47 protein-coding genes (2 of these 47 cut by a window edge) are annotated in these 57,671 nt (G+C 48.9%); 17 read left to right on the top strand and 30 right to left on the bottom strand.

Features of this window, described 5'->3' with window-relative positions; all coding sequences use genetic code 11:
* The 8 genes from M3629_RS18935 to M3629_RS28700 all read right to left on the bottom strand — a co-directional run.
* Positions 1–489: the beginning of a phytoene desaturase family protein gene (locus M3629_RS18935; protein WP_251509673.1), read on the bottom strand. Its footprint begins 1,032 nt before the window's first position; only the first 489 of its 1,521 coding nucleotides appear in the window; its start codon is at positions 487–489; its stop codon lies off the left edge, out of view.
* A 113-nt stretch (positions 490–602) separates the two neighbouring features.
* The gene (locus tag M3629_RS18930) at positions 603–1,763 is read right to left on the bottom strand and encodes a glycosyltransferase (protein WP_251509409.1); all 1,161 of its coding nucleotides are present in this window, start codon (positions 1,761–1,763) and stop codon (positions 603–605) included.
* 1 nt (position 1,764) lies between these two features.
* Positions 1,765–2,538 (bottom strand): lysophospholipid acyltransferase family protein, encoded by a 774-nt coding sequence (locus M3629_RS18925; RefSeq protein WP_251509394.1) that lies wholly within the window; start codon positions 2,536–2,538, stop codon positions 1,765–1,767.
* Entirely contained in the window at positions 2,507–3,274 is a 768-nt protein-coding gene (locus M3629_RS18920; protein ID WP_251509392.1) for a carotenoid biosynthesis protein, read from the bottom strand. Before M3629_RS18920 ends, M3629_RS18925 begins: the two co-directional genes overlap by 32 nt.
* Positions 3,274–4,146 (bottom strand): phytoene/squalene synthase family protein, encoded by an 873-nt coding sequence (locus M3629_RS18915; protein WP_251509390.1) that lies wholly within the window; start codon positions 4,144–4,146, stop codon positions 3,274–3,276. The genes M3629_RS18920 and M3629_RS18915 overlap by 1 nt, the downstream gene beginning before the upstream one ends.
* Positions 4,143–5,606: a phytoene desaturase family protein gene (locus M3629_RS18910; RefSeq protein ID WP_251509388.1), complete on the bottom strand. Its 1,464-nt coding sequence runs from the start codon at positions 5,604–5,606 to the stop codon at positions 4,143–4,145. The genes M3629_RS18915 and M3629_RS18910 overlap by 4 nt, the downstream gene beginning before the upstream one ends.
* Positions 5,603–7,153 (bottom strand): phytoene desaturase family protein, encoded by a 1,551-nt coding sequence (locus tag M3629_RS18905; RefSeq protein ID WP_251509386.1) that lies wholly within the window; start codon positions 7,151–7,153, stop codon positions 5,603–5,605. Before M3629_RS18905 ends, M3629_RS18910 begins: the two co-directional genes overlap by 4 nt.
* Positions 7,154–7,448: 295 nt before the next feature.
* Positions 7,449–8,375 (bottom strand): MerR family transcriptional regulator, encoded by a 927-nt coding sequence (locus M3629_RS28700; protein ID WP_251509384.1) that lies wholly within the window; start codon positions 8,373–8,375, stop codon positions 7,449–7,451.
* A gap of 216 nt (positions 8,376–8,591) precedes the next feature.
* On the opposite strand from M3629_RS28700, the gene M3629_RS18895 reads away from it, so the two are divergent.
* The 8 genes from M3629_RS18895 to M3629_RS18865 all read left to right on the top strand — a co-directional run bounded on the left by M3629_RS18895 (position 8,592) and on the right by M3629_RS18865 (position 19,333).
* Positions 8,592–10,088, top strand: coding sequence for a phospholipase D family protein (locus M3629_RS18895; RefSeq protein ID WP_251509382.1), 1,497 nt, complete (start codon positions 8,592–8,594; stop codon positions 10,086–10,088).
* Positions 10,089–10,359: 271 nt separating this feature from the next.
* Complete coding sequence (locus M3629_RS18890) at positions 10,360–10,974, top strand: TetR/AcrR family transcriptional regulator (protein ID WP_251509380.1); 615 nt, start codon at positions 10,360–10,362, stop codon at positions 10,972–10,974.
* Positions 10,975–10,979: 5 nt separating this feature from the next.
* Entirely contained in the window at positions 10,980–11,336 is a 357-nt protein-coding gene (locus M3629_RS18885; protein ID WP_090922791.1) for a DMT family transporter, read from the top strand.
* On the top strand, positions 11,336–11,650 hold the full coding sequence (locus M3629_RS18880) for a DMT family transporter (RefSeq protein ID WP_090922789.1): 315 nt from the start codon (positions 11,336–11,338) through the stop codon (positions 11,648–11,650). Before M3629_RS18885 ends, M3629_RS18880 begins: the two co-directional genes overlap by 1 nt.
* A gap of 304 nt (positions 11,651–11,954) precedes the next feature.
* Complete coding sequence (locus M3629_RS28450; RefSeq protein WP_285888924.1) at positions 11,955–12,086, top strand: hypothetical protein; 132 nt, start codon at positions 11,955–11,957, stop codon at positions 12,084–12,086.
* 916 nt (positions 12,087–13,002) lie between these two features.
* A complete protein-coding gene (locus tag M3629_RS18875; protein WP_251509378.1) occupies positions 13,003–13,950 on the top strand; it encodes a TetR/AcrR family transcriptional regulator in 948 nt (315 codons plus the stop codon).
* Between the two features lie 33 nt (positions 13,951–13,983).
* Positions 13,984–17,283, top strand: a complete 3,300-nt coding sequence (locus M3629_RS18870) for an efflux RND transporter permease subunit (RefSeq protein ID WP_251509376.1) — start codon at positions 13,984–13,986, stop codon at positions 17,281–17,283.
* 313 nt (positions 17,284–17,596) lie between these two features.
* Complete coding sequence (locus tag M3629_RS18865; protein ID WP_251509374.1) at positions 17,597–19,333, top strand: PucR family transcriptional regulator; 1,737 nt, start codon at positions 17,597–17,599, stop codon at positions 19,331–19,333.
* 89 nt (positions 19,334–19,422) lie between these two features.
* Here M3629_RS18865 and M3629_RS18860 read toward each other — a convergent pair whose 3' ends face one another.
* The 11 genes from M3629_RS18860 to M3629_RS18810 form a co-directional block, all read right to left on the bottom strand.
* Complete coding sequence (locus M3629_RS18860) at positions 19,423–19,650, bottom strand: hypothetical protein (RefSeq protein WP_251509373.1); 228 nt, start codon at positions 19,648–19,650, stop codon at positions 19,423–19,425.
* Positions 19,650–21,095, bottom strand: coding sequence for a dihydropyrimidinase (gene hydA, locus M3629_RS18855; RefSeq protein WP_251509371.1), 1,446 nt, complete (start codon positions 21,093–21,095; stop codon positions 19,650–19,652). The genes M3629_RS18860 and hydA overlap by 1 nt, the downstream gene beginning before the upstream one ends.
* The gene (preA, locus tag M3629_RS18850) at positions 21,092–22,387 is read right to left on the bottom strand and encodes an NAD-dependent dihydropyrimidine dehydrogenase subunit PreA (RefSeq protein ID WP_251509369.1); all 1,296 of its coding nucleotides are present in this window, start codon (positions 22,385–22,387) and stop codon (positions 21,092–21,094) included. Before preA ends, hydA begins: the two co-directional genes overlap by 4 nt.
* A 482-nt stretch (positions 22,388–22,869) precedes the next feature.
* The gene (locus tag M3629_RS18845) at positions 22,870–24,237 is read right to left on the bottom strand and encodes an NAD(P)-dependent oxidoreductase (protein ID WP_435368245.1); all 1,368 of its coding nucleotides are present in this window, start codon (positions 24,235–24,237) and stop codon (positions 22,870–22,872) included.
* 103 nt (positions 24,238–24,340) lie between these two features.
* Positions 24,341–25,222: a nitrilase-related carbon-nitrogen hydrolase gene (locus tag M3629_RS18840; protein ID WP_251509367.1), complete on the bottom strand. Its 882-nt coding sequence runs from the start codon at positions 25,220–25,222 to the stop codon at positions 24,341–24,343.
* Positions 25,223–25,226: 4 nt separating this feature from the next.
* The gene (locus M3629_RS18835) at positions 25,227–26,501 is read right to left on the bottom strand and encodes a M20 family metallo-hydrolase (protein WP_251509366.1); all 1,275 of its coding nucleotides are present in this window, start codon (positions 26,499–26,501) and stop codon (positions 25,227–25,229) included.
* 29 nt (positions 26,502–26,530) lie between these two features.
* Entirely contained in the window at positions 26,531–27,913 is a 1,383-nt protein-coding gene (locus M3629_RS18830) for an aspartate aminotransferase family protein (protein WP_251509363.1), read from the bottom strand.
* 77 nt (positions 27,914–27,990) lie between these two features.
* Positions 27,991–29,055 carry an ABC transporter substrate-binding protein gene (locus tag M3629_RS18825; protein ID WP_251509361.1) on the bottom strand — a complete coding sequence of 355 codons (1,065 nt, stop codon included), beginning with the start codon at positions 29,053–29,055 and terminating at the stop codon, positions 27,991–27,993.
* Positions 29,056–29,139: 84 nt separating this feature from the next.
* On the bottom strand, positions 29,140–30,072 hold the full coding sequence (locus M3629_RS18820; RefSeq protein ID WP_251509359.1) for an ABC transporter permease: 933 nt from the start codon (positions 30,070–30,072) through the stop codon (positions 29,140–29,142).
* Between the two features lie 2 nt (positions 30,073–30,074).
* A complete protein-coding gene (locus tag M3629_RS18815) occupies positions 30,075–30,890 on the bottom strand; it encodes an ABC transporter permease (protein ID WP_251509357.1) in 816 nt (271 codons plus the stop codon).
* The gene (locus M3629_RS18810; RefSeq protein WP_251509355.1) at positions 30,862–31,707 is read right to left on the bottom strand and encodes an ABC transporter ATP-binding protein; all 846 of its coding nucleotides are present in this window, start codon (positions 31,705–31,707) and stop codon (positions 30,862–30,864) included. Before M3629_RS18810 ends, M3629_RS18815 begins: the two co-directional genes overlap by 29 nt.
* 527 nt (positions 31,708–32,234) lie before the next feature.
* Here M3629_RS18810 and M3629_RS18805 point away from each other — a divergent pair.
* The 3 genes from M3629_RS18805 (at position 32,235) to M3629_RS28445 (ending at position 36,744) form a co-directional block, all read left to right on the top strand.
* A complete protein-coding gene (locus tag M3629_RS18805; RefSeq protein WP_251509354.1) occupies positions 32,235–34,445 on the top strand; it encodes a methyl-accepting chemotaxis protein in 2,211 nt (736 codons plus the stop codon).
* A gap of 134 nt (positions 34,446–34,579) precedes the next feature.
* Positions 34,580–35,581, top strand: a complete 1,002-nt coding sequence (gene moaA / locus M3629_RS18800) for a GTP 3',8-cyclase MoaA (RefSeq protein WP_154959399.1) — start codon at positions 34,580–34,582, stop codon at positions 35,579–35,581.
* Between the two features lie 326 nt (positions 35,582–35,907).
* Positions 35,908–36,744 (top strand): methyl-accepting chemotaxis protein, encoded by an 837-nt coding sequence (locus M3629_RS28445; RefSeq protein ID WP_285888922.1) that lies wholly within the window; start codon positions 35,908–35,910, stop codon positions 36,742–36,744.
* Between the two features lie 160 nt (positions 36,745–36,904).
* On the opposite strand, the gene M3629_RS18790 is transcribed toward M3629_RS28445, so the two are convergent.
* Positions 36,905–37,513: a LysE/ArgO family amino acid transporter gene (locus M3629_RS18790; protein WP_251509352.1), complete on the bottom strand. Its 609-nt coding sequence runs from the start codon at positions 37,511–37,513 to the stop codon at positions 36,905–36,907.
* A gap of 233 nt (positions 37,514–37,746) precedes the next feature.
* Between M3629_RS18790 and M3629_RS18785 the strand changes: the two genes are divergently transcribed.
* The gene (locus M3629_RS18785) at positions 37,747–39,264 is read left to right on the top strand and encodes a PLP-dependent aminotransferase family protein (RefSeq protein WP_251509350.1); all 1,518 of its coding nucleotides are present in this window, start codon (positions 37,747–37,749) and stop codon (positions 39,262–39,264) included.
* A gap of 233 nt (positions 39,265–39,497) precedes the next feature.
* On the opposite strand, the gene M3629_RS18780 is transcribed toward M3629_RS18785, so the two are convergent.
* The 6 genes from M3629_RS18780 to M3629_RS18755 form a co-directional block, all read right to left on the bottom strand.
* Complete coding sequence (locus M3629_RS18780) at positions 39,498–40,325, bottom strand: carbohydrate ABC transporter permease (RefSeq protein WP_251509348.1); 828 nt, start codon at positions 40,323–40,325, stop codon at positions 39,498–39,500.
* Positions 40,322–41,206: a carbohydrate ABC transporter permease gene (locus M3629_RS18775; protein ID WP_251509346.1), complete on the bottom strand. Its 885-nt coding sequence runs from the start codon at positions 41,204–41,206 to the stop codon at positions 40,322–40,324. Before M3629_RS18775 ends, M3629_RS18780 begins: the two co-directional genes overlap by 4 nt.
* 254 nt (positions 41,207–41,460) lie before the next feature.
* Positions 41,461–42,741 carry an ABC transporter substrate-binding protein gene (locus tag M3629_RS18770; protein ID WP_251509344.1) on the bottom strand — a complete coding sequence of 427 codons (1,281 nt, stop codon included), beginning with the start codon at positions 42,739–42,741 and terminating at the stop codon, positions 41,461–41,463.
* Positions 42,742–42,882: 141 nt separating this feature from the next.
* Positions 42,883–43,983, bottom strand: a complete 1,101-nt coding sequence (locus M3629_RS18765) for a response regulator (protein WP_251509342.1) — start codon at positions 43,981–43,983, stop codon at positions 42,883–42,885.
* Complete coding sequence (locus M3629_RS18760; protein WP_251509340.1) at positions 43,980–45,776, bottom strand: sensor histidine kinase; 1,797 nt, start codon at positions 45,774–45,776, stop codon at positions 43,980–43,982. The genes M3629_RS18765 and M3629_RS18760 overlap by 4 nt, the downstream gene beginning before the upstream one ends.
* A 195-nt stretch (positions 45,777–45,971) precedes the next feature.
* On the bottom strand, positions 45,972–47,978 hold the full coding sequence (locus tag M3629_RS18755) for a beta-galactosidase (protein WP_251509338.1): 2,007 nt from the start codon (positions 47,976–47,978) through the stop codon (positions 45,972–45,974).
* 433 nt (positions 47,979–48,411) lie between these two features.
* Here M3629_RS18755 and M3629_RS18750 point away from each other — a divergent pair, with 433 nt between their 5' ends.
* Positions 48,412–49,389, top strand: a complete 978-nt coding sequence (locus tag M3629_RS18750; RefSeq protein ID WP_251509336.1) for an AraC family transcriptional regulator — start codon at positions 48,412–48,414, stop codon at positions 49,387–49,389.
* Here the strand turns inward: M3629_RS18750 and M3629_RS18745 are convergent.
* On the bottom strand, positions 49,374–50,003 hold the full coding sequence (locus M3629_RS18745) for a molybdenum cofactor guanylyltransferase (RefSeq protein WP_251509334.1): 630 nt from the start codon (positions 50,001–50,003) through the stop codon (positions 49,374–49,376). The genes M3629_RS18750 and M3629_RS18745 overlap by 16 nt on opposite strands.
* Positions 50,004–50,281: 278 nt before the next feature.
* On the opposite strand from M3629_RS18745, the gene M3629_RS18740 reads away from it, so the two are divergent.
* Positions 50,282–51,520: an MFS transporter gene (locus M3629_RS18740; protein WP_435368244.1), complete on the top strand. Its 1,239-nt coding sequence runs from the start codon at positions 50,282–50,284 to the stop codon at positions 51,518–51,520.
* 798 nt (positions 51,521–52,318) lie between these two features.
* Here M3629_RS18740 and M3629_RS18735 read toward each other — a convergent pair.
* Positions 52,319–54,091 carry a glutamine--tRNA ligase/YqeY domain fusion protein gene (locus tag M3629_RS18735; RefSeq protein WP_154891994.1) on the bottom strand — a complete coding sequence of 591 codons (1,773 nt, stop codon included), beginning with the start codon at positions 54,089–54,091 and terminating at the stop codon, positions 52,319–52,321.
* 282 nt (positions 54,092–54,373) lie between these two features.
* Here M3629_RS18735 and M3629_RS18730 point away from each other — a divergent pair, with 282 nt between their 5' ends.
* The 3 genes from M3629_RS18730 (at position 54,374) to M3629_RS18720 (ending at position 56,402) form a co-directional block, all read left to right on the top strand.
* Positions 54,374–54,631 carry a DUF2164 domain-containing protein gene (locus tag M3629_RS18730; protein WP_251509330.1) on the top strand — a complete coding sequence of 86 codons (258 nt, stop codon included), beginning with the start codon at positions 54,374–54,376 and terminating at the stop codon, positions 54,629–54,631.
* A 34-nt stretch (positions 54,632–54,665) separates the two neighbouring features.
* Positions 54,666–55,214 carry a GNAT family N-acetyltransferase gene (locus tag M3629_RS18725; protein ID WP_090924183.1) on the top strand — a complete coding sequence of 183 codons (549 nt, stop codon included), beginning with the start codon at positions 54,666–54,668 and terminating at the stop codon, positions 55,212–55,214.
* Positions 55,215–55,433: 219 nt separating this feature from the next.
* Positions 55,434–56,402 (top strand): LysM peptidoglycan-binding domain-containing protein, encoded by a 969-nt coding sequence (locus M3629_RS18720; RefSeq protein WP_251509328.1) that lies wholly within the window; start codon positions 55,434–55,436, stop codon positions 56,400–56,402.
* A gap of 142 nt (positions 56,403–56,544) precedes the next feature.
* On the opposite strand, the gene M3629_RS18715 is transcribed toward M3629_RS18720, so the two are convergent.
* Positions 56,545–57,333: an SDR family oxidoreductase gene (locus M3629_RS18715; RefSeq protein ID WP_251509326.1), complete on the bottom strand. Its 789-nt coding sequence runs from the start codon at positions 57,331–57,333 to the stop codon at positions 56,545–56,547.
* Between the two features lie 52 nt (positions 57,334–57,385).
* Positions 57,386–57,671, bottom strand: partial view of a GNAT family N-acetyltransferase gene (locus M3629_RS18710; protein WP_090924180.1) — the 3' portion only. It continues 212 nt past the right edge of the window; 286 of the gene's 498 nt are visible here — the last part of the coding sequence; its start codon lies off the right edge, out of view — the gene reads right to left on this strand; the stop codon is at positions 57,386–57,388.

The raw sequence follows: 57,671 nt of genomic DNA, 5'->3' as shown, positions 1-57,671 counted from the left end.
ATCAGACGGATTCAGTAGCAACTTACCGAGGAAATGACGATTCGCCTCCGCATACAATGCGGCAGATTCATCCATAAACGCATCATAACGCAAGGCATCCTCCGGACTGTACACAGCAATCTGCTCTTTCATCCAGCCGCGATTTCTAGACAGATCGACCACTGTTCCATCCGCAAAAACATTACGTGTTCTAGGCTCCAGCTCGTACAACTGCACATAGTTCTCCATCACCACGCCTGCCTGATCAAAAACCGAGCGAAACGCATCCGGCATCGTAATCGTGCTCGGCCCGCGGTCAAAATGATACCCGTCCTGCTGGATCTGTTGCAACTTGCCGCCCACATGCGCCTGACGCTCCAGAATGGTTACTCGCAAGCCCGCCGTAGCAAGGCGAATCGCACAGGACAGACCGCCGAAGCCTGCCCCGATTATAATGACATCCTGTTTCAAGTTCCCGTTTGAGGCCTCCGCCCGGTGCCCGTTATCCATTTTCATCTCTTTTCCCAGCAACATTCCTGCCCCTTTACTACCTTCTCCTATACCTTGGTCTCTCTCTGTATCTTCTGAACCGTCACCATTTCCGTTCTCCTGTACACTCTGCATCAGCTATAACGCCTGCCTTTCCATACATACCCTTTACCAGATCGACCTGCCTGCCATGAGGCCAGACCAATAGCAATCACACACGCCATGCTAATTGGTTGAAAAAGAGCAAGCCACCACGGCTGACCTCCGATATGATCGGATACCCGTTTTACGGCCATGCCAAGCAATGTGCCTATGAAACCATAGAGAAATGACGTTTCACTGCCCGTTAATAGCCCTATAACCAGACCCAGCGGCGGCACAATATACATCACAAAGTACATCAGCATCGTCCCAAGCAACAGCACGTCCTTGCGTCCCATGCCTTCATACATATTTTTCTTATATCCGTTCCATACTTCTGCACCGTTCTGATACATCCGCGTACTCGTCACATCATGGACATCCGCCAGCATCACGGGATGACCGGCACGTTTCACTGCTTTGGCGAGACTCATGTCGTCCACCAGATGCCCTTGAATCGCTGCATGACCGCCGGATGCTTCATAACTTGTTCGATGAATAAGCAAAAAAGCCCCCGTAGCGGCGACAAACATCGGACTTGGCGATCTGCGTATCATAAAAATAGGCAAATGACTGATGATCGTAAACATCATCATCGGCACGACAAGCTTTTCCATCCATGTCTTCGCAACCTGATACGGGAAGCCGGTAACCAACCCGCCGCCTTGCGCACACCCGGCAGCAAGCGTCTGCCGAATGGCATCCGGCTTGACCCGAACGTCTGCATCCACGAACATAAACCAGTCACCTTGCGCTTCCTGAACCAATCGGTGACAGGCATGGGATTTCCCCATCCAACCCGCAGGTAGCTCCGTACCATGCAGCAAACGTACACGTGAATCTCGATCAGCAATCGCCTGAACCAAAGCAGCAGTTTCATCTTCGGAGCGGTCATCCAGCACAAGTACCTCCATACGAAAACCCTTCGTATCGCTGGCAAGCACACTTTCCAAACATGCTTCAATATGTATTCGTTCATTTCGAGCGGGGATCAATACCGAAACAAGCTGATCGGATGGCACGATATTCACCTTACGGAATGATCGTACTTTGGGCAGGCAAGCGGCATTCCACACCGCAAAGAGCAATTGCAGTAGCAACCCTCCCACCAGACACATCCACAATATCTCAGATGCATTCATACTCTCATTCATGTTATCGGTTCACCCGCTTTCGTGCCGCATCGTATTTTTCACTAGTGGAGCGTATTCCCCGAATCAGAGGCTGTGCATCTGGCAGACTTCCTTGTCCAAGCCGAATTAACGTTGCTCTATGATCATTCAGTTCTTGCTCCAGCACACATCCCAGCCGATGAGCAATCTCTTCACTCTTCCATGCTTTCCAATCTTCCACGATCGGCGGGCCAGCCTTCATTGAAATTTCAGGCAGGTCATGCTGAACCATGCCATGACATAAGGTGACTGGCACGGCAATAGCCTGTGGAAAACGACGAAGCACGAGTCCAATGCCCGGACGAAACTGAATCGGCCGCGCCTCCTGATGCAGAATTTCACCCTGCGGGAATATCCAGACCCTTTTGCCAGAAGCCAGCAACTCATTCGTATATTGCAACGATGTCCGCACACCCGATGCACTGTCCTTGTTGATTGAATACGCTCCGAGTTTGCGAAAAAAAGTATACTGCCGAAGCTGCCGCTCCTCCATCATCACATAATGGTCCCCGCGCGAAGTTTGCTTCGCGGCATGATACAGCAGCAGTCCATCCCACCATGAGCTGTGGTTCATAAAATAGACAATAGGCTGATCCGGCGCTATAGGCAACACTCCATCCAAGCCCCTACGATCTACGATTTGTGGATCGAGCGAACCCGAGAGCGTAAACGAACGAAAACGTCTACGCAACAAATAATAATGGTTGTACAGCGAGAAGACTCGGTCAAACGCTTTGGACTTTACGGCGCGAATCATACAGCCAGCTCCCCTCGGCAAGTAGCACACCTGCGATGGCAATGATGAAACTGCCTGTTATGCCTTCTTTTAGCGCAAGCAGGCCGAACAGAAGGATAAACAGTTCATACAACCATTTTGCCCGGAGCAGGGAACGTCGGTCCTTCGGCATGGCCGGCAAAAAGAGAGACAGAAATGCTCCCATAATGAACCAACTGATGTAGTTTGTCCACGGAACACCGTAGAACCCGCCTGGAGCCTGCCATTCCCAAAATCCCCTTGCATGAGCGACAGGGTCAAGAACAAAATCCAGCACAATTGCCCAAAATCCCGTTTTGAGGGCTCGCACCAACTTCCCACCCCAGGTCGATCCACCGCCGCTAATCAGCGCCGAGTTGCCAACGACTGCGATCCAGGCGAATCCAAGTGTTACCGGTACACTGAACAGATGGATGCCAAAGAAGTCGGAATAGGCATACTCGCCAAAAGGCCAGTGTGTATGTACACCGATCCATTCCACACCCATACCGCCCAGCCAGATGATAAAGGACGATATCCAGAGGCCGGGCCGTAGCCACTTGACTGACTGGTCGGACAGGTCAGATCGGCGATGTTGTTGATATATAAGGTCAAGCACATACAGCGCGTAGAATACAAGAAATAGCCCATTAGAGAAGGATAACGCTTCAGGCACACCAATCGTAAGCATGAGGATGGCACCAATGGCGTACCATACCCAGTACACCCACTGAACCATCAGGATACCGCCGTTCGGGAAGCTTGATAGGCCAGCATCGGATACCGTTTCACAATCGCGCCCAGCATCTCCAGTTTCAATTCATCGCTGACATACGCTCGTTTCGTGTACACATCGTAGTCGTTACGCTCCACGGCGTGCAGGATCGTTGAATAGAAGGCCGCGGCTAACTCAATCGAAAAAGCACTCTCAACCGGATAGGTGTCCAGACGATCCATGCCGATCCGGAACCAGTTCAGCGCTGCCGCTTTCAGATCCTGAATGATGGCGATAAATCGTTCATCCACAATACCGTCTTCCCAGTCCTGCTCGGAGTAACCGTGTCTCTCCATGATCTCCAGTGGAACATAACGGCGCATTCTGGCGCGGTCTTCACCCACATCCCGAATAATATTCACAATCTGCATGCCTTTGCCCAGTGCGATACCATTCATCGCTACTTCCGCACCGTTATCATTACGGAGCACAGGCAGCAGCATCTCGCCTACGGTTCCGGCAACCAGATAACAATAGTGTTCCAGCTCTTCCAGCGTTGTATAATGGGTCACTTCCAGATCGGTCAGTTGTCCTTCCATCTGACGGAAAAATGGGCCTTTGTCCAAGTGAGGGAAGCTGCTAAACAGCCATCTCAGTGCCGGCCAGATAAAATGTCCCTCCGCTTCTTCGAGGTTTTCAAATAAATCATGAATCTCATGGATCGTATACGTTGATTGCTCCGGCTCATCCACACTGTCATCAATCATGCGGCAAAACGCATAGATGACATATACCGCCTCGCGGCGGGGACTGGGCAGGCCCTTAAACGCCTGATAAAAAGACGAGGAGCCCTTCTGCATCAACTCTTCACACCTGCTTAAAATTGCTTCGTTCATTTCCCCATCTCCTTCATGAGTTGATTGACAGCCATCCTAGCGCCTTGCATGACAATGGGCACGCCGCCTCCTGGATGTACCGATGCTCCGGCAGCATATAAACCTTGTATCTTCGAAAACGGCTTGGGCTGCGGTCGATACACACCCGACTGAAACAGGACAGGTGCAATGCCAAAGCTTCCTCCACCGTATAAGCCATCACGCGCGGCGTCAGCAGGTGTACGTACTTTTTTCCATTGCAATGCTGCACGGAGTCCCGGGAATCCTCGTTCTTCTGCTTCTTCCAGCACACGTTCTGCCAGCGCTTCACTCTCCTGTTCCCAGTTCACGCCTTCTGCGTCCGGTACCGGAATGAGGAAATACAGTACACTCTTCCCTGAAGGTGCAGCGGTCTCGTCCACTGCAGCCGGATTGAAGACGTAAAACGATGGCTTCGCGGGAATGCGGCGCTCGTTGAAAACTTGGCGCAAGCTACCATCCAGGCTTGGTGGCAAGAAAAACTGATGCGTTGTGGCATCCTCCCACCTTTTATCTACTCCGGCGTAAATCAGCACACATCCCGATGAAGGGCGATACGGCTTACGTTTCACGGGTGCTTCCGGTACCTGCTTCATCAGCCCGCTCAAATTCGGAAAATCTCCGTTATAGATTACGGCATCCACATTTTCAGCACCATCAGCCGTTTCAATCCCCTCGCATATTCCATTGCGGATCTCCAGTCCAGTGACTTCCGTGTTCAGCTTGATCTTCCCGCCGCGAGAGAGCAATTCCTGCTCCAGAATAGCGGGCAGAGCCGCGTAACCGCCCTTCACCATCCAGATGCCATATTCGTGCTCGGCGTAAGGAAGCAATGAATAAATCCCAGGTGTACCAAAGGGCGATCCACCGATATACAAGCTTTGCAGCGAATACGCATCGAGCAATTCTTCATGTTCAAAATAATCCCCAACGGCCTTCCGCACACTCTTGTGTGCACGCAGCTTGCCCATAAGCGACATGAGCGAAGGGGTGAAGAAGTCCCTTTTGCGCGGAAACATCTGTTCCAGAAACGCTGCCCGGCCTGCGGGGAACAACGTGTCCATATCCTTCATAAACCTGTTGAATCCTCGGCCTTCTCCCGGGAACAACCGTTCAATCTCGGCGGTCTGCTCTGCCCGGTCTGTCTTCTTGGTCATGACACGTCCGCTGTGATAATGCACCCGGTATAACGGGTCACAGCGTAGCAGCTCGACTTTGGAGCGATCCACACCGGCCTCTTCCAAAATGCCAAGCAACATCTCGGGCAGGAGGACAATGGTTGGCCCCTGATCGATCCGGTATTCCCCTTCCTGTTCAAAAGCTATCCGTCCGCCTACGCGAGAGCCTCGCTCGTACACGGTAACATCCCATCCCTGACGGTTCAGCAGCAACGCTGAGGTAAGCCCTCCAATCCCGGCACCTACAACAGCTGCCCGCTTCATGATTGTCCTCCGGCTTGGGCAGTCTTCACGTAGGAGGATGGCTTGGTACGTCTTCGTGCATCCTCTTCCTGAATCAATCTGACACTGATTCGCGCCGATTCAAAGATTGTCGGCAAGCCGCTACCCGGGTGCGTACCTCCACCCACCAGCCAAACGCGTTCCAATTCCTCAAACTGATTATGCGGTCTCAGATACATCATCTGGCCCAGATTATGTGCCATATTAAACGTTGCCCCCTGGTATACATCCAGCTCATTTTGCCAATCCAGCGGGGTAAACAGTTTACACTCTTCAATCCGGTCGCGGAGATCTGCCAGCTCAGGAATTAATTCGAGTCGCTTCAACATGTCTTCCTGCACCTTCGCTCGTTCAACCTCCCAGTTGATGTCTCCTGTAAGGTTCGGTGTCGGCATCAGCACATAAAGTGCAGATTTTCCTGCCGGAGCGAGTGTCGGATCGAGCCTGGATGGGTTATGAACATATAGAGACGGGTCTGCCGATAAAATTTTGTGCTTGGTAATTTCGTCTACATTCACCCGGTAATCTTCCGGAAAATAAATCGAGTGATGTGGCAGGTCGATCTCACCATCTACACCGAGATACAACATGGCTGTGGAACAAGAATATTTTTTCTGTTTCATTTTTTCGGGTGTATATTTTTTAAGTACGCCAGGTTCGAACAGATGGTTCACTGCATGGGCAAAATCGGCATTGAGCACGACATGGTCTGCTTCGATCCGTTCGCCGTTCTCAAGCAGTACACCCTCGGCGCGACCATTGCGAACAATAACCTGTTTCACCGGTGTAAGGGTGTGAATGCGTCCGCCATTCTCTTCAACGACATCCGCCATCGCCTGAAATACCCGATTCACGCCGCCGATCGGATGAAACAGTCCATATTGGTGTTCGATGAACGACAAGATCGTAAATGTTCCTGGACAATCCCATGCGGACATCCCCAAATATTTGGACTGGAATGTAAACGCCCAGCGCAGGCGTTCGTCGGTAAAGTACCGGGAAAGAATGCCGTAAACCGTATTATTTATATCAAGTTTAGGTAGAGCCGTAATCGCATCTTTACGTAAATAATCGGTGAGTTTCCCAAACGGACGGCGGAGCAGTGGCATCACTTTGCCAAACTTCACTTCTTCGTCCCGCATGTACCGGAGGTAATTCTCTTCATTGCCAGGGAACAGCTCTTTGATCTGCGCTGCTGTATCCTCCCGATTGCGTGAAGGCGTGAACACCTTATCTCCAAAGTTCAAAGCGTACAGCGGGGTCAGTTCTTTCATATCTACATAATCCGAGAGCTTGCGTCCGACCACATCAAACATCTCTTCAATCAACTGAGGCATCATCAAAAAGGTAGCCCCGCGGTCAAACTTATATTCACCAAGCTCCAGACGGGAAGATCGTCCGCCAATGGCTGGCTGTTTCTCGTATACATCAACCTCATATCCCTGACCGGACAGTAACATGGCTGCTGCGAGCCCACCCGGGCCTGCGCCAATGACGGCTGCACGTTTGCGTTGTTGATTCGGTATCATGCCACTCACCTTTCTATGTAGGACTATCTCTAGTTCTCAAGCCCCTAAACTATTATTAAACCGCAATGAAATACTTTAATCGGGTAAACTCAAAAAACATTATACAAATCGTGTACAAATATTATACGACAAGTAAAACATAAAATGACCCGCGGGTCAAATTAATTGTTTTTTACACGTTAAAGATCTATATAATCCATAAAAAAACATCCCTTGATCGCTGGATCAAAGGATGTCCTATATGAATCTATTCCATCAACATTCGCCTTATGTTCAATTGTTATCCTCTCACTTGTTAGGCACCTGGTGGCCGATCCGTAAAATACTCCCGTTCAATCCAGGACTGCCAGTCTGCCGAATCTTCAGGCATAATCCATTCCGGGTGACGAGCGTGCTTCGCACGTTCAAACCCTTTGCCGCCCAGCACAAAACGGATATGAGGGAACTCGTCCCGAATTCGGTCAATCAGCTGATCACAAGGTTCCACAAGTCCGGGGCTCGTAATCGAAAGACAGACCAGTTTGATTTTCTGCTCGCGGAGAATCGGAAATACCCCTTCTTCCGGCGTATTGGCCCCAAGATACAGGACTTCCGCTCCATTTTTGCGCATAAATAAAGAGAACAACAATAAACCAACCTGATGATGCTCCCCTTCCGGGCAGAGAGCAAGAACTTTGGGCAGATGCGGATAGATCGGGAACAGATGGAAAAACTGATAAAAGCGCTGAGAGATCAATTGCGTCATGAAATGCTCCTGCGCTACCGTCGCACGTCCTGCTTCCCATGCGTCTCCAACCCGAACCAGGATCGGTACGAGTACATGGTAGAACATGCTGTCATATCCGTACATCGTGAAACCAAAATCAATCAAACCGTTGGCACGCTCGCCCTGAAAATGATAGAGGGAATCATAGATCTGATCGGCCATCTGTGCATGAGCTTCTTCCATCACGGGTACTGGGGGCACCATCGGCGCAGGTGAAGAAAAATCAGGCCTTTTAGCTTTCCTGATCTTCAACATACGTACAGCCTCGGAGATATTGGCCTGATGCTGATCAATCTGCTCCTTTAGCCAGCGCAGATCCGCTACATTCTCTTCCGTGTACATGCGATAACCCGACTCTGTCCGCTCAGGGGTAACCGCATCATAACGATTTTCCCAAGCCCGGAGCGTGACCGCCTGAATGCCCAGCATGGCAGCGACTTGTTTGATGGAATACACGTGATTACCTACTTTCTCTCCATAAACGTTCTACAAAAATAATACGTTCATTATACACAACGACCCTACAGCTGTCGATTCATCCAATCCAAATTGCATGATTCGCCTGTAAAAATCTCATGATTCCCATACAACACCCGAATTCTGCCTCCTGCGTCAACATCGCTACACCTGTGGTAATAAACGTCAGCAAGTACAGAAAGGGGGAGTCCAACATTGTTCCCATTGCGCCGCCATACCTCTGACCGCAAATCTTCCCGCGGCAAATTCCCATACATACGCACAGCAATTGCACTACTTATCCTATGGTTTATTGCTGTTATGCTCTATCAGACCTATAAACCGCTACCACCAGGCATCTCTTATGAAAGTCAAGAATATCGGGTGAAGAATGTCGAGTTCCTTCATGACCTCACGTACCCTTCTGCCGACGGACAGATGCAGCATGAACAGCAGATTTTTCAGCGGATGAAACAGGTGGTTGAGGACGCCGAGCAGTTTGTTCTGGTCGATATGTTTCTATTCAACAACTATCAGCACAAGGGACAGAACTTTCCACCTGTCAGTCAGGAGTTTACGGATGCACTCGTAGGCAAAAAAATGCAACATCCCGACATGGACATCTGGTTTATTACCGATGAAGTGAATACCAATTACAACTCCGCTCCCAATCCGCTGCTGGAACAGATGAAACAAGCTGATATTCATGTTGTCGTGACAAATGATGATCTTCTGCGCGATTCTACACCGATATATTCTGCGGTCTGGCGTACGTTCTTCCAGTGGTTTGGTCAGTCCGGCAAAGGCTGGATTCCTAACCTGATGGCGACAGATGGCCCGGATGTTACATTGCGTTCCTATCTGAAATTGCTGAATGTAAAGGCCAATCACCGCAAGGTTGTTCTTAGCGAAAAAACAGCCATTGTATCATCAGGTAACATTCATGATCCTAGCGCTTATCACTCCAACATTGGCTTTGAGGTTACCGGTCCGATCATTGGAGATATCATTCAATCGGAGCAAGCTGTTGTAGATATATCGGGCGGGGGCCAGCTTCCTGTCTATGACGAAATCTCCCACACTCCGTCTTCCGAGGAAGCCGATGAAAATGATCGGCCTGTTCGCCTTCGTTATGTGACCGAAGGCAAAGTCAATGATGCCTTGCTCGATGAGCTGAGCCAGGTGGGAAAAGGGGATACCATTTGGATGGGGATGTTCTACATCGCTTCACCAAAAGTATTGGAGGCTTTACTGGATGCCTCGGAGCGAGGAACCGATATCCGGCTTGTACTTGACCCTAACGAAAACGCCTTTGGTCAGGAGAAGATCGGCATTCCTAATCGTCCTGTAGCAGCGGAATTACATGGTAAATCGAATGGCAAAATCCAGATTCGCTGGTATAACACGACCAAGGAACAGTATCATACCAAAATGATGTATATTGCCAAAGCTGCTGGAGATCATATCGTGCTCGGTGGATCAACCAACTTCACTCCCCGGAATCTGAATGACTACAATTTGGAGAATAATGTGTGGATTGCAGCTCCGGCAGACAACAAGTTTACGTTAGACGTTGCGAATTATTTCAAGCGCATTTGGACAAATGAAGATGCCGAATTCACTCTGAATCTGGAAGAGTTCCAGGAGAAGACCACCTTCCTGAAAGGCATTTTGTATAAACTGCAGCTCATTCTTGGGTTTACTACCTTCTGATGCTCTCTTTTTCAGAAAACTTTGAGGTTGCCTTGCAGGTGGCCTTTTCGCTTTTCAGACTCTTTCTGTCCTCTCCGTTTTTTGTAAATGATTCGTTCAGTCTACACAGAGACTATGGATCTCAACATAATTCAACATATCCATTTAACTCAATACATCCGTCTGTACTCTTCATGTATGCCGGGTGTATTTTCAGTTTTCTATCCTGGCTTGACAGAGGATGTAATGTGTGAAAAGATATTACCTAACGACCGTTAGGAAGGTGAGTGTGATGACTGCTTATTCCATCCGGGATGCATCCCTGTTTCATTTTGCCAGAGACGGCTATGAAGGGGCTTCGCTAAGAGCGATCGCTGATGAAGTCGGGATTAAGAAACCCTCGATATATGCGCATTTTAGCGGTAAAGAAGACTTGTTTATGCACACCCTTGAGTATGCATTTGATGAAGTACGGCGACATACCTTGGAATATTTCCGTGATCACGCCCACCTGCCACTCGAACAACGGCTGCGGGGGTTGCTGACGTGGTTTGAGCAGGAGTATCAGGATCATGCCTCTGCCAGGTTAATGCTGCGTAACTGTTATTATCCGCCGCCCGATCTGTACAGCCCAGTGATGGATCTGGTGTATCCATTCCTGGACGGTATGGAGCGTGCGCTGTCTCGGTTGTTGCAGCGAGCGATTCGCGAAGGGGATATTCCACCTATTCCTGCCGAGCAGGCCGCCATTGCTTTCATGACATTTCTCGATGGCATTACCGTTGAAATCATCTATGGGAGCTCACGCCGGTACAAGAGACGGCTCGCTGCTTCCTGGCCGGTCTTTTGGAATGGAATACACAGCTTGAATGAGAAGGCACGCTTTATCGTGCCAGAAGGAGATTGAACATCATGAACCGCAACTGGTTATATGTTTTTGTCGGAGGCATCATTGAAATTGTGTGGGTTAGCGGACTGAAACATGCCTCGAATGCTTGGGAATGGGCATTGACGGGACTCGCCATTGTCATTAGTTTCGGCCTGATTATTGCTGCGGCTAAACGACTGCCCGTGGGTACGGTCTACGCCGTGTTTACGGGGATCGGTACAGCCGGTACGGTGTTGACCGAAATGCTATTGTTTGGTGAACCGTTCCGTTTGGCTAAAATGCTGCTGATCGGACTGCTGCTCTGCGGTGTCATTGGGTTGAAACTCGTCACGGATCAGCAAGAGAAGCAGGAACCACAGGTTAAAGGAGGTGCCGTCTAATGGCTTGGCTCGCGATTGTAGGTGCAGGAATCTGTGAAATTTTTGGGGTCATCGGCATCAACGGTGCTTCCACTCGCAAGGGATGGCCTTATATTGTCCTGATGTTGGTATCGTTTGTATTCAGCTTCTCGCTGTTATCTTACGCCATGACATCTATCCCTATGGGCACGGCCTATGCCGTGTGGACAGGAATCGGTACAGTAGGAAGTACGGTGACGGGTATGCTTCTGTTTGGTGAACGAAAAGAGGCGAAACGCCTGCTGTTCATTGCAATGATTTTGGTAGCAGCGGTAGGATTGAAAATCATCACGTAATGTAATGAATATCGTGCAATATAATGGATATTATCAACTTCAGGCAGAAAGGCGACTTCACTCAGGGAGTCGTCTTTTTTGTAGGTACGATTGTTTAAGTACGTTTGTCGAGGTGCGTTTGTGGAGATACGATTGTGGAGTGCGTTCGTATACATAGGTTTGTGTAGGTTGGTTTGTGTAGGTTGGTTTGTGTAAGTACAAATTTCAGGTGAATTTTTTAAACACAACAGGTGATTTGGGATATAATGTAATCTAAGAGATAACCTTGTCATTAAGCTCATTGGAAAGAAGGGGAGTGCATTTTATGAAAAAATGGTTGGTACGTATCGGAGCATATACCGGTTATTCGTTCTTGATCGCACTTGCACTCTTCTATCTCTTTTTCTTGGGAGTAATCATTATAATCGCTGTATACGATTTTATGGGAGGAGCATAGTCTGCTCTCCCTTTATTTCACTTCACTTGCTCTTTTTTCTTAGACTCGCAATGCTATGCTTGGATTTTCATTTATTCCTTTTTTATTTTAATTTCTTTTATTGAACTGTATTATATCTTCTTTAATTTGTTCTGATTTATTTTAGTTTATATCGATTTATGTTGGTTTACTTTCTATTTGCGCTTTCCTTCGCTTTTGCCCCTATTTCGTTCTCGACTTCTCGCCTCCCTCACTTCTTTACTTTACTTTACTTTACTTTACTTTACTTTACTTACTCCTTCTTGTTTTGCTTTGTTTTGCTTGGCTTACTTCCCTCCATTCGATATTCATTCACTTTTTCTCTCTTTTCCTTTTCCGAAGTAGCGCGGTTCATGCATTTAATTTCTAACGATCACCAGTAACGCTATTTGGGCCAAATTACAGGTTTTAGATTTCTAACGATCTCAGGCGAGCTTATTTCAGGATTTTGATGCGAAAATGGACGTCTAGCTTGTGTTTTCAACAAAATAAGGTTTGTGGTGATCGTTAGAATTTCAAAAGGATGAATATTGCTCAAATAAGCTCCACTGTGATCGTTAGAATAAATTTTCGATATGTTCTCGAGTCGTCCTTAAGAGCGTTGTTGAGGTGTTGATGTGTTTTCGATGCGTCCTTTATACATTCTTCCATTCCCTCTCCAAAAAGTACAATGTACAGCTTTACGGCTTGCGTACTGTACTCTCTCAGTTCTTCTCTCGATTCATTCAGAGTTCTTTCTGGGCTCTCCTCTCGGTTCTTTTCTCAGTCCACTTTTCGGCTCTTTCACACCCCTACACCGTGCACATTTGTAATCCCTCATTCACATCGTTTATACTTAGTTTGACCACAAAGTCAATTCAAGAACTCAAGAGTTCCCAGTGAGGTGAACATACCCTTAATGAACCCGATCCATGGGATGAATGAAAAAAGAAAACTGGTCATCACCACAGCGCTCAAGCTGTTTTCCGCTAAGGGAAGCGCAGCAACCTCCATGCAGGAGATTGCCGAATTATGCGGGATGTCCAAAGGCAGCTTATATCTGATGTTCAAATCCAAAGAGGAACTGGAAGCCAGTACGCTGGAGTACTGCTTATACATTCTTCTGGACGAGATGTCCCAGATTGAACACGAGAGCAGCCTGACCTCCAGAGAACGGCTACATAAACAGATTGAGGTGCTGCTAACGCATGTTGCGGAATTGAAAGAATTTCTACGTGTCCAACTACGCAGCATGATGATGGATGATGAACAACAGCGCAAAGAGCACTGCACTCCTCAGCAAAGAGATATTGAGATACGTACATTGCATTGGTTCAAAAACAAACTGGAGGATCTATACGGCTCCGAGATCGAGCCTTATACGATTGATCTTATCCTTCTGACACATGGACTATTCCTGTCGTACGTCAAAATCTGGTTTACCGAAATGCCTTCTCTTACGGTCAATAAGATGGCTACGCATCTTTTGCAAATGATGGATTATGCAGCACAGGGCTGCCTCCAGCATCGGCCTGAACCTCTGATTCCGCTGGATCAGTGGCCTGCCTGGATTGCTGAACCCCAACTAGATGCAACCATGTTGCGGCATCCCGTCCATATTCTGAAACAGATGCAAGATATCGCATCAAGCGACCTGCCCGCCGGTCAGTCAAAAAATGATGTGCTTGAGACCATTGCCATACTGAGGCAAGAGATCATGGAATTTACGCCAAGGCGTGCCATCATTCTCGGCATGATGCGTAACCTGGAAGGGATAACTATCCTTGAACCGATGCACTCCGAGCTTCAGCACATTATGGATACCATGTATAACCGGTTTATCCAGGCTGACTCGTCACACACATAAACAGGAGAAACAGAGAGGAGAAGAAACCAACGTATGAAAGGGATTATTAACTTTTCACTGAACAACAAGTTTGCAATCTGGATTCTGACCATCATCATCTCATTCGCAGGCTTGTACAGCGGAATGACGATGAAGCAGGAGACTATTCCGAACATCAATGTACCGTTTCTGAATGTCACGGCGATTGATCCGGGTGCGGCTCCAGAAGGTATTGTAGAAGATGTCACGAAGCCGCTGGAACAGAAGCTACGCAACCTCGAGGGTGTGAAGACCGTCACCTCCACTTCTATGGAGAATGCGGCATCGATCACACTGGAATTCGACTATGGAACGGACCTGACGAACGCAACAGCTACGGTTCGTGAAGCACTGAACGAGGTGCAATTGCCGGACAGTGTGCAGAAACCAACTATCTCCAAGTTCAGCATTAACTCGTTCCCGGTTGTATCCCTCAGTTTGTCTGACAAAGACGGCGGGGATTTGGAAGAACTGACACGGCTCGTAGAATCGGATATCAAACCTGCACTAGAAGATATTGATGGTGTAGCTCAGGTTCAAGTGTCCGGTCAGTACGTTAAAGAAGTGCAATTGACGTTTAATCAAGCCAAAATGGCTGAACTCGGTCTAAGCGAAGATACGGTGAACGGAATCGTTAAAGGTTCATCCATTCGTGTGCCGCTCGGCCTATTTGAACTGGATAAATCCCAGAAAGCCGTTGTTGTGGACGGCAACATCATCGGACTCGATGATCTGAAAAATCTAGCGATTCCAGTCGTACCAAGCGGAGCTGGTGCAAACCAAGGTGCTGGTGGTGCTACAGGCCAGGGTGCCGGTGCGCAAGGGGCCTCCCAAGGTGGCGGTGCTCAAACCGGTCAAGCTACAGGTCAAACCGCTGATCCATCGGCTCAAGCTGGACAAGGTGCATCTGGTGCTGCGCAAGGGTCCAATCCCGCAGCTGGTCAAGCTGGTAGCGGCAATATTGCTCCAGCAAATCCATCGGGTGCCGCAGGTGCGGCAAACGCAGCAGGAATCCCTACCGTGAAGCTGAGCGACATTGCCAAGATTGAGGTCATCGGTCAAGCCGAGTCCATCTCCCGCACGAACGGCAAGGAATCCATTGGTATTTCCGTAGTGAAATCCAACGATGCCAATACGGTGGACGTGGTTAAGGCCGTCAAAAGTAAAGCCGAAGAACTGCAAAAGCAATTCAAAAATGCAGAATTAACGATCCTGCTTGACCAAGGTCAGCCTATCCAGGATTCCGTCAACACGATGCTGGGCAAAGCTGTATTTGGTGCCCTGTTCGCGATTCTGATTATCCTGCTCTTCCTGCGTAACATCCGTTCAACGATTATCTCCATTATCTCGATTCCGCTCTCTTTGCTCATGGCATTGACGGCGCTCAATCTGATGGACATTACCTTGAACATGATGACACTCGGAGCTATGACAGTTGCGATTGGCCGGGTTGTCGATGACTCCATCGTTGTTATCGAGAACATCTACCGCAGACTGACACTCAAAAACGAGATGCTGAAAGGCCGGGATCTGGTTCGTGAAGCGACTCGCGAGATGTTTATTCCGATCCTCTCCTCAACCATTGTTACGATTGCGGTATTCTTGCCGCTGGCACTTGTTAGCGGTATGGTCGGAGAGTTGTTCATGCCATTCGCCTTGACGATGGTATTCGCCCTGCTCGCATCCCTGCTGGTTGCGATCACCATTGTTCCAATGCTGGCACACAGCTTGTTCCACAAAGGAATCAAAAATAAACAAAACCATGAAGAGAAGCCGGGCAAACTGGCTGAAAGCTACAAACGCCTGTTGAACTGGACGCTCTCTCACAAAATCATTACCGTTCTTATTGCGGTTCTACTATTGGTCGGCAGCTTGTTCCTGTACCCATTCATTGGCACAAGTTTCTTACCAGAGCAGAAGGATAAATTCGCCACGATCACCTATAGTCCAGAAACGGGTTCACTTCGTGAAGATGTAGAAAAAGAAGCCCTCGTTGCTGAGAAATGGTTACTGAAACAGCCAGGTTTGGAGAAAATGCAATATTCCATCGGCGGTGGTAACCCGCTCGCTAGCATGGGTGGAGGCGGCGGTAACTCTGCACTCTTCTACATTCAATACAATAAAGACACCAAAGATTTTACCGATGTGAAGAAACAACTGGTTGAAGGTTTGCAAAAAGAAGTGACCAAAGGCACATGGAGTGAACTCGACATGTCCGGCGGATTTGGCGGAAGCAACTTAAGCCTGTCCATCTACGGGGATAGTGTGGAGCAATTGAAACCTGTAGCTGAAGAAGTCCTGAAACTGGTTCAGGCGGAAAAGGACTCTTTTGAAAAAGCAGATACCACCATCTCCGACACCTACGGTCAGTACACCCTCGTTGCTGATCAGGAGAAGCTCAGCAAACTCGGCCTTACGGCGGGTCAACTGGCAATGGCACTGAGCCCTGTACGTGAACGTCCGGTACTTACGGAAGTGGATATCGACAACAAAACGTACAAAGTCTATGTAGAAACGGACAACAAAACGTTCAGCAGCATCAAGGATATTGAAAATGAAAAGGTCACTTCACCGCTGGGCATCCAGGTTCCAATCAAGGATGTAGCCAAAGTGGAAGAAGGCACTTCACCGAACTCCATCATGCGTATTGATGGCAAAGTGGTTGTACAGGTGACAGCGAACATTCTGGCATCCGATGTGACCAAAGCTTCGCAAAACCTGAAAGCCAACATCGACAAGCTGGACTTGCCGGATGGCGTTGAAGTGAAGTTTGGCGGTACAACCGAACAGATTAATGACACCTTTACGCAGCTTGGTCTGGCAATGCTGGCAGCCATTGCGATTGTATACTTCGTGCTCGTGGTGACATTTGGCGGCGGACTTGCACCATTCGCGATTCTGTTCTCTCTGCCATTCACCGTGATTGGTATCATGGTTGGTTTGTTTATCGCAGGCGGTACACTCGATGTATCCGCTATGATGGGTGCACTGATGCTGATCGGTATCGTTGTTACCAACGCCATTGTTTTGATCGACCGTGTTATTCATAAGGAAAACGAAGGACTCACGACGCGTGAAGCGCTGCTGGAAGCCGGAGCTACACGTCTGCGTCCAATCCTGATGACCGCTCTCGCAACGATTGGTGCCCTGCTGCCACTGGTAACAGGTCTCGAAGAAAGTGCAGGTATCATCTCGAAAGGACTCGGAATTACCGTAATCGGTGGTCTGATCAGTTCTACACTGCTTACGCTGGTCATCGTGCCAATCGTGTATGAGTTCCTGATGAAATTCAAAAAGAAAAAAATCGTCGATTAATTCAGTCTATCGTTATTCCCACGATTCAGATGTGATCGCGAGCAAAAATTTGCCCTTGACGGGTACTGGAATCTGTAGTGATTCCCGTGCCTGATCAAGGGCATTTTTTATCGTGTCGATGGTAAAAAGTCGAACATATATCTGATGCTCATTTTAGATACAAAACAAAAAGGATAACTATTTTTGTCATCCAGACCAAATGAGCGTCAGGTTTAATCTCATCTTATCTAAATGCACGTATACTTATCTTTAAAAATCCAGTGAGCAAACACCCTGAATCCAGCATCCTTTGTATCAAATTTACAGGTGAGTCATGGGAAAGGGCGGTGATGGTGTGGGAGAGACCACGCTTCATATCCAAATTAGAGACATGCTGAAACGTCCTGTATTTCGCAAGGCCGAGTACCTTGCCAGTCAGCATGCATTGGAGCGTTATGTACGCTGGGTACATATTATGGAGGTTCCTGAGATTGGGGGCTTGCTGAGCGGCGGAGAATTGGTGCTGACAACAGGGATCGGCTGGCCTGAAGGCAAGTCGCATGGTCTGTCTTTTCTGCAACAATTGATTGCCTGTGGTGCCGCAGGGTTATGCATTGAACTCGGGGAAAATACACGATCACAACTTGAGGCGATGAAACAAATGGCGGAGGCGGAGGATTTCCCGCTGATCTGGTTTCATGAGCAAGTCCGGTATATTGATATTACACAGGATTTGCATTTTGCCCTGATTCGCAGTCATCAGCGTATGGTCGCGGAACTGGATCAGCTCACCACCTCCTTTCATCAGCTGTTGCTGAATGGGGATGGTGTACAGCCGCTACTGCGTCTGCTGTCACGCAATACCGGGTATGCTGTCGCCTTATATCCGCTGGAAGGTGAAGCGACGGCCATTCCTCATATCCCACGTGAGCAACTGGAGAAGCAGAGACAACAGTGGTGGGATCAGCGTGAATCGATGGATCATACTACCCTTGACGGTTATACAGCGAACCCTTCGACTGTAGAGGTATCAGACCCTTTTTCCGGTCGGCTCACAATGAATCCAATCAGCATCCCTGTTCAGGCACTGGAGTACACCTTTGCTGATCTTATCCTTTTCCCTCAGAAACACACAGACCCTGAACCTCCCACTCCAGCTCTGCCGTACCCATCCGACGAGTACGTTTTTCATGCGCTGGAGCGATGTGCTGCTGCCATAGCCCAGGATTGGATGCGTACCCAGTACATGGAGGAAAAACGTCGGTATAAAGAGGACATGTGGGTCATTGACTGGTTAAACGGACATCACTCCGCGAAAGAAATTCATGAATATCTTGCAGCCGTAAATCCGGCCCTCTGTGCAGGACAGGCCGCAGTTGTGTTATTCGACAGCACCCCTGCGCAACACGACAGTCTCAGACTGCAAAAGATACTGATTCAGCGTAATATCGTTGCCCGCTCCGTATTTGCCCGGGAAGGCTTCACCCTCTACAGCACTGTGTTTAATCTCCAGATCATTCTCATTGTCATTGACCCGCAGGCTACATCTCTGCGTAAATCTAATCTGTGGTCCTGCATTCAGCAACTTCGGCAACACGAGCAGGAGCAGACTCACCAGCTCTTCTCCGGTCTGTATGGTATCGGTCAGAACTATTCGGAATACCCACGCCTGCGAGAGAGTCTTGAATCCGCGAAGGAAACGTTACGTATTCAGAAAGATATCGGAGTAATGGAGCAGCCCTTTTATAGTAACCTGCACTGCTATCGCATCATCGCCAGTATGAAACAGAGCGGTAACTTGAATGATTTTATCACGGAATACTTGGGGCCACTGATTCGGTACGATGCGGAGAAGGGAGGCCAACTGCTCCTTACACTGAAACAATACCTGACACTTTGCTGCTCCAAACAAGAGACGGCAAGTGCTCTGTTTATCGTCAGACAAACGTTGTATCATCGGTTGGACAAAATTGAATCGCTTTTAGGAACAGACTACCTTCTACCCGAGAAACGGGTTGCCATGGAACTTGCGCTCTACGCTTATGAATACATGCATGGATCACTTGTATAAAGAGTGCACGTCTGTACGTATTAGAGACAGGGATAGGGATATGGCAACCAAGCCGTCCGTCGACGTCAACGTCCCCGTCACACACTACATTATGCGCTACGCTGTTCCTTTAACTGACGTATGAGAATATGACTGAACCATTTTCGGCCCGAGGCTGTCCCCACATACTGCTCCACATTCTCTCCCGGAAGATCAGGGTGTGCCCATGTCACATGAGCCCCCTCCAGATGTTCCCGGACCAAGCAGATTCGATACCCCCGTTCAACCAATCGCTCGATGTCCAGCTTCTCCAGTTCGAATGCCTCGTGCTCCGACATCAGTTCAGCCCCCCATGAATCGCAGTCACCGGTTGCCTCGGTGGAATCGGTGCTCCTGCATCATACTTATTACGTTTTACATATTTTCCTGCCCCTGCATTGCCCACATACTGCCGATCCCGTATCACATACTCGCCGCGACAAAGCACGGTCACTGGACATCCCTGTACCTGCATGCCTTCAAACGCGCTGTAATCCACGTTCATATGATGTGTTTCCGCCGAAATCACCCTGGTTACGGAAGGGTCAAAAATAACAATATCCGCATCCGTACCCACCGCAAGTGTTCCCTTCTGAGGAAATAATCCGAACAATTTGCTTGCTCTGGTCGAGCACAAATCCACCCATTGATTGAGCGATATGCGGCCTTTGGCTACGCCTTCCGAATATAGAATACTTAGCCGGTCTTCAATCACGGGGCCCCCGTTAGGAATTTTGCTGAAGTCATCTTTACCGAGATCCTTCTGTCCCTTGAAGTTAAACGAGCAATGATCCGAACCAATGGTCTGTAATTGTCCGCTTTGGAGCGCATGCCATAGTGCTTCCTGATGTCCCTTCTCCCTGAGCGGAGGTGACCAAACAAATTTGGCACCCTCAAAGTCCGGCTGATCCATTATGGACTGATCCAGCGTCAGATATTGCGGACATGTCTCTCCCCAGATTCGGTATCCCATCTCACGCATGCGCGCGATCTGCTCGGCGGCTTCGGCACAAGTAACATGCACCACATACAGCTGTGAATCCGCCAAAGCGGCCAAACGGGCGGCACGTCCCGTTGCTTCTCCCTCCAGCATAGATGGGCGGGTCAGTGCATGATGAATCGGTGCTGTGCGACCTTCAGCGAGTGCCTGCTTCACAAGCAGGTCAATGACATCTCCATTCTCGGCATGCACCATCACAAGTGCACCGTATTCTTTGGCTTTTTGCAACGTCTGAAAGAGAATGCCATCATCGGCCTGAAACTGGTTTTTGTATGCCATGAATACCTTGAAGGACGATACGCCCTCCTCTTCAATCATCTGCGGCAGTTCTTCCAGCACCTGCTCATTCATCTCGCCAATCATCAGATGAAATCCATAGTCAATGACAGCTTTCCCCTCTGCTTTGCGATGCCATTCTTGTAGGGATTCGGATAAGGGACGGCCTTTCTGAGTCAGACAAAAGTCAATGATGGTTGTGGTACCACCAAAGGCCGCGGCCGTTGTGCCCGTAGCAAAATCATCCGCTGTGACCGTGCCGCCAAACGGCATATCGAGGTGAGTATGGGGATCGATGCCGCCAGGTATGATATAACAGCCTGTTGCATCAAGTACTTCTGTCTGATCATCGGGGATTAACCCGATACCGATCTGTGCTATTTTCCCTGCTGCGATTAAAATATCGGCCTCAAAGGTATCCGATGCCGTCACCAAAATACCACCGCGAATCAATGTACGTGTACTCATGAAATCGCCTCCTTGGCTGATGGATTATGAATAGATTGCAGCAGGGAAATCGCCGACTGACGTTCATTCCAGGTAACCGGCTCCTGTTCTGGTGCAAGCTCAATCATCTCGATCGCACCGTCCACCGGGCAGACGATGGAACACAGATTACAGCCGACACAATCCTCCTCGACCACTTCAAGATAAGCACCGGACGGGTCGTTTAACATGTCAATGCACTGATGAGAGGTGTCTTCACAGGCAATGTGGCACTTATTGCAATTGATGCATACATCCCGATTGATGCGGGCAACCACTTTGTAGTTGAGATCCAGATTGCCCCAATCCGAGTATCTCGGCACGGTCTGACCGACCAGTTCGGCTACACTCTGAAGTCCTTTTTCATCCAAATAATCGTTCAGCCCTTCGATCATGTCTTCCACAATGCGGAAGCCATGGTGCATTGCCGCCGTACATACCTGTACTCCCGTTGCGCCCATCAGCAGAAATTCTACCGTATCACGCCAGTCGGATATGCCGCCGATACCCGAAATCGGCACACCCACTTCGGAATGACGGGCACACTCTGCCACCATGTTAAGCGCGATGGGTTTTACAGCCGGGCCACAGTATCCACCGTGTGCTCCCTTGCCGCCTACATGCGGCACGGTGTTCCAGGAGTCCAGATCAACACCAGCGAGAGAATTGATTGTATTGATCAGTGAGATCGCATCTGCACCACCACGTACAGCCGCACGGGCTGTTGCCGTAATGTCTGTAATGTTGGGTGTCAGCTTTACGATGACCGGTGTGGTAGCCACTTCTTTTACCCACATCGTCTGCAGTTCGACAAGATCAGGCTGTTGGCCTGATGCAGCGCCCATGCCTCGCTCTGCCATACCGTGCGGACATCCAAAGTTCAGCTCCAGGCCATCGACGCCGGCGGCCTCGACCTTTTTGACAATCTCATGCCATTTCTCCCGCTTTGGCTCCACCATCAGCGATGCCACGATAGCACGGTCAGGGAAACGTTTCTTCGTCTCGGCGATCTCGCGCAGATTGACCTCCAGGGGACGATCGGAAATCAGTTCAATATTGTTAAAGCCCGCCACACGCTGACCGCCAAAATGTACAGCCGCAAAACGGGAGGAGGTGTTAATAATCGGTTCGCCAAGTGTCTTCCACACCGCACCACCCCAGCCCGCTTCAAACGCACGCTGTACCTGGTATCCGGTATTGGTTGGTGGCGCCGAGGCGAGCCAGAATGGATTAGGTGACCGGATGCCCGCCAGATTGATGGATAAGTCAGCCATATCGAACCCTCCTTGATGTGATTTGGAGTGAATCTACGCTTGCTAAGATGAACGTAAACAAGGATAGCCATCTAACGATCCCCACAGCGCTTATTTAGCTAAAATTAAGCCTTTGGGAATTCTAACGATCCGTAGGAACGTTATTTTGCTGTTTTTGCCCATTTCCGGCCTGAATCCGCGGGTTTTGGGTGAAATAAGGTTTGTGGTGATCGTTAGAATTTCACCTGCCTTGTTTTTGCAGAAATAGGGTGTCTGGAGATCATTAGCCGATTAGGAGCCAGTATGAAGTCCTGTGGAGATGAGTTTCTGAGAACGATGTGAGCGCTTATAAGAACACGTGAGCGTTTCCGTGTACTGTCGACACCGACGCAATTCCACACATTGTCTAAGCACTTCCTAACGCATTCCCCTACAATCTTTCTTATACACTTGCTTCCACATTTGCTTTCCTACTTACTTTCTCACTTCCCGTACAGACTTCCTTACGCGCTCTCTTCCGAGCGATCAGGCAGCATCTTCATGATCGTGGCAGCGACCAATTTACCCTGTTGTGCCGCTGAAACAACCATGGCCTCTCCTTGACCTTGGCCAAAAATGACGTCTCCTGCCGCAAACACCTGAGGATGAGAGGTACGATACGTATGCGCCTCGACTTCTACCACACCTCCGTGATGTCTCAGCTCGAACGCCTCAATGAGCGGCAATAACCGATTCTGTCCAATAGCCCGAATCACCGTGTCACATTCGATAATAAAGGATGAATTTTCTACCGCCACAGGCATCGCACGTCCGCCACCGGGTGGGGTTACAAGTTCCATTTTCACACATTCCACTGCTCGAACCCTGCCATTCTCGTCTCCAAGAATACGCCGGGGCATCGTAAACCAACGAAACTCCACGCCCTCCTGCTTGGCAAACGTATACTCAAATGCATAGACCGTCATCTGTTGCTCTCCGCGCCGATACAACATCTGTACTCGCTCTGCACCCAGGCGCACCGAACAAGTCGCTGCGTCCACTGCCGTATTGCCTGCACCAATTACGGCTACATTCAGACCATGCAGTGCCGGCGGTACACCCTGTTTGGTCGTTTCCACAAGTTCAATCGCATCATAGACGCCTTCCAGCATTTCCCCTTCAATGCCCAGCATCGGAACCGCTCCCATCCCACATGCGATAATGACAGCCTCATGTTGCTCCAGCAACTCGGGGGCCGCTATATCTACACCAACCCGTACACCGTATCGAATCTTTACTCCGAGTGACTCCACCTGCTCGACTTCCCATAATGGAACCGACTCCGGCAGCCGGAAGGATACGATGCCATAGGTATTCAGTCCGCCGCCTTTCGCCTTGGCTTCATAGATGGTCACATCATACCCTGCCCGGCCCAATTCGCGTGCTGCGGAGAGCCCTGCCGGTCCTGCCCCGACAATAGCCACACTTCTCCCGTTTGACGGGGCTGCATGAAACAGCGGTTCATGCCTCTCCATTGCCCAGTCTGTCGCATAGCGCTGCAGATCACCAATGCGGATCGGCTTGGAGGACTCGTTCAGTACACAGGCCCCCTCACATAACTCTTCTGTAGGGCAGACACGTGCGCAACTCGCGCCAACCGGATTGGCATCCATGATGGTGCGAGCCGACCCTTTGAGATGTCCTGTTGCTATTTTTTTGATAAACGAAGGAATATTGATATCCGTAGGACATGCCTTAATACATGGAGCATCGTAACAATACAGACAGCGGTTAGACTCTTCCATCGCTTCCTTATTGGTCATGGCTGGTTTCATCTCGCTAAAACGATTTTCCCAGCCGTAATCCGACCACGCTGTTCCAGAACGGTTCACCAATGTAACGCACCTCCCGCGAAAGATTATTGCCGTAACATCCACTGATATGCCAGACAATTGCCAAGCCTATGCCTCCTGCACCACACGCCCTAAATTCGATTTACAAGCTCACCAGATGTTTATAGGTCTCCGGCCTGCGATCCCGGTAAAACTGCCACACATTACGTACCTCACGGATCAACTCCGTATCCATCTCGCCAATGACCACTTCATCCTGATCCCTGCTGCCCATCGCCACCATGTGCCCTCGCGGGTCCACCAGATACGACTGTCCGTAAAACTCACCCATGTTCCATGGCGCCTCCACGCCTACACGGTTGATTGCCGCTACATAGTATCCGTTGGCTACCGCATGGGCTGGCTGTTCCAGCTTCCATAGATACTCCGAGGTGCCTGCCACTGTAGCCGATGGATTAAAAACAACCTCTGCCCCTGCCAGTCCAAGCAAACGTGCACCTTCAGGAAAATGTCGATCATAACAGATATACACGCCCACTTTGGAGTAAGCCGTATCAAATACCGGATAACCGAGATTACCAGGTTTAAAATAGTACTTTTCCCAAAAGCCGTTCGTGCCCTCTCCCGCCTCGACATGCGGAATATGATGTTTGCGGTATTTGCCCAGATACGTCCCATCCGCATCAATTACCGCCGCCGTATTGTAGTAAGAAGCAATGCCCTCCACCTCGTACACGGGCAAAACAAGGACAACACCAAGCTCCTTCGCCAGCTCCTGAAAACGCCGGGTCGTCGGCCCTTCGGGAACCTGCTCTGCGGATGCATACCATTTGGGCGTTTGTTCCGTGCAAAAGTAAGGCCCGTAAAACACTTCCTGCAATCCGATGATCTTTGCCCCTCGTGCTGCCGCTTCGCGTACCAGTGTAATATGCTTCTGAATGGATGCCTCCTTATGCACTTCAACCGGGGCCGACCCTTCAATCTCATGGGAAGCCTGAATCAAACCGATGCTGATTTTTGCCATAACGTTATCCCGCCTCCTTTGGTGGATTACCGATGCACATCTTGCAAATGGTGCGATAGAGCACCTCCGTGCCTAAAGCAATATCCTCGGGAGAGGAATATTCACCGGGATGATGACTGATACCGTCCTTGCTGCGGACAAAGATCATGCCATAATCGCACACATAGGATAATGCGAGCGCATCATGGAACGGGCCACTCATTAATTCAGGCATGACTGCCCCCATCTCTTCCGCGGAAGAGCGAATGATGGACATCATGGACTCGGCACAATAACGCGGTTCACTGTTGGTATCCTCGGTAACGGTATAGGTCAGACCATACCCAGAGCTGATATCATCCAGCAATGTCATCAAACGGGCTTCCAGCCGATTACGTCGCTCCATCTCCATATCACGCAAATCCACGGTAAAGCTCACTTCTTCCGGAATAATATTCCTTGAATCCGGAAACACCCTCAGACTTCCTACCGTACCGACAGTGGGCGCTCCCGGATCTTCACGGACCAGATCATCAAAGGCCGCAATCACTTTGGCACTGCCCGCAAGTGCATCATGACGCATCCCCATGGGCACCGAACCCGCATGCCCGGCCATTCCTTTCATAGTCACCGTGAGCCAGAGCGGACCCGAGATGCCTGTCACCAGACCGATCTGAGCATCCATAGCCTCTAGTACAGGTCCCTGCTCAATATGTAGCTCCAGATAACTGCCAATGGAACCGGGAGGGTACACCGCTGCCGCGAATTCTGAGGGCGAACACCCGAAGGATGCCAGCGCCTCCCGGCGAGTCACCCCGTTTTTATCCTCGCGATCCAGCTCTCCTTCCTCCAACTGGTTTGTGATGCCCCGTGAACCAAATAAACCTTTGTTAAACCGTGATCCCTCTTCATCGCAAAAAGCAATCACTTCAATCGGCATGCGTGGCTGTATGCCTTGTTCAATCAGGCACTGTACGGCCTCCAGCGCACCGAGTACACCGATCGCACCGTCATAACGACCTCCATACGGCTGGGAGTCGATATGCGAACCGACCATTAGGATAGGTCTAGTTGCATCCGTCCCTTCCAGGCGACCAATCAGATTACCGAAAGCATCCATTCGAGTCACAAGACCTGCTTTCTCCATCCAGAATCTGACTTGGTTGATGCCCTCCATATCCTCTGGAGTAAGGGCAAGCCTGCATACCCCTGTATCTCCGATCTTGCCGATCTCAGCTAACTGTTCAATATGTTCATTCAGCCTCTGCTGATTAATGGATAACCCGGTTATGGCCTGCATCCTTCCTCTCCTCCTTGTCACACATTAAATCAACTAGTGCCTACCTCATCCAGACTGCGAAGTGCGGTAAACAAATGACTTACGATAAGATCCAGTTCTTCTTCGGTAGTGACAAAGGGCGGCGATAGGGTCAAAATGTTCGCAAAGCCCGGAACGGTGTCTCCGTTCTTGCCGATCAGGATGCCTTCCCGTTTACAATGAGCCAGCACCTTCATGACATTCTCCGTTGTCGCCGGTGAACCGTCCTGCTCAATCATCTCGATGCCGCAGGTGAATCCGAATAGACGGATATCCCCTACGGAAGGAAGTTCAAGTAGCGGTGATAACTTCTCGCCAAGCAGTTGCCCCAGTTCCGCAGCCCGGCTGACCAGTTGTTCCCTTTCCAAAATCTCCAGATTTGCCAGCGCAACCTGACAGGATACCGGATTTCCGCCAAACGTGTTCACATGGCGAAAGTGGTTATCCGTTCCAGGCTCACGAAAAGAGTCATATAAGTCGGCTCTTATCGCCGTTGCGGATAACGGGGCGTAGGCACTCGTCATGCCTTTGGCCATTGTGACGATGTCCGGATGCACACCATAGTTCTGATGACCGAACTTCTGCCCGGAGCGGCCAAAACCGCAGATCACCTCATCCACAATGAACAACACGCCATAGCGCTGGCAGATGTCCTGTACCTTGCGCATATACTCTGGAGGGGGAACAATCATACCGCCACCGGTAATCACCGGCTCCATAATTACGGCAGCCACCGTCTCCGGGCCCTCCCACTGAATGACTCCCTCATAGATGGCGGCACATTCAAGCCCGCAGCTATCTTTACTTTTTCCAAACGGACAGCGGTAACAGTACGGCGGAGGAACATGGGAGAAGCCTACACCGAGCGGTTCGTATTTGATCTTGCGTGCGGCTTGCCCCGTTGCGCCCAGTGCACCCATAGAGTTACCGTGATAGGCACGGTGACGAGAGATGAATTTGTGACGCGCGGGCTCACCGTTCTGATGGTGGAACTGACGGGCTATTTTGAAAGCTACCTCATTGGCATCCGAACCTGAATTAGAGAAAAAGATTCGATACTCTCCCTCTAGCCATTCATTCAGCTTCTCTGCCAGTAAAATCGCCGGTTCATGGCTCTGTGTCATCGGGATGTACGCGAGAGTTTTCATCTGTTCATAAGCACGTTTGGCAATCTCCTCACGTCCATGCCCTACATTGACGCACCATAAGCCCGACATGGCATCGAGGTAACGTTTACCCTCCTGATCCGTAATCCAGCTTCCCTCACCGCTAACGGCAATCAACGGATGATCGTTATGGGGCGAGATGTGGTGCCAGACATATTTGCGATCCTTCTCCAGCCATTCTTCCTTCGTATCGCCCAGAAGCTGTGATTGCTGATCCACAGAATTCATCCATCCTGCTCCCCTCTCTTAAAAGATGCGTGCAGCAACGTTCCAACGTCACGCCCATCCACGTGTTCATGTAAGGCTTATTTCACGGCCTCTTCATATATACTCTTCTCCAGTGCTTCATCCAGATTGGCTGCTTTCTTGATCAGTCCGTATTTCAGTGCAATATCTGCCGTACGGGTAAACGATTCATCGACAAAACTTCCCACTTGTTTCTCGCTAAACCCTTCCGGACGAATCAACTTGGCAATCTCTTCAAGCATCGTTACTTGATGTTCACGAGTCGTACTGCCCTCGGTTACATTATTCATCACGATGTCCACCGTCTCATCCTGATGATCGATGGCATAGTTCCAGCCTTTCAGGATAGCCCGGGTTACTTTTACCGCCAATTCGTGATTGTTCTCCGCCCAGTCCTTCTTGGCAATCAGCGTATCCTCCAGCATGCCGACTCCGGCATCCTCAATGTTGAACACGTCCAGATCAGATTCTTTTGTGCCGCTCTCCAGTACAACGTGATATTCGTTATAAATCGTGGCCGTAGCCACATCCACCTGATCATTGAAAAACTGATCCATCGTAAATCCCTGCTTCACCAGTTCAATATCCTTTTTCGGATCAAGTCCATTCTTCTCCATAAAGGCAAGCACCTGAAATTGCTGACTTCCAAACCAGGTACTGACCTTCTTGCCCTTCATCTGTGCCGGATCAGTAATGCCTGCTGACTTCTTCGCGATCAGGCGATAGCTGCTCTTCTGTGAGATCTGGGCAAGTGAAACGAGGGGAAGACCGTTATCCCGGCTGACCAGCAAGCTGTCCACTCCCGTAATGCCCACATCGGCTGCACCATTAACGACCTGTTGCTCAATAACGATATCGGGGCCACCTGGAATAATTTCCGCATCAATGCCTTCCTCTGCAAAAAAACCTTGTTCCTTCGCGGCATATATTCCGGCAAACTGTGCTTGCGGTACCCATTTAAGCTGAATCTTCACTTGGGTTAATGGTTGCTCCGCGGTTCCTGAACCACCCGAGCTTGCAGCGGCTGGCTGCGACGCCGGTTCGCTTTTTGCAGAACATGCTGCCAGCACCAGCACCACACACAAGATCAACATCCCTAAACCCGGCTTCAACGTTTTGTACATGTACAGAACAACCCCCTGTTTATATATGGATTTTGTTAAGTCCAATCCGTGTTTATATGCTCATTTTTTTCTGTACATGCCTGCCTACTTCGCCTCCGAATGCACAGGGCTCCAGTGAAGCAGCCGCTTTTCAGCCAGAACCACCGTCTCATAGAGCACAATGCCGAGAATCGCTGCGATGACGATACAGGACCAGGCCAGCGGCATGTTGGCGAGCCGAATCTGATCAGAGAGCAAGTAACCCAGCCCTTGGGATGCGATAAAAAACTCCCCTACGATCGCGCCGATAATACTAGTCGACATGTTGATTTTCAGACCCGCAAAGAGAGAAGGCAGGGCATGAGGCATCCTTAGCTTCCAAAAGAACTGTTTCCTGCTCGCCGCCAAGCTGCTCAGCAGTTCTTCATACTGCGGCTGAATAGAGGTTAGACCTTTGAACAGGCTGACAGCCATCGCGGCCATCGTGATGACCGATACAACGGCGATCCGGGACCAAATCCCGTCTCCGAACCAGTTGTTCATGATGGGAGCCAATGCCACAATCGGAACAGCATTCAGCGCAGACAGGACTGTGACGGCTGCCCTGCCACTATTTGCAAAAAGTGAAGCTCCCATCGCAGCCAGAGCCCCTAGCAGCGAGCCAATCAGAAACCCGCCCAGCATCTCGGCACCACTGTAGATGGCATAGCGGAAGAGCATCTCGGCATTGTCCCGGATGGATATAGCAATGGCAGAGGGTACGGGCAACTGATAATCTTCCAGTGACAGCAGCACATGAAAGAAGCGCAGTTGCCACATTGTTAGAAAGATCACGCCTGCGAGCCAAGGCAATAGGCTGCGAAGCAACATGCCCATCTTCTTGCCAACAAGCTGAGTACCTGTACGGGAACGGTCAGTAGACGAGGACGAATGTTCTGCTTGTTGTCTCTGTCCCCCGTCGCCAGGAAGAGCATGCCCCGTAACTCCGCTTGTGGTTCCTTCATCCCTTTTTGGCTGGAATACGCTGCTTTCGCTCATGGCTATTCCCCTCCTTTGGGTCTGAATTCGGGCTGCCATGGGGTAAGCCAGCGTTCAGCCAAGCTGATGAACAGATAGGAGATGAGGCCAATACCCATACTGAGCATGATGGTTGCCCAGAACATACCTGCTTGTGCTGAACCATAATACAGCGAGCTGACCATCAGTACGCCAAGTCCATCAGGTGCGCCCATCAGTTCCACGACAATAGAGGAAGTCACCGCGAGTGGAGCCGCAATTTTCATGCCGGAGAATAGACCAGGAAGCGCCGAAGGCATCAAACACTTTATATAACGTGCCCTCCACGAAGTGCCATAGGCGCGCATGAGTTCCAGATGCTGGGGAGAAGCGCTTTTCAAACCTTTTAAAGTATGGATAATCACCGGAAAAAAGGTAACATATGCCGCCATGACAATTCGCGCCCACTCGGCGTGTTGAATAATTCCATATACAATCGGAGCTAGCCCGATGACTGGAACCATCTGAGAAGACACCACGTAAGGAGATAACGTGCGTTCGATCCAGACCGCAGCACTCATGAGCAGTGCCAGTAATGCCCCCAGCAATGTTCCTCCGGCAAAACCGATGGCAGCATTGCCAAAGGTAACCGAACCTTGCTCCGCCAGCGTGTTCCAGTGACGGAAGAACGACTCCATAACAACGTGAAGATACGGCAAACGAGAAGTGGCCTGCTGCGGAGACATAAACAGATGTAGTATCCACGCCAGCCCTTCCCAAAGGACAAAAATCGATATGATCCAGATCATCACCCAGGCACGATAACCCGGTTTAAGTAAACGAAGGAACATGGGTCGCATCACGCTCCTCATGAAAACAGTTACGAATCGTCGTTATCATCTGATAGAAAGGTTCGGTTTCCCTCAACTGGTTCTCTCGCTCAGCTGGAAGGTTCACGGAATGAACCGAATGCACTTGGCCCGGATGGGCAGAGAGTACGATGATGCGGTCCGATAAAAAGACTGCTTCGGGGATGCTATGGGTAACAAAGAGGAAGGTTTTTCCGGTGGAACGTTTAATCTCAAGTAGCTCCATCTGCAATTTTTCTTTGGTGAATTCATCCAGCGCAGAGAACGGCTCATCCATTAATAGAAGGGGTGGATCAAGCGCCAGTGCACGTGCAATAGACACGCGTTGTTGCATCCCTCCGCTCAGTTGCCATGGATAATGATCTGCAAATCTCGTCAGTCCAACCATATCCAGCAGTTCACTGCTAATGCGTCGGCACTCTTTTCGCCGGGTACCCAGCAGTTCTAGCGGCAATTCTACATTGTGGCGCACCGTACGCCAATCGAACAGAGCCGGAGTCTGAAAGACGATACCAAACTGCCGTTGCAGTCTTGCCTGCTTCGGTTCCTGTCCTGCAATTCGAACACGGCCTGTTGTTGGCTGTAGAAGATCAGCGACAATTCGCAGTAATGTTGATTTGCCACAGCCGGAGGGACCCAGTAAGGAGACAAATTCATTGGGGGCAATATGAAACGTCACATCCGATAGCGCCGTTACTTGCTGAGGACCACTGCCAAAGATGACAGAAACATGATCTACCTCGATAAGCTGTTGTTCAGAGGTAACTCTTGTGGGTGGATGAAGAGATACAACAGAGGGAGGGTTCATAGGCATTCTCCTTTTGAAGGATGGGATGATTGGAGAAGACGTCATGGTTGAATGGTGGAAGGTTAACCTACACAAACGTAACGGGTTGACTTGTTAGATACTACTATATCGTTTTGACTGAAAATTACATTATACAAACTGTTTGGAGTATGGGCTTGTACATGTGACACATTGTAAAATGAGATTGATTCTCAGCATTTTTTGCATATCTGTTGTATATCTCTGGCACACTTTTTGTGACATGAACTAACATGCAGTTGCCACAAATAAAATTTCCTCTCCACGCCCTCTTCTGCAAACAGCGTATATTCATTTGTATTAATTGATGAAATATTCGGAAAATATGACATATCCACTCGTAATGCTATGAGATTTCATGTATAACGTTGGATATAGACAGAGATTGTAATAAAGCCATGGTGGGATACAGTTGTACCAACGATAGCTTGAATTACCACAAAATCATGAAAAACAACATGTTTGAGGGCTGTTCAAATCTTTTAAATCCAAAATTCGGGGTGGTCATCATGTTTGATTGGCTGGGATGGAAAAAAGGGTTACCGCTGTGGTGGTCTTATCGGTTGAATGCACACCGGAAGGAAGATGTGGAGCACATTTTTGAAGGGATCGCGGAGACAAGAAGACAGTTATTGATAGATTGGGCGAGTGATCAGTGGAGTCATCTGGATCGATTGCTTCAGCAGATCGGATCGGTTAACTTCCAGGAGGTGGAGCACGGATCAGCACAGGCAGAAAAGCTGGATACCTGGTTTAAGGCGAGCTACGCACGCACCCAGGATAGTACGGAATTGTTCATACTTAACGAGCAGCATCAGGTTGTATTTTCTACATATCAGAAACATATAGGTCAGCGTTATACCCCTCACGAGAATATATCCTTTGGTCCCGGATTGAGCTATGCACAAGCAACTATACACGGTCAGAAGTGCCTATATGGTCCGTATCCTGATCCGCTCACACTGGAGATCGGACCACGCTCGTCCACGTTTCATGACGCGATTACCCTGATGTTCATTGTCCCTATCGTGCAACAAGGTAGGTACGCAGGTGCTTTATGCAGCCGTATTCCTGGCGACGTGCTTGGTGATCTCATTCAGCGTGAATCGGGACATATCTACCCGGACTCAGGTGATAACTATCTGTTTATGGCCGAGTCTGTATTGCGGCCTGAACTACAGCCAGGTACCGCTCTATCTCGCAGCCGCTTCGAGGATCGAACATTCACGCATGGAGAAAACCTGAAAGACGGTGTGACCACGAATTGGGGCATCGTGTCTGTCCAAGAGCATACAGAGCTTGAGCTGATGTTCACCGATCCCTCTACCGGCCAATTACATCCGGGCGTATCGAAAACGATTCAAAATGGCTCCAATCTGTTTGTGTCCTATCCCGGTTATTCGGATTACCGCCATATTCCCGTCATCGGTAAAGGTATCACCTTTCATCTCCCTCACTGCCCGGATCGCTGGGGCATGATGTGCGAAGGTGATCTGGAAGAAGTGTACCGCATACGCAGTATCGGATGGAGACAATTCAAACAGCATAGCTTCTATATTATGCTCTCGGCCGTTCTTGCTGCCGCCTTGATTTTTGTGCTGACAGGCAGCGGATGGAACGCTGCTGCAATTGCTGGCTTTCATGTCATCTTGGGATTCTTTGGTGCATCCCAGCTTCATCGCAAACAATACAACCGCGTCCATGAGGACTTGCGGAGTCTCAGTCAATTCATTCGGGTGAACGCGGAGGGTAAAGGTGATCTTACCCAGCGTCTGGACACAAACGCTTTTGCTCAAGATGAATCAGGTGAACTGGCCAAATGGATTAATAACATGATTGATTCTCTGGAGAGCATTATGCTCAAAGTCCAGCGGGCTACGGTGGACGTGATGGATAATCAGCATCTGATGCGTGCATCTACAGAGACCACTCAAGTGACTACTGACCGCGTCAACCTCAAGCTTGGTTCAATGATTCAAGCTACCCGTACACAATTACAAGATCTGGATCAAGCCAAGCTGGCCGCTGATCATATGCGTTTAACCCTAAAGCAGTTGGAGACATCCGCCAATGAACAGATTGGTGTAGCGAGACAGGAAGTAGATCGCATCGGTGATAAAATGATTCAAATCTCCAGTGCCGTGTCGGATACTAACCAGACGATCCTCTCCTTCCTCGGCACAATGAAAGACATCTACCGCGCCTTGGCGGTCATTGAAGAAATATCCGCACAGACCAATCTGCTCGCATTAAATGCGACAATCGAAGCCGCTCGCGTCGGAGAGCATGGACGCGGGTTCTCGGTTGTCGCTGAAGAGATTCGTAAGCTGGCCGATGTGTCCCGCTCCTCTACAGAGGACATTCATCAGATTTTGGATCGGATCTCGACGGCTGCAAGCGCAGCTTCCAAGCAAATCACCGAAGGAGATCAGGTGCTCGCCGAAGGAACAACGCTGGTTCAAGCAGCGTCAGAGCTTCTCCAAAAAGCCAGCTCCGAAGAAGCCGAGCGTACCCAAGTCGTCGATCAGGTCGTATTTTTGATGGAAAATATCGCTGCCATCAGCCACCAAAATCGGGTGACCTCCGCCGAGGTGGAAGCCGAGATGATGGCGTTGATTCGGGATATGTTGAAGGTTCAACAATCCTCCCATGATGTGGAGGCCATTACCCTGTTCCTGCAACAAGTCGTTGGCCAATTTCAATTGAATCAGCCTGCCTAAATTGCTATCACGGGACGTCATCATTGACGCGGATTGGAGAAATAGCTAAAATTTGATGCAACTGTTGCTTTTACAATTGTCGTATCATTTACTATAGAAGATTTCCAATCTGAACCGTTGAAAGGGTGGTCTGCATGGAACTGCTTCAGGATTCATTTGGCCGCATACATGACTACATCCGTATTTCCGTTACGGACCGCTGCAATCTGCGCTGTGTCTACTGTATGCCCGCGGAAGGCATGGAGTTTGCTCCGCATGATGAGATAATGAGTTACGAAGAAATTACGGAAGTGCTAAAAGTGCTCGCCCCGATGGGCATGCGCAAGGTTCGGCTCACGGGGGGAGAACCCCTGGTACGTAAGGATTTGCATAAACTTGTGGGCATGATCTCTGCCATTGATGGCATCGAGGACATTGCACTGACCACGAATGCCTTGTTGCTGGACAAACAGGCGAAGGCTTTGAAGGATGCTGGGCTGAACCGCATTAATATTAGTCTGGACTCCCTGCATGCTGACCGATTCTCTATGATCACACGCGGTGGAGATGTCAATAAGGTGCTGAAGGGTATCGAGGCAGCTACTGCGGTGGGCCTGGCACCGATCAAGCTGAATGTCGTGCTGATGAAGGGCATTAATGATGATGAAATCAAGGATTTCATCGCTATGACGATCGATCAGCCGCTACATGTGCGATTTATTGAATACATGCCAATCGGGCAGGCTTCCGACTCCTGGCGCCAATCTTATCTGCCGCTGGAGGCTGTAACGGATGTATGTGCCGAGGCTGGCTGGACGGTTGAGAATACCGAGGGCCCTGCCGGGAATGGCCCATCACGTAATATGAAAATTACAGGCTCCCAAGGCACATTTGGTCTTATTCATCCAGTCAGTGACCACTTCTGCGATAACTGTAATCGGCTACGCCTTACAGCGGACGGACATATCAAGGCTTGTCTGTACTGGTCAGATGAATACAATGTTCGCCGCTATGTAGATGATCCCGATGCGATGGCCGCACTTTTCCTGAAAGCACTCGGTACCAAACCGAAAAATCATGAAATGGCGCTGGCACTGGAGAAAAAAATGCAATCCCACACCCCGACGGTACGACGCATGTCGCAGATCGGTGGATAGAACGAAGCCGTACAGCCCTACGGCACGCAAAAAATGCTTCAACAACCTAACGGAAGACACATCGTTTATCGAACATTCCGTCATTGGAGAACGTCACAATAAGGGCTGTATTATGTATGATCAAAACAGACGAGAACATCATGTTCCCGTCTGTTTTTTTTGCACATGTGTAAATATCGTATTAAAAACATAACATGCTTTGATTCAAACGCTTCAAAAAAATGTAATAGACGTTATGCCCTTTTTAGGCCTAAATTAGGCTAATCGATCTGACGATGTATAATATACACCCAGATGATATACACACACTACAGGAGCTGAACTTATTGAACATCGTAGAAGCACTCACTGCAGCAAGTCCTTATTTTAAAATGATGCTGAAAGAACACGATATCATGATTGCCGTTACCGATACCGAGAAGTTCTGGTATTACGTTCCCAGCAACGAGCTTGATCTTGGCATCAGAGCCGGAGATCCGATCTCTCTTGAAGACCCTACACTGCGCCGGGCACTTGTGCATGGGGAGACCTCAGCCAATCGCATTGACGCCAAATTTTACGGCACACCCATTATTTCATCTGCCACTCCGCTTTATGATGATCAAGGAAAGATTGCAGGAACGCTCGCTATAGGTTTTTCACTTCAAAACGAAGAAAAGCTGGAGCACTTTACCGACCTGATTACAGGCATCAGCGGCAGGTTATCAGAGATGGTGCAGACGGTAGCTGCACAGTCCGAACAGCTAACTGCTTCGTCTACGCAAATTTTGGACAACACACGCCTCGCTGTGAAGAACTCCGGAGAGGTCAATAAAGTTGCCGTATTTATTCGTGAAGTATCGGAACAAACGAATCTGCTTGGTCTGAATGCGGCCATTGAAGCCGCACGCGCGGGCGCGGCAGGTGCCGGGTTCGGCGTAGTTGCAGCTGAGGTGCGTAAACTGTCCACCGGAACCAAAGAGGCGACGGTGAACATTGAACGTTCCCTCAAGGATGTGCAGTCCTCCATTCAGCAGATGGAACAGGAAATTACCTCCATAACACAGTCCAGCAATGCACAGTCTGAACTTGTAACGGAGTTCAGTGAGATTATTGACCATCTGAACGCAACAAGCCAGGATCTTAAAGTGTTCATTGAATCGATGTTGCTAAAAGCAGAATAAACGGATACATCAAGCTTCCCGTGATTCTATGACGGGGAGCTTTTTTGCTACGAAGTGTTAGCTAGCAGGTGCAAGGTTGTCCCCTTTTCATCTCCATCCAAACTCTACGATTCTCTAGTTTTCATGGATTCACCCTCATCACGAGCTTTGAGTACTTGACTTAGGAGTGAAATAACCTCCAGCTCATCATTAGTGCAATTCCGACCATAATCAGCGCGGATACGCGGTTCAGCACAATTCGTAGATACCCTGTGCGATCATGATTGCCAACTATGCTGCCTGCGGCGGCAAGCCCCAGAAACCAAATCCAGGATACAGCCATTGTTGTGATTGTAAAATACATACGCTCCACTCCTACATACTGAATGGAACTTGTACCAATGACAGCCACGGTATCCAGTAAAGCATGCGGATTGAGAATAGACACCGAAGCGGCAAAAGCAATCTGCCGACCTGCCGACAACGCTGTCGGGGCTTTATCTGAGGAAGCCGATGATTTCCATAACCCCCAGGCCATGTAGAGCAAGAACAGGCTTCCAGCCGCATATAAAACATGGGTGAGTATAGGCCATTGAATCAAAATGAGAGACATGCCCCCTACAGCGGCTCCAATCAGCAGCGTATCACTAATCCCTGCTGTAATTATAGCCGGCAGTGCATGCAAGTATTTCTTTTGCGTTAACCCTTGATTGAAAATAAATACATTCTGAACACCCAGCGGTAAGATCAAGCCAAATGCCAGCACCACTGCATGAATAAAAACGTCCATTGTCCATCCCCCTATCTCTTTCTTCAGCGTAAATGAAATTAGGGAAGGCGTAACCAACCACTTGGATGGCATGGAACCCAACCAAATGGTATAGTGGAAGATACAAATACGATAACGGACTCTTTCTTTAGAACCTTGTATCTCTGCACATCCTAACAACAATCATAGACACATGATCGACAGCAACTACGCGACAAATTGATCTTTATAACTACAGGAGGTGAAATTACCTGATGGGACGTCACTATTCCAATACGTCTTCTAGACAAATTTGGCAGCCTAACCCTGCGCTTGATTTGCCTATGTATCGTCAGATTGAAGCCTATATCCGGCAAAAAATCACAACAGGCGAGTGGTCGGCTGGGACTCGTCTGCCTTCTCAGCGAACACTGGCAACATCCATGGGTGTGAACCGCAGTACGCTGGTCACCGCTCTGGATAACCTGACTGCGACAGGCATGATTGAAGGCCGGCACGGAGGCGGTACCTACGTCACCGGTTCCGGTTGGCACAGTATGGCCCATCCCGCCTTGCCCAACTGGAGCGAAGCTGCACAGGAAGGCTGGTACTATCCGAATTTGCCCGAGATTCAGCAGATTAATCAGGCGGAGTTCAGGCCCGGCATTATTCGGCTGGGTACAGGTGAGCTCGCACCGGAACTGATGCCTAACGAAGCGTTTAATAAAATCCTGCAGACCCTGTCCAGCCAAACACGTATGCTGAATTACATCGAACCTCAAGGCAGCCTGGCGCTTCGTAAGGCGTTGTCCATACATTTGCAGTCTAATGGCATTCAGGCCTCACCTGATTCGATTCTGATCGTGTCGGGATCTCTACAAGCACTGCATCTAATCTCTGTGGGACTGCTGCCTCGTGGATCAGCTGTCTTGTTAGAGAAGCCGTCCTATCTATATTCCATCCACGCCTTCCAATCGGCAGGGCTAAAGCTAAACGGAATTGCCGTGGAGGAAGAGGGATTACATCTGGGGCATTTAGAACATGCGATACATACGTTGCACTCAGGAAACGACGAGAATAACAGCGAGTCCTTCCCGCTGCTGTACACCATACCGAGCTTCCATAATCCTACAGGCAGCGTGATGAGCTGCCGTCGCCGGGATGAATTGATGTCCCTCGCCCGCAACTCCGGCATTTCGATCTTGGAGGATGCCGCTTATCAGGAACTTTGGCTGGATCATCCTCCTCCTCTTCCACTTAAGGCAATGGATCAGGAAGGTCGGGTGCTGCATATGGGCACACTCTCCAAAGCGGTCAGTCCAGGTCTTCGTCTTGGCTGGCTTGTCGGTCCTGTGCCCGTTATTCGAAGGCTGGCCGATATCAAGATGCAAACCGATTACGGTACCAGTTCACTCGCACAGGAAGCCGCCGCTGTATGGTTTACAGATGGCCATCACACAACTCATATGGAGCGGCTACGTCCGGAGCTCCGAACACGCAGAGACTTCATGCTGGAGCTACTGCATCGCTACCTTCGTGACATTGCGGAATGGAAGGTCCCGGAAGGCGGCTTCTATATCTGGCTACGCTTCACCGCGGAACCCTTGTCTATCCGTAAGCTGTTCTCTGCCTGTCTGGAAGCCGATGTTCTAATCCACCCAGGTTATCTGTATGACCGCATGGATGCAAATCATATCCGGCTCTCTTATGCCTATGCCTCGCAAGAAGAGATGGAGCACGGACTTATAATCCTTGTCGAAGTCGCCCGAAGGCTGATGATGTCCGGCTTGTGAGCAACATCTCTTTGCATAGCAAAATGGCAAAACACATGGCCGCCCTCCTTGCATTTTTGATACTCAACTTGTGTTAATTTGGGATGCTCACCTTGGTTTTTCTGTCTTTCGATAAATGAGAATAGCCTTGAACTAACGGAGTATATCCGCAGTTCAAGGCTATAAGCATGAGCTTTTATGCACTTAAGTGTGTAGAGTTGGATCGCAGGAACAGGAACAATCCCCTATGCCTATTATCCTTTAACCGCTCCCTCCGCAATACCCTCCATAATAAATTTCTGGAAGAACGCGTAGATCAGGATGACTGGAATCGCAGTCAAAACCAGAGAAGAGAGAATTAGCGGCCATTCCTTATTATACTCACCAAACAGCATGTTCGTGGACAGGATAAGTGTGTACCGGTTTACATCCGTCAACATCAATAGCGGTAACAGAAAGTCATTCCATATCCACAGGAAGTCCAGAATCGCAATCGTCACCGTGATTGGAAGCAGCAGCGGGAAGATAATTTGGAAGAACGTCTGAAACTCGTTACATCCATCGATCTGAGCGGATTCTTCCAGTTCACGCGGAATGGACTTCACAAACCCGTGATAGAGGAAAATCGCCATGTTTACGCCAAGTCCAATATAGATCAAGGCAAGTCCGTAAGTGCTTCCTTGCACCCCCATCGTCTTTGCTACACGTGTCAGCGGAATCATGATGGAGTGGAAAGGCACCAGCATGGATGCAACAAACATGAAGAAGATCAGATTGCTTAATCGACCGGAAGTCCGGGACAGCTTGTAACCTGCAAGCGAAGCACAGAAGACGATTCCTCCGATGCCGAGAATGGACACGATCGCGGAGTTTAAGGAGCTTCCGAGCAGATTGATTTTGTTAAACGCATCCGTATAGTTTTCCCAATGTAATGTGGTCGGCAGAGCGATAAACGATTGGAACATTTCACCCTGTGTTTTGAACGAGTTCACCACAGCCATGTAGATTGGAAGCATGGCTAGCAGTGAGCCGAGTATCAATAACAGCCGAATCAGGTAGTTATTCAGTCGCTGCATTCTCATGCTTCCACCTCTTTTCTCTTCATGACGGTGATCTGGATGAGTGTAAAGATCAGAACGATAGCAAACAATACAACCGATTTGGCACTGGCATAACCGTATCTGAAGTTGTTCGAGAAAGCTTCTTCATAGATATTCATGGTGATGACCTGTGTAGCCCGACCCGGGCCGCCGCCTGTCAATCCATAGACCACCTCGAACACCTTGAATGCACCGTTCAGTGTCAGGAAGAAACAGATTGTAATAGCGTGTGTAATCATCGGCAGTACGACGTTACGCAGCACTTGAAACGCATTAGCGCCGTCAATGACCGCGGCTTCCTTGAGACTCTTCGGTACACCCTGCAATGCAGCCAGGTAGATGATCATCATATAGCCCACACCGTTCCAAAGCGATACGATTAGAATCGAGTAGAAGGAGAACTTCGGATCACCGAGCCATTGTTGATCGAGAAAAGAAAATGCCAGTTTCTCAGCCAGCTGCGGCAATACCTGGGAAAAGATGAACGTCCACATGAATGCACTGATGATTGTACTGATCATGTTGGGCATGAAAAATAACGTCCGGAACAACCCTTTGCTGCGTGTGCGTGACTCAATGAATACGGCGAGCAGCAATGCAATCACATTTTGCAAAATCAGCATAAAGATCACATATTTGAGCGTAAACCACAACGAGTTCAGGAAATCGGGATCTTCCTTAAACAATTCTACAAAGTTCCCCAGCCCGATAAAGCTGTAGTCACGGTTTAATCCGTTCCAATCCGTCAAGCTGTAGAACATCCCGCTAAACGTCGGGTACAGCAGGAATATCGCATAGATTACAAAGGCCGGCGCTGTGAACGCGAGCAATGAAAGATACTTTTTGAACACATTCGTAGCCATAACTTCTCCCCCTTTTTGCACAGCGAATGAAGGTTAACGGGGGAACGAAGATCGTTCAGCCAGCCGTTTCATCTGCTTCGAGACTGTTACGAAATAAAGTACCGCTAATTTGTTGACAAAACCCCGAGCTCAATACAGATACGAACGAGATTTTGTCAACAAATGCAGGTACTGCTTTCTTACAGCTCAACCTTGTTGATCATTCAGGCGCTTACTTGTTAAGCATTCATCTCTTATTGTGAAGCATCCGGCTCTTATTTGTTGACTTTATTGTAGGACTTCCACGCTTTGTCGAGCGCATCGATTACCTGCTGTTGATTCAACTGTCCGGAGTAGTACCCTTGAAGAGCTTTACCAGACTCATCCTTCACGGCTTGTGGAATCTTTGGATCTTGATAAGCTTTGCCTTCATTAACATATTTCAGGGCGTCGTCTACCCACGGGAAGCTCTTGAACGTATGCACTTTGGCAACCGGATTAAACTTGAGCGCTTCATAGAATGCACTTGAATCCTTGTCATCGAGAATGTAGTTTACAAAGTCGAGTGCCACTTCTTTATTTTTACTTGTCGAAGATACAGCTAATGAAGTGGATGTACTCAGGTTGATTTTCGTATCATCCGGATTGTCGTTCAGCGGCATTGGAGCTACGCCGAAATTAACGTCGGGATTGGACTTCAGAATCGTTTCCGCGTACCAAGGACCTTGAATCCACATCGCCGCTTTGCCTGTAGCATAAGCCGCAGCGCCGTCATCGGCTCCAACTTCAAGCGCTTTATCCGTTCCGTTGGCATTGACGAGATCGAACACATCAAACAGTGCTTTCATATCGGAGAAGGAAGCTTCGTCCTTGTTCATTTTTTCCACGAAGTCTTTGTGCTCCGTTTGTGTCAGCGCCCCTACAGTGAGTGGCAGGAATAATTGCGGAACCCAAGCTTCTTTGTAAGACAGCTCAAACGGTGTAATGCCAGCTGCTTTCAGCTTCTCTACAACCGCTTTCATTTCTGTCAACGTTGTTGGAACCTCAAGCCCTTGTTCTTTAAAGATATCTTTGTTGTACAGATAACCCCATGACAAGGTTTCCAGTGGAACCGCAACGACTTTGCCGCTTGCATCCGTTACCGAAGGTTTGACCGAATCCAGTAACTTATCTACAAAGGGTTGATTGGACAAGTCTTCGAGATATCCAGCTTTGCTGAAAGGCGGAATCTCATTCACCGCGTGCAGAGCGAATACGTCTGGTGCATCATTGGAAGCAAGTCTTGTTTTCAAAATCTGAGGTGCATTATCTGCTGGCGGCATCTCCAGTTGCACATTCACTTCAATGTTTTTGTCTGCTTTTTCCTTGGCTTTGAACTGTTCTATATATTTATCGTAATGTTCTTTCAGCCTTGGTTGAGCAACGAATACTTTGAGGTTTACGGTGCTGCCAGCTTTGACTTCGTTCTGTTCATTATCCGTGCCTGCATTCGAGCCGCAGCCTGCGAGCAGAACGCTGACCAGTGCCGCACTTACAACGCTTTTCCATACTTTCATGTCTTTTGACCTCCCGGTGTGACTGGTTTGTCTTTCATAGGCTTATTATATATCGCAAAATGTAAGCGCTTCATTGGACAAAATTAGACTCTTCCATTGGATTATTTTAAACCTTAATTCAAGCAACATTCCCCGAACGAATCATTCGGGGAATGGGTCAGGCAACTTATACTGGCCTTTGCGCATCTCTCCGGGTGACACACCAAAGTGCTTTTTGAATACCCGATAGAAGTAGGACACATCTTCATACCCCGTCATCTCGGCGATATGCTTGAATGGAATCTGATCATCCATCACCCACTCTTTGGCTTTGGTCATCCGAAGTTGAACCACATAATCGGTCACGTTCACGTCATATTCTTTCTTGAAAGCTTTGCTCAAATATTCCTTACTGACAAAAAAGATATGGGCAAGCTGCTCCAGCGTAATCATCTCCATGCAGTGTTGCTGCATATATTGCTTTACCTCTTCGAGGTTCAGCTTGTTTTTATACTTACGCTGGGCAATTAATTGTTCCAGCGCCTGATAATAGGAAGCGGATATCCATTCCACAGCCGCCCGGATCGAACCCAGCGCTGATGCAGGAGGCAATACTCCCTCTTCCGGACGATCGAACAGCCCATTGGACCCACATAGCTCGTCCAGCATATTCTGCAGCTCATAAACCGCACGTCCAAGCTGGCGAGGTCTTCGAACCTCGTTTTGTTCCAGCTTCTGCTCTAATTGATGAAACCATTCCCGCAGGCTCGTCAGGTTCAAGTCGTTGAAGCGCAGACGTGCTTGCTGCTGGAACAGAGAGAATTCACCCGCGAATGAAGCCGGATAAGCTTCCCACACTTCTGGTGCCGTAGCAGCTTTATCCAGCTCATGACTACATTTCGCCAGCGTAGCATTTAGTTCATCCGGATTCACCGGTTTCAGCAGATAATCAGCTGCACGATACCGCAGAGCGTGTTTGGCATAATTAAAATCATCATAACCGCTCACCACAACGACCTTAATCTCCGGGTACTGACTGCTCAGCGTCTGCATCAGCTCGACACCATCCGATCCTGGCATACGCATATCCGTAATAATAAGGTGAGGTTGCAACGCCTTGACCATCTGTATCGCCTGTTCTCCATCCTCTGCTTCACCACAGACCACCAAGCCGAGCTCATTCCACCCACCAAGATTACGTATAATATCCCGATTCCACGGCTCATCATCCACCAGCAACACTCTATAGATCTCCTTACTCACAAGGACTCGCCTCCTGTTGTGCAGGGGATCGTTACGATCACTTTTGTTCCCTGCCCAAGTTTACTTTCCATACGCATACCGTATTCGGGTCCAAAATGCATCACCATTCGTGATGCAGCATTGAGCAGTCCAATACTCGTGCCTGAATTCCATACCCGATCGGTATACCGCGTAATGCGTTCCAGTTTGGATTGCATCTCTACGAGCCTGTCCGGCTCCATACCCATGCCATTATCACAAATTTGAATCGTCACCCTACCCTGCTGTGGATCACACAGCACTTCGATGCCTAGCTTCCACTCCCCAGGCTTTTTCTCCAGCCCATGCAAAAATGCATTTTCTACAATAGGCTGTAAGGATAACTTCGGAATATAACACGCTCGGAGTTCTCCCGTAATTTCCAGCTTATATTCAAGCCGGGTGGCAAAACGTTGCTTCTGAATCAGCATATAATGCTCCAATTGATCCAGTTCGGATTGCAGAGGGACAAGGCCGTCCGGTGCCCGTACAATATAGCGGAACATCTCGCTTAATGCCCGGATCACCTTGTAGCTGTCTGCCGGCTTTTGCGAATAGACCATGCCACCGATCATTTGTAATGTGTTTTGCAGAAAATGGGGATGAATCTGAGATTGTAGTGCTTTGAGCTCGGCTGTCTGTTTCTCCAGATTCATCAAATAGTTATCCCGGATATGCTCCCGAATTCGACTAGCCATACCGTGCAAATTTTTCTCCAGTAGGCCAATCTCATCCACTCGTCCGCTACGCTCTACTTTACGATCCTTGATCAACTGGATACCCTTCATGGAATTCGCCAGTCTGACAATAGGTTTAGAGGTTCGCCAAGCGACCAGTGCCGCCAGAGCAACAGACACGACCGTTGCCACTCCGCCCACAACTAGCCCATACTTCATCGTTTCCAGTGCACTCTCGTTAATGACATGATCCGGTACGATTTTAATCACCCGTAGCCCTGTCGACTCAATATCGTGATAGAAAATATATTCCTGTGCTGTACGAATAAAACCCGCGTTATTCTTCGTTTCGCTCAGCTGCTTCAACGCTTCATCCGATGGCTGGATGGAGGAGTTCGGCTGATATACCGGATGACCTGAACTGTCTCCGATATAGGCGGTATAATCTCCCCTGCTGTCGAGCAGTTCAAGCGTCTGGTTAAACTCGGCCCACTTGATCTCCAGACTGATTGCTCCGATCTGAGCCTGATCCTCAAAGCGGTTCATGCTGCGGGTCATATGGAACTTTTGCGGATCTACCGGATCATTGATAATTGTAAAATCTTTATGCTCCGTAAAAAGCTTATGATACCCTTGCGGAATATCCGCAACCGTCTTAATTCGGGATTCCATAGAATTGAAGGTGAACAGGGTGTCCTGCTCCTTCAAGTACAGTTCGACCCCAAACACATAATTGCCAGCAGAATAGTACACACTGTTCAGCATATTAAAAACAGCCTTTTGTTCGTCAAAACGGCTGGAAGCAGGCGCTTCCTGGCCCAACGCCAAATACTGATGTAGCTCATCACTGATCTGAATGGAATAAATGATATTATTCATGCGGGTAAACTGTTCTGCCAGATAGACAGAGGCCCAATTCATATTGACCCGGTTCGTATCCATAACCTCGGCTTCCATGGAGGAACGCGCATTCTCCGCGGCTACCGCAGTTATCACAATGACTGGCAGTACAGCGACTAGGGTCATGGTCAGTATCAATTTATTACGAATGCTGCGCTTGAAAGGGTCTATCAGCCGACGGTAGAATTCGTTAAACACAGCGCATCCACTCCTGAGCTAAAATAAGACAAACGCCCCAGCATCAAAGCCGAGGGCGCCATGGTCTTGTTATTTTTTTCGGAAAATATGAAGTAAATGTTGAACTAAAGATTGTACACAGGCCACTCCGATAAAGTGTAAAAGAACAATTCAAAATCTTCTATCTTTCCTTGGGTTCATTTTCACTATTATTCCCTAGTGTTGTTCGATAATGCGTACGCCCCATCGTTCCAGCTTGATCTCCTGCCCAGCGGCAATCGAATCTCCTGATAATAGCTCTGTCCCTTCGCTATGCGGATTCTTGAAGGAAACCGGCTCATCCGAATAGTTGAAATAATAGCGAATGGTATGCCCCTGATCGTTCACCCCTGTCTTCACAACGAGTGGAAAAGCAAGCTCCTGATCCGCTCCCCATACACCCGCGTCCTTCATCACACGTTCCAGTACCTTGCGAATGACGGCAGCGCTCGTATAACAGCCAACATATGTTGCTTTGCCTTTACCGTAGTTATTTTGCGTGATTGCCGCATACTCTCCCCAATGAGGATGATCGTACCAAGCGAGCACCTCCGCAGTCGTCGGCGTAATCAGCTCCATCCAGGTGTGTACCTGATTATGCTCCTCACCTACGCCAAATGGATCATCGCGTAGCCCAACATGCTTCGGCTCAACAAACAAGTTGTAGCTAATGCCACATGCTTCACTGATCAGTCCGGGCTGACGTGAAGAACGAACTTTGATATGCTCATTGGCAAAACCGCTCTTGAACGAGTACACGATATGTCCGCCGTCCTGTACAAATTGATTTAATTTTTCCAGCAACGCATCCGAAGCCGCATATAGAGCAGGCACCACTAGCACATCATAATCTGCATAACTCTCCACGGAAGGATCGATAAGATCGCAGCCAATGTTCATTTTATACAGCTCATCGTACATCCAGCGCACAACGTCGTTGTAGTTCTTGTCGCTGGTAAAGTTAAAGCCGAACCACTTGATGGAGGTTAACGCCTCGTTACTGAACAGTACTGCCACCCGATTTGTTTTCTTCAGATTCACCAGCTTAGGACTCAGGCGAGCAAAATCGCGGCCAATTGTCTGCGCTTCGTTATACACCGGATTCGGTTCGAAATCATGGCTTAGCAGGCCTTTCCAGTAGGTCTCAAACGAATTGTGCAGCGAGTGCCAATGCCAGTAGGCAACCATGTTAGCCCCAGAAGCCAGATGACTGAATGCCTGTAATCGCAGTTGGCCCGGATAAGGAACCCAATGCCAGAAGGCCTGTGCTTCGGTCTCCAGAACAAGGTAGTTGGATTGTTTGGTGGAACGCGCCACATCTCCTCCAAACGAAATCTCAATGCCGGTTAACTCGTCTTGGGAAGGATGATAGATATCTACACTGGTGATGTCAAAAGGTCGGGATGCTGCAAAATGATCCACATCCCCCTGAATGCCGTAGGAATACCCGCGCCATTCAAAGTCAAAGTTCTGGGTAACAAACTGGCCATCCTGTTTGTACTCATTCACAATTCCAACTTGCCACGCCAGGAAATTCGTGACCAACTGCCGCTGGAACTTGGCAAACTCAGCTCCAAGGCTGCCGTTAATGGTACCCACAACGGAAGGGAAGTCTTCCCAACTGTTGATCCGGTTACTCCAGTAGTCCAGTCCAAACTCCTTGTTTAGCTCGTCCAGCGAGCTGAACTTGTTGCGCATATATTTAACAAACTGTAACTGCACGTTGTCTCCAGCTGTGTTGTAGTGCTTCGTTTCATTATCTGTCTGATATCCAATGACAGCCGGATGTTTACTCACGCGTGAGATCAGCTTACGAATGATGCGCTCTGCATAAAACAGATACGTTGGATGCGTGATATCCATAATCTGTCTTGCTCCATATTTTCCAGGTCCCTGTGCGGTTGTTGCCAGCACGTCCGGGTGCTCCTTTACCATCCACGTCGGAACAGCATACGTTGGTGTGCCTACGATGACATGAATTCCGGCCGCATGCATCGCATCCAGCACTCGATCGACGGATGTGAAATCAAACACGCCGTTTTGCGGTTCATGGGTACTCCACGTGGATTCGGCGATGCGTACGACATTGATGCCGGCATCCTTCATCATCTGAATATCCTTGTCCAGTCTCTCATATGGCATATATTCATCATAATAGGCTACGCCGTATAATAATTTGTCCATGAAATAGTCTCCTTTGATTGGGGTTTATATAAGAGAAACCCATCCTATTTGCACGTCCACTACAATGACAGAATAACCTTCCATTCGCCCTTATCCCCAGATTTTTTTATTCCACTTTCTCAAGTGTAAAATCCGGTGATAAATGCGACCGCTTCGCTTCTCCAGGTTTTTTTCTGTCCTCTCCGTTTCTGTGCAAATGAGTTGTTTAACTTATATAACGTTGTTGGTATTTGGGTAGTTGAAATTTTCTCATCTTAAATGGTAGCGTTTACATCAATATTAGTATCGTTATATCATTTGTACAGTGTCTGTTGATATCATCAGGATATACGTTGATATTAGGATGTTTGCGTTAAACTGATTATAATGAAGTACATGCATAGTGCCGATGGCACAAGGCGAGTATTTTTTACCCTTTTCCGAGGTGAATATCATGGATATCCGTTCACAGCTTCGAGAGATGCCATACCATACGCTGGCTCACTGGCTTCCGATTATCGATTGTAACATCAAATTTTATGGCGCTCACAGTCAACAAGTACCATATGGATGGGCCATGCCTGAGGAGACACATCCGGGCTTTGAGATCATTCTGATCATTCAGGGAACGCAGGAGAGTGTGATTCATGGCTACACGTATACGGTGGACGAAGGTTCTATTCTGCTCATTCCACCCGGATTCAAACATACTAATGCATGTATCTCTGCGGAAGGCATGATGTATTTTAGCGCACATTTTAATGTAGACGATCCAGTATTCACTTTAAAACTCATGTCCCAGCGGAGTAGAATCTATGCCGCCGGTACGGGAGATAATATGAAAATAAGAGCTGTGCTTGAAAGCTGGATGAACATGATTAATACTACGGCCGCGGCCTACTCGTCCACAGACAAATTACTCATGCAAGCACGGATGTTCGAACTGTTTGCGCTGTTATCTCAAGCAGCAGAGAACGCCCTGGAATCCACCATTCCGGTTGATGCTACTCATGCTCCTGCTCCGACAGCCATGCATTACGCAGGAGCGATCGCCGAAGCGATCAAGCAGGCCTTCCATGCCCAGTTACGATCACGAGATGGCAATGTCTCTTCGGTCAAAGTTGAGCAGATTATCGCATCGTTTGGCATCAGTCCAGGATATGGTTTACAGGTTTTCCGCAAAGTATTTGGTCATTCTCCGCGAGCCTACCTGTCCAACCTGAAACTACAGGAGGCCAAGATGCTGATCGAGCAACCTGACCTTTCACTCGGGGAGATCGCCATAAAACTCGGTTATACCCATTTGTCTCATTTCAGCAGACAATTCAAACGCTGGACAGGCCAAAGCCCCCTTCTCTATCGAAATCAACATGCAGAGAATAGCCGGAATCCCGTTGCTCAACTTTCAGGAGAAAACTACTCGGAGCGCTGAAGAAGAATTCGTATATTTTCGAATTCCTCGGGAGTATTCATATTGCTCAACTGTAGTGCGACATGTCCGATACCCAGGTGCTCCAGTTCGTTTATATCAGCAAAATGGCAGCCTACCTCTTCCAGCCAGCGAATGACACGTAGTCGGTCATGAATAAGACACTGCTCTAGCAAGGGAAGCACACGCCTATGGTAAACCCCTGCTAGGGGATGAATTCGTCCTTCTACTCGAGGAACGATGGCATTGCATGTTGGATATTGTACTGCGAGCCTCTTCATTCCATTGAAAAAAGAGGTTTGCAGAAGCGGCATGTCGCAGGCACTAACCAGATTCCACTCTGTCTGGGAGACACTGAGTGCTGCGTGGAGCCCTGCAAGTGGCCCCTTGCCCGGATAAGCATCCTGTACGCATTCGAAGTCTTCATCCCCTAGTGGGGTGTAAATTGCTTCGCTCGGCCCCGCTGCAACAACAACCCGGGATACGGCGGGTCTGATCGCATTGTTTATATGAGTTAACACGGCTGAACCATTCAGTTCGAGCAGTGCTTTGTTCGTTCCCATTCGGCTGGATAATCCACCTGCCAATATAATGCCTGTCCATTTCTTAGCGTCCATCGTCATCTCCTCTTCCCGTAAAAACCTGAGTTATATATTCATGCAACATATTAATGAAACTCCAATCGTATGCCAGAAGTCGATCGATACGATGCAAATTCATTCCTTACCCTAAATTTATATCTAATTTATATAGTGCACATGTATATCATACCTTTTGCCGCATCCGTTTTGGGATAAGAACATTCTTTAGGACATACCTTTTAGTCCATATTCTATACGTTGAATCCCCATTCAACAAATGATACATTGAACAATATGATTCGATTCGGAAAGGAATGGCTCAATTGGACAGATCTGCACCTGTGAGAGGCACTTCCTCGCTGACCTCTCTGAAACTATATAACTTTTTCATCTACGGAGCCATTTCAATCTTTGCCGGATTCCTGCAGCTCTATCTTCAAGAGATCGGTATGACCAAACTGGAGATCGGCAGCCTCATGGCCATCGGTCCTTTTGTTTCTCTGTTTGCCAATCCGTTCTGGGGGTTCTGGAGCGATAAGTCTCGCAATATCCGCATTGTGCTGATGATGATGATGGGAGGCACCTTTGTGCTTGCACAGGGGGTATTTTATGCGCCCTCGTATGCATGGATTTATGTCGCCATGATTTTCTTTTATTTTTTCCAAAGTCCCTTATTTGCTCAAACCAACAGTCTAATTCTCGGTTATATCGACGGTACAGGTCAGAACTTCGGATCATTTCGGCTCTGGGGCTCTCTAGGTTGGGCACTGACTGCGGTTGCTGCCGGACCGGTTATTGACCGTTTTGGCGTGAGCAGTGTGTCTATTATTTTTGCATGTATGATTGCTGTAGCGTTTATATTCTCTGTACTTCTGCCAAGGCAGCCCATTGCTTCCGATACCCCGATTGTGACGTTCCGGCGGTTCGGCAAAGTGATGTTTAATCCGTATTTTATGATTTTTATCGGTCTTGGGGTGCTCGTTTCGGTACCCAATGCCATGAACAGTACATTTATGTCTCTTTATATTGTAGAGATGGGCGGCGACAAACAGATGGTCGGCTGGGCCATCTTCACGTCCTCTATTCTCGAAGTGGGTGTGTTCCTGTTGCTGGATCGGCTACTGAAACGCAAGATGAGTCTGCTGCTGGGCTCTCTGATTCTGGTCAGTCTGCTGTTTGCCCTTCGCTGGCAGCTCATGGCGCTGGCTAACAACCCGATGGAGGTTGTCTTTATTCAGCTCATGCATTCAGTAACCTTTGGCGGTTATTTCTATGTGGGCACACAACTGACGATGCTGTTTATTCCACGGCCTTACCGCTCCTCCGGGCAAGCGGTGTATACGATGGCTTGGGGTGGTCTCTCCGGCGTCATTGCCGGGCTGTTTGGCGGTTGGCTATTCCAGAGCTTCGGTGCAGAGGTAATGTACAACATCGGTGTCTTCTTTTCACTGATCGGCGCTGCTGGCTTTGCCATCATGTGGCTATGGAATCGTCGTAATGGCTACCAGCCAACGGTGCTGACCGAGATGGGCAATATGGATGAAGACAAGTAAGTGGGGATGTGGCTGACCACCCTCGCATGAAGCAGAGCACTGCGTGCTGGGAAATTCGCAGTACGAGCTAGATGAGTTCAGTAGATGAAGTAATTGAATGAGGTAAGTAGATGAGGTAAGTAGATGGAGGATGTAGTTGAGGAATAGCTGAGAAGTCATTGAACAAATGAAGCTTCAGTTTTTGCGTAATGATTCCTGCAGACAATGGAACAGTCCTGTGAAAAATTAGTAGTAACTCTCGCGGCTAACCGCTAACGATCACCACGAAGCTTATCTGTGCAATTTTTAGTCATTTCATATTCTAACGATCACCAGAAGCCTTATTTCCATTCAAACCGGGGAAAACAGGGTGAAAAGACTACATTTTCAGGAAATAAGCTCCGTACGGATCGTTAGAATTCAGAAATGCCGAAAAACGGGGAAATAGCGTTCCCTGTGATCGTTAGAGTAATTTGCATACTATAAAAGAGGACATCCCCTCTATATCGAAAAACACAAAAAGGGCGTTCCATCATCTTAAGGATGAAGGAGCGCCCCTTTTAATGCTTGTGCAGCTTGTTACTCTCGAAACTTGGTGCTCTAACTCTAACCCTAACCATTCAAGCATTCGGTGGATGAATTAACCTCACGGCTACAGTTGGGTTACCCACCAGCTCTGTCCCATGCTACTGTTGTACGTCTATCTCATGCTGTTGTGCGTCTGTGCTACTGTTTCCGTCTATCCCACTCACTTGTTTGTCTATCTCACGCTCTTGTACGTCTACCTCATCCCATATCCTCTTGTATCTACTTTATACCTTATGCCTTCGGCAATTGGAATGAGCTTTTCAGCGATACAACCCGGTTGAATACGGGACGGCCTGGCTCGGAGTGCTTTGGATCAACACTGAAGTAGCCGTGACGGAAAAATTGGAACTTGTCCTGTGATTTCGCTTCTTTCATCTCTTGCTCTACGAAGCCGTGAACGATCTCCAGCGAGTTCGGGTTCAACTGATCCAGGAATGTTTTTTCCGGTTGCTCGGCAGTCTCTGCTCCAGCTCCAGTTACATCGGCCTCAATCTCAGCCCCTGCTACAGCAGCGACAACCTCTGCCTCCGCTTCTGCTTCCGGTGCTTCTGCCGAAATCAACGGCTCGTACAAACGGAATTCTGCGGGTACCGCTTGAGTTGCCTCTACCCAGTGAATCGTGCCTTTCACTTTGCGGCCCGTAAAGCCGCTGCCGCTCTTCGTTTCTACATCATATGTGCAGTGGATCTCAACGACATTACCATCCGCATCCTTAATTACGTCATTACATTTAATGAAGTAGGCATGTTTCAGACGAACTTCATTGCCAGGGAACAAACGGAAGTATTTGTTCGGTGGATTTTCCATAAAGTCGTCTTGCTCGATATAAATCTCACGGGAGAACGGAATTTGGCGGTTGCCCATCTCCGGATTTTCCACGTTATTTTCGGCCTCCAGCCACTCCACTTGTCCCTCAGGATAGTTCGTGATAACCACTTTGAGCGGGTGCAGGACAGCCATGGTGCGCGGAGCTTTCAGTTTCAGATCCTCACGAACAAAGTGCTCCAGCGTTTGCAGATCGATCACGCCTTGGCTTTTGGAAATGCCTGTTTCGAATACAAAATCACGAATCGCTTCCGGTGTGTACCCCCGGCGACGCAAACCCGAGATCGTTGGCATACGCGGATCGTCCCAGCCATCGACATGGCCTTCATCCACAAGCAACTTCAGCTTACGTTTGCTCGTTACCATCTGAGACAGGTTCAGGCGGCCAAACTCGTATTGACGCGGCTGACTTTGCATCTCACACTCTGCAACAACCCAATCATAGAATGGACGTTGATCTTCAAACTCCAGAGAACACAAAGAGTGTGTTACGCCTTCAATGGCATCTTCCAGCGGGTGTGCGAATGCGTACATCGGGTAGATGCACCATTTGTCGCCCGTGTTATGGTGATGTGCATGAGAGATACGGTAGATGACCGGATCACGCAGGTTGATGTTAGGCGAAGCCATATCAATCTTGGCACGCAGTACCTTTTCTCCGTTCTTGAATTCGCCTGCACGCATGCGTGTGAACAGGTCGAGATTCTCTTCCACCGAACGCTCGCGGTATGGGCTGTTTTTGCCCGGCTCGGTCAGCGTTCCGCGCATTTGACGGATTTCGTCGGCGCTTTGATCGTCGACATAGGCTTTACCTTTTTGAATAAGCAAGACCGCACGGTTGTACATCTCATCGAAATAATCCGAGGCAAAACGTTTCTCGTTCCACTCGTATCCGAGCCATTTCACGTCTTCCTGGATGGAGTTCACGTACTCCACGTCTTCCTTCACCGGGTTCGTGTCATCAAAGCGCAGGTTTGTCTTGCCGCCGAACTCGCCGCCCAGCGTAAAGTTGATCCAGATCGCCTTCGCGTGACCAATATGCAGATAACCGTTCGGTTCCGGTGGAAAACGGGTAATAACTTCCTGGACTTTGCCCGACCGGAGGTCCTCGGTAATGATATTTTTAATAAAGTTAGGTGGGGTTGTGAATCGGTTGTCCACAGTTATCAAACCTTTCATGAATGGATTGGAGCTTGCAAAAAGTACAATAGTACAGCAATTCCGGGTAAAATTCCTTAATGACGAAACCATTTCCTGAAAATATCTTCTTTCATGGAAAGTTTCGTACGCGTTTCATTTAAATATACCTTTAACGGGGAAGGAGTTCAATAAATAACAACATGAAAATCGGGATCAAACGCACACGCTACCCGATTCAAGTTAGGCCCAATACCATTTTGACGAGTTCGCACGAATCATGTAGCATATGAGTAAAACTAAATTTAAGGGAGGGTTTCCCAAGTGAACGCGCTAAAACTGACCAAAGAACAGCAGGATGAAGCCATTCGCACGATCCAGTCGTATTTTGAAGAGGAACGCGGCGAAGAATTGGGCGATCTGGCAGCATGGGGCGTCCTCGACCTGTTTATGACACAGCTTGCTCCCTACATATATAATCAGGCACTCCGTGACGCACGCACAACGGTAAACCAGCGCATGGCCTCCATGGAAGAAGATCTGTTCGCTCTGGAGCGCAAATTGCCCCGGCCTCCCCGCTAATCTACCTATTATATAAAGAAAGAAGGTTGCAATCATGTTTACCTATTCATTGGATGAATATACGGAGCTTCGCCCGCTTTTGATGGAGCACACCAAACCGCTGTTCGAACTGACGGACCGTTCCAGAGATCAACTGAGACATTGGCTGCCTTGGGTAGATCAGGTGACCGACATTGAACATACATCGAGCTTTATTACGAACGCGTTAAAACAAGCTGCGGAGAACGGCGGCTTCACAGCCGGCATCTGGTTAAAAGGAGAACTTGCAGGTATCATCGGTTTCCACGAGATTAACTGGACAAGCCGTTCCGTAAGCATCGGATACTGGCTTGGTAAAGGTTTCGAAGGACAAGGCCTAATGACCAGTGCCTGTCGTGTCTTGGTGGATTACGCCCTCGTGACACTGGATCTGAATCGGGTCGAAATTCGCTGTGCCACCAACAACAAACGTAGCCGTGCTATTCCGGAACGACTTGGCTTCGTGCTTGAGGGTGTCATTCGCCAGGCGGAAAAGCTGCCTAAGGGATACGTCAATCATGCGGTATACGGCATGTTACAGCATGAATGGGAACTTTTGCGATAAACCTGCCTTACATAATGGACATATCATCATACATCACCCTAATCCGCTTGCCCTTTGTCTGTGACGGCACATGTCCCATAGATGAGGGGTATTTGTGGTTAGGACCCATTTTTTACTTCCCCTTAAGGTTGAACTCATCTCTGCTTCATGCTCGGTGCCTAAGATAGCGTTGTGGCTGTATAACCACAAACTCTATTCAAGGAAGAAGGATGATCACGGATGAAGAAAACCACAACATCAAAGGCAGTCAAAGTAACCAGCGCTTTAGCTTTAACACTTGCACTTGGCGGGGGCTTGGTGGCAACAACTGCGGTTCATGCAGACCCTGCGGCGAAAGCATCCGATGCACTCCAAAACAAACGCACTGCCCCGATGGGGTCCCATATATTGAAACCACCTGGCGAAGCGGAACGAGGACTAGGACCTTGGTTCGGGCCTCATGCTGAAGAAGTTCTCTCTGTGCTGGGCATCACCAAAGATGAGTTGAAAGAAGCCATTAAAGCAGACAAGTCCCTTGCTGAAATTGCTGCCTCAAAAAAGGTTGAGACACAGACGCTCATTGATAAACTGGTAGCCACGGAGAAAAAGGAACTGCAACAGCAGCTTACCGACTCCAAGATTACACAAACCCAATATAATGAACGTTTGGCCGCTCTTACGGAGCGCGTGAGTGAACTGATAAAAGAAAAACCATCCGCATTACGCGCGAAAAAACCAGAACATCCTGTGCCTGGAATGGGTTTGCCTGGACGGGGGTTTGGCCCTGAAGTCGATCGCAACCTGGACAAGCTTGCGTCTTTACTCGGAGTGACCACCAATGAATTAACTTCATCACTCAAAAAAGGGGATACCCTCGCAGCCATTGCCTCTGCCCAGAAGGTAAATGTGCAAACCCTTATTCAGCAGCTTGCAACCGATAGAACGGCCGATCTGCAGCAAGAGTTGAAAGACGGGAAAATTACACAGGCTCAGTATGATGAACGGGTTGCCGATCTAACCCAGCGCATCACAGACCTTGTTAATGGCAAACGCCCATCCGTTCGGCCCGAGCATCACCATGGCTCTCGTTTGAAAGACGAGTCTGGCACCCCAGTTAAACCTTTGCCAGAGAACGACAAAACAGACAAAGCAGGCACGACAGATCAGGCAGGTACAAGCACTTCTGATCTTAGTAAAGATCCTGCATAACCAACCGTTAGCAAGCAAATCGTACGTGGAATCTCACCTGTCTCTACATCCCTACAGGATGATTTCCATGCCAAGCCCCTCCTTCCCACGCTGTCAGCAGTGGTGAAGGAGGGGCTTTAATGTTTATCAGGTACATCATCCTTTAGAGCGCGCGCACCATGCCACCATCCACAATTAATGATGTTCCGGTAATGTAGGAGTTGGCACCAGACAACAGAAATACGACAGCTTTGGCGAATTCCTCCGGCTGTCCATAACGCCCCAGCGGAATCTCTTTACGGAACTGCTCGGCAATCTCGTCTTCACTGACTCCATTCTGTTCTGCCCTCGCCGTATCCAACTCACGAATCCGATCTGTTGCGATGCGTCCAGGGGCTACGGTATTAATCAGTATGCCGTAAGGTGCAAGCTCCTGAGAGAGCGTCTTGGCAAGACCAAACACACCGGTACGGAACGTATTGGATAAAATCAAACCCGGAATGGGCTGCTTCACCGACGTGGAGGCAATGTTGACGATATGTCCTCCGTTTGACTTCATATATGGAAGCACACCGCGAATCAGTCTCACATAACTAAGCATGTTCAGTTCAAACGCACGCTCCCAGTCCTCGTCGGTCAGCGACTCGAACGTACCGGAAGGCGGGCCGCCTGAATTGTTGACCAGAATATCGATCCGCCCAAACTGCTCCGCTGTCTTCTGGATCAGTGCTGTAATGTCCTCTCGGCGTGTTACATCCGTTGCGACATATTCCACACGTCCACCGCCACCAAGGGAGATTAACTCTTCCTTCACTGCAGCAAGCTTGTCCTCGCTTCGGCTGGCCAACATCACATCTGCACCTTCCAGTGCCAGCTGTGCCGCAACTGCTTTGCCCAGGCCTCGACTGGAGGCCAGCACGAGTGCTTTTTTACCGCGAAGTCCCATATCCATTGTGTATTCCTCCCTAAGCAAAGTTTGTTCCCCTACACATCCGTCTAACCGTTTAGGCATCAATAAAATAAGCCATTAAAATGTCGTCTACATCCCTGCCACCGATTCGGAACTCAGATACAAGCCTGCCTTCGGTTATAAACCCACATTGCTCATAGAAGGCAACCGCTCCCGGATTGCTCGATAATACACGCAGTCTGAGTTTACGAATGCCCTGCTCCAGCGCGTGTTGCTTCATCGCTTTCATTAGAGCTGTTGCCACACCAGAGCGGCGAAAATCCGGATGAACAGCAATATGGATTTCATAGACATGCCGATTCACTGGCATCCCCGTAGGG

Origin of the sequence: Paenibacillus polysaccharolyticus (assembly GCF_023714295.1) — a bacterium.
Taxonomy (GTDB): Bacteria; Bacillota; Bacilli; order Paenibacillales; family Paenibacillaceae; genus Paenibacillus; species Paenibacillus polysaccharolyticus_A.
Note: the sequence above shows the minus strand (reverse complement) of the source record. Positions and strands in the feature narration are given on the sequence as shown.

Coding starts and splice junctions, on each gene's coding strand:
- M3629_RS18865 (WP_251509374.1), top strand. CDS start 17,597: ATGGGAAAGGGCGGTGATGGTGTGGGAGAGACCACGCTTCATATCCAA.
- M3629_RS18790 (WP_251509352.1), bottom strand. CDS start 37,513: ATGGACGTTTTTATTCATGCAGTGGTGCTGGCATTTGGCTTGATCTTA.
- M3629_RS18735 (WP_154891994.1), bottom strand. CDS start 54,091: ATGAAAGGTTTGATAACTGTGGACAACCGATTCACAACCCCACCTAAC.
- M3629_RS18815 (WP_251509357.1), bottom strand. CDS start 30,890: ATGCGACCCATGTTCCTTCGTTTACTTAAACCGGGTTATCGTGCCTGG.
- M3629_RS18820 (WP_251509359.1), bottom strand. CDS start 30,072: ATGAGCGAAAGCAGCGTATTCCAGCCAAAAAGGGATGAAGGAACCACA.
- M3629_RS18750 (WP_251509336.1), top strand. CDS start 48,412: ATGGATATCCGTTCACAGCTTCGAGAGATGCCATACCATACGCTGGCT.
- M3629_RS18910 (WP_251509388.1), bottom strand. CDS start 5,606: ATGAAGCGGGCAGCTGTTGTAGGTGCCGGGATTGGAGGGCTTACCTCA.
- M3629_RS28450 (WP_285888924.1), top strand. CDS start 11,955: ATGAAAAAATGGTTGGTACGTATCGGAGCATATACCGGTTATTCGTTC.
- M3629_RS18890 (WP_251509380.1), top strand. CDS start 10,360: ATGACTGCTTATTCCATCCGGGATGCATCCCTGTTTCATTTTGCCAGA.
- M3629_RS18825 (WP_251509361.1), bottom strand. CDS start 29,055: ATGTACAAAACGTTGAAGCCGGGTTTAGGGATGTTGATCTTGTGTGTG.
- M3629_RS18920 (WP_251509392.1), bottom strand. CDS start 3,274: ATGGTTCAGTGGGTGTACTGGGTATGGTACGCCATTGGTGCCATCCTC.
- M3629_RS18925 (WP_251509394.1), bottom strand. CDS start 2,538: ATGATTCGCGCCGTAAAGTCCAAAGCGTTTGACCGAGTCTTCTCGCTG.
- M3629_RS18770 (WP_251509344.1), bottom strand. CDS start 42,741: ATGAAAGTATGGAAAAGCGTTGTAAGTGCGGCACTGGTCAGCGTTCTG.
- M3629_RS18915 (WP_251509390.1), bottom strand. CDS start 4,146: ATGAACGAAGCAATTTTAAGCAGGTGTGAAGAGTTGATGCAGAAGGGC.
- M3629_RS18755 (WP_251509338.1), bottom strand. CDS start 47,978: ATGGACAAATTATTATACGGCGTAGCCTATTATGATGAATATATGCCA.
- M3629_RS18870 (WP_251509376.1), top strand. CDS start 13,984: ATGAAAGGGATTATTAACTTTTCACTGAACAACAAGTTTGCAATCTGG.
- M3629_RS18805 (WP_251509354.1), top strand. CDS start 32,235: ATGTTTGATTGGCTGGGATGGAAAAAAGGGTTACCGCTGTGGTGGTCT.
- M3629_RS18725 (WP_090924183.1), top strand. CDS start 54,666: ATGTTTACCTATTCATTGGATGAATATACGGAGCTTCGCCCGCTTTTG.
- M3629_RS18720 (WP_251509328.1), top strand. CDS start 55,434: ATGAAGAAAACCACAACATCAAAGGCAGTCAAAGTAACCAGCGCTTTA.
- M3629_RS18875 (WP_251509378.1), top strand. CDS start 13,003: ATGAACCCGATCCATGGGATGAATGAAAAAAGAAAACTGGTCATCACC.
- M3629_RS18885 (WP_090922791.1), top strand. CDS start 10,980: ATGAACCGCAACTGGTTATATGTTTTTGTCGGAGGCATCATTGAAATT.
- M3629_RS18810 (WP_251509355.1), bottom strand. CDS start 31,707: ATGAACCCTCCCTCTGTTGTATCTCTTCATCCACCCACAAGAGTTACC.
- M3629_RS18740 (WP_435368244.1), top strand. CDS start 50,282: ATGGCTCAATTGGACAGATCTGCACCTGTGAGAGGCACTTCCTCGCTG.
- M3629_RS18840 (WP_251509367.1), bottom strand. CDS start 25,222: ATGGCAAAAATCAGCATCGGTTTGATTCAGGCTTCCCATGAGATTGAA.
- M3629_RS18775 (WP_251509346.1), bottom strand. CDS start 41,206: ATGGCTACGAATGTGTTCAAAAAGTATCTTTCATTGCTCGCGTTCACA.
- M3629_RS18715 (WP_251509326.1), bottom strand. CDS start 57,333: ATGGATATGGGACTTCGCGGTAAAAAAGCACTCGTGCTGGCCTCCAGT.
- hydA (WP_251509371.1), bottom strand. CDS start 21,095: ATGAGTACACGTACATTGATTCGCGGTGGTATTTTGGTGACGGCATCG.
- M3629_RS18930 (WP_251509409.1), bottom strand. CDS start 1,763: ATGAATGAGAGTATGAATGCATCTGAGATATTGTGGATGTGTCTGGTG.
- M3629_RS18745 (WP_251509334.1), bottom strand. CDS start 50,003: ATGGACGCTAAGAAATGGACAGGCATTATATTGGCAGGTGGATTATCC.
- M3629_RS18880 (WP_090922789.1), top strand. CDS start 11,336: ATGGCTTGGCTCGCGATTGTAGGTGCAGGAATCTGTGAAATTTTTGGG.
- M3629_RS18905 (WP_251509386.1), bottom strand. CDS start 7,153: ATGATACCGAATCAACAACGCAAACGTGCAGCCGTCATTGGCGCAGGC.
- M3629_RS18780 (WP_251509348.1), bottom strand. CDS start 40,325: ATGAGAATGCAGCGACTGAATAACTACCTGATTCGGCTGTTATTGATA.
- M3629_RS18835 (WP_251509366.1), bottom strand. CDS start 26,501: ATGCAGGCCATAACCGGGTTATCCATTAATCAGCAGAGGCTGAATGAA.
- M3629_RS18860 (WP_251509373.1), bottom strand. CDS start 19,650: ATGTCGGAGCACGAGGCATTCGAACTGGAGAAGCTGGACATCGAGCGA.
- M3629_RS18785 (WP_251509350.1), top strand. CDS start 37,747: ATGGGACGTCACTATTCCAATACGTCTTCTAGACAAATTTGGCAGCCT.
- M3629_RS18830 (WP_251509363.1), bottom strand. CDS start 27,913: ATGAATTCTGTGGATCAGCAATCACAGCTTCTGGGCGATACGAAGGAA.
- preA (WP_251509369.1), bottom strand. CDS start 22,387: ATGGCTGACTTATCCATCAATCTGGCGGGCATCCGGTCACCTAATCCA.
- moaA (WP_154959399.1), top strand. CDS start 34,580: ATGGAACTGCTTCAGGATTCATTTGGCCGCATACATGACTACATCCGT.